The organism is Methylobacterium sp. TK31 (genome assembly GCF_055361545.1).
Genome location: NZ_CM143964.1, coordinates 2,549,650 through 2,606,837, shown reverse-complemented (window position 1 = coordinate 2,606,837; position 57,188 = coordinate 2,549,650). Strand labels below are relative to the sequence as shown.

Annotated in this window: 48 protein-coding genes (2 of these 48 only partly in view); 31 read left to right on the top strand and 17 right to left on the bottom strand. The window is 68.8% G+C overall.

All coding sequences use genetic code 11. The features are described 5' to 3' along the window. The 3 genes in view from ACXJY8_RS12040 to ACXJY8_RS12030 are tightly spaced (each overlapping or abutting the next) and all read left to right on the top strand, a layout consistent with a single transcriptional unit that may run on beyond the window. A protein-coding gene (locus ACXJY8_RS12040; RefSeq protein ID WP_463769157.1) for a transglutaminase family protein crosses the window boundary here: on the top strand, positions 1 to 2,829 show its 3' portion. 456 nt of this gene lie to the left of the window's left edge; the window shows 2,829 of its 3,285 coding nt (coding positions 457-3,285); its start codon lies beyond the left edge, outside the window; it ends in the stop codon at positions 2,827 to 2,829. Next, positions 2,826 to 5,345 carry a circularly permuted type 2 ATP-grasp protein gene (locus ACXJY8_RS12035; RefSeq protein WP_463769155.1) on the top strand — a complete coding sequence of 840 codons (2,520 nt, stop codon included), beginning with the start codon at positions 2,826 to 2,828 and terminating at the stop codon, positions 5,343 to 5,345. Before ACXJY8_RS12040 ends, ACXJY8_RS12035 begins: the two co-directional genes overlap by 4 nt. Next, entirely contained in the window at positions 5,342 to 6,259 is a 918-nt protein-coding gene (locus ACXJY8_RS12030) for a transglutaminase family protein (RefSeq protein WP_463769153.1), read from the top strand. The genes ACXJY8_RS12035 and ACXJY8_RS12030 overlap by 4 nt, the downstream gene beginning before the upstream one ends. A gap of 22 nt (positions 6,260 to 6,281) precedes the next feature. Here ACXJY8_RS12030 and mntR read toward each other — a convergent pair whose 3' ends face one another. Together mntR and ACXJY8_RS12020 are read right to left on the bottom strand one after the other, a co-directional pair. After that, positions 6,282 to 6,734, bottom strand: coding sequence for a manganese-binding transcriptional regulator MntR (gene mntR, locus ACXJY8_RS12025; RefSeq protein ID WP_055953004.1), 453 nt, complete (start codon positions 6,732 to 6,734; stop codon positions 6,282 to 6,284). A gap of 104 nt (positions 6,735 to 6,838) precedes the next feature. Beyond that, positions 6,839 to 7,726 carry a LysR substrate-binding domain-containing protein gene (locus ACXJY8_RS12020; protein ID WP_463769151.1) on the bottom strand — a complete coding sequence of 296 codons (888 nt, stop codon included), beginning with the start codon at positions 7,724 to 7,726 and terminating at the stop codon, positions 6,839 to 6,841. Positions 7,727 to 7,807: 81 nt separating this feature from the next. Between ACXJY8_RS12020 and ACXJY8_RS12015 the strand changes: the two genes are divergently transcribed. From ACXJY8_RS12015 to ACXJY8_RS11975, 9 genes are all read left to right on the top strand, one after another. Continuing rightward, positions 7,808 to 8,119 carry an FtsB family cell division protein gene (locus ACXJY8_RS12015; protein WP_463780568.1) on the top strand — a complete coding sequence of 104 codons (312 nt, stop codon included), beginning with the start codon at positions 7,808 to 7,810 and terminating at the stop codon, positions 8,117 to 8,119. 142 nt (positions 8,120 to 8,261) lie between these two features. Next, a complete protein-coding gene (gene pdhA, locus ACXJY8_RS12010; protein ID WP_463769149.1) occupies positions 8,262 to 9,356 on the top strand; it encodes a pyruvate dehydrogenase (acetyl-transferring) E1 component subunit alpha in 1,095 nt (364 codons plus the stop codon). 101 nt (positions 9,357 to 9,457) lie between these two features. Continuing rightward, on the top strand, positions 9,458 to 10,900 hold the full coding sequence (locus ACXJY8_RS12005; protein WP_463769147.1) for a pyruvate dehydrogenase complex E1 component subunit beta: 1,443 nt from the start codon (positions 9,458 to 9,460) through the stop codon (positions 10,898 to 10,900). A 59-nt stretch (positions 10,901 to 10,959) separates the two neighbouring features. After that, a complete protein-coding gene (locus ACXJY8_RS12000; RefSeq protein WP_463780566.1) occupies positions 10,960 to 11,241 on the top strand; it encodes a DUF5076 domain-containing protein in 282 nt (93 codons plus the stop codon). A 45-nt stretch (positions 11,242 to 11,286) separates the two neighbouring features. Next, a complete protein-coding gene (locus ACXJY8_RS11995) occupies positions 11,287 to 12,732 on the top strand; it encodes a pyruvate dehydrogenase complex dihydrolipoamide acetyltransferase (protein ID WP_463769145.1) in 1,446 nt (481 codons plus the stop codon). 86 nt (positions 12,733 to 12,818) lie between these two features. After that, a complete protein-coding gene (lpdA, locus tag ACXJY8_RS11990) occupies positions 12,819 to 14,258 on the top strand; it encodes a dihydrolipoyl dehydrogenase (protein WP_463769143.1) in 1,440 nt (479 codons plus the stop codon). Positions 14,259 to 14,726: 468 nt separating this feature from the next. Further along, positions 14,727 to 18,587, top strand: coding sequence for a glycosyltransferase (locus ACXJY8_RS11985; protein WP_463769141.1), 3,861 nt, complete (start codon positions 14,727 to 14,729; stop codon positions 18,585 to 18,587). A 216-nt stretch (positions 18,588 to 18,803) separates the two neighbouring features. After that, entirely contained in the window at positions 18,804 to 19,766 is a 963-nt protein-coding gene (lipA, locus tag ACXJY8_RS11980; RefSeq protein WP_463769139.1) for a lipoyl synthase, read from the top strand. Positions 19,767 to 19,773: 7 nt separating this feature from the next. Further along, positions 19,774 to 20,229 (top strand): type II toxin-antitoxin system RatA family toxin, encoded by a 456-nt coding sequence (locus tag ACXJY8_RS11975; protein WP_463769137.1) that lies wholly within the window; start codon positions 19,774 to 19,776, stop codon positions 20,227 to 20,229. Positions 20,230 to 20,232: 3 nt separating this feature from the next. Here ACXJY8_RS11975 and ACXJY8_RS11970 read toward each other — a convergent pair whose 3' ends face one another. From ACXJY8_RS11970 to ACXJY8_RS11955, 4 genes are all read right to left on the bottom strand, one after another. Further along, positions 20,233 to 20,547: a low molecular weight protein tyrosine phosphatase family protein gene (locus ACXJY8_RS11970; RefSeq protein ID WP_463769135.1), complete on the bottom strand. Its 315-nt coding sequence runs from the start codon at positions 20,545 to 20,547 to the stop codon at positions 20,233 to 20,235. Between the two features lie 14 nt (positions 20,548 to 20,561). Continuing rightward, entirely contained in the window at positions 20,562 to 22,349 is a 1,788-nt protein-coding gene (locus tag ACXJY8_RS11965; RefSeq protein ID WP_463769133.1) for an ABC transporter ATP-binding protein, read from the bottom strand. Positions 22,350 to 22,618: 269 nt separating this feature from the next. Next, the gene (locus ACXJY8_RS11960) at positions 22,619 to 23,122 is read right to left on the bottom strand and encodes a CinA family protein (RefSeq protein WP_463769131.1); all 504 of its coding nucleotides are present in this window, start codon (positions 23,120 to 23,122) and stop codon (positions 22,619 to 22,621) included. Beyond that, a complete protein-coding gene (locus ACXJY8_RS11955; protein ID WP_463769129.1) occupies positions 23,119 to 24,414 on the bottom strand; it encodes a bifunctional 2-C-methyl-D-erythritol 4-phosphate cytidylyltransferase/2-C-methyl-D-erythritol 2,4-cyclodiphosphate synthase in 1,296 nt (431 codons plus the stop codon). Before ACXJY8_RS11955 ends, ACXJY8_RS11960 begins: the two co-directional genes overlap by 4 nt. A 181-nt stretch (positions 24,415 to 24,595) precedes the next feature. Between ACXJY8_RS11955 and dusB the strand changes: the two genes are divergently transcribed. The 4 genes from dusB to ACXJY8_RS11935 are packed head-to-tail and all read left to right on the top strand — an operon-like array spanning position 24,596 to position 28,883. Further along, positions 24,596 to 25,648 (top strand): tRNA dihydrouridine synthase DusB, encoded by a 1,053-nt coding sequence (gene dusB, locus ACXJY8_RS11950; RefSeq protein ID WP_463769127.1) that lies wholly within the window; start codon positions 24,596 to 24,598, stop codon positions 25,646 to 25,648. After that, positions 25,645 to 26,799 carry a two-component system sensor histidine kinase NtrB gene (locus ACXJY8_RS11945; protein WP_463769125.1) on the top strand — a complete coding sequence of 385 codons (1,155 nt, stop codon included), beginning with the start codon at positions 25,645 to 25,647 and terminating at the stop codon, positions 26,797 to 26,799. Before dusB ends, ACXJY8_RS11945 begins: the two co-directional genes overlap by 4 nt. A gap of 9 nt (positions 26,800 to 26,808) precedes the next feature. Further along, complete coding sequence (ntrC, locus tag ACXJY8_RS11940; RefSeq protein WP_463769123.1) at positions 26,809 to 28,272, top strand: nitrogen regulation protein NR(I); 1,464 nt, start codon at positions 26,809 to 26,811, stop codon at positions 28,270 to 28,272. Continuing rightward, the gene (locus ACXJY8_RS11935) at positions 28,269 to 28,883 is read left to right on the top strand and encodes a DUF6886 family protein (protein ID WP_463769121.1); all 615 of its coding nucleotides are present in this window, start codon (positions 28,269 to 28,271) and stop codon (positions 28,881 to 28,883) included. The genes ntrC and ACXJY8_RS11935 overlap by 4 nt, the downstream gene beginning before the upstream one ends. 71 nt (positions 28,884 to 28,954) lie before the next feature. On the opposite strand, the gene oxlT is transcribed toward ACXJY8_RS11935, so the two are convergent. Beyond that, a complete protein-coding gene (oxlT, locus tag ACXJY8_RS11930) occupies positions 28,955 to 30,229 on the bottom strand; it encodes an oxalate/formate MFS antiporter (protein WP_463769119.1) in 1,275 nt (424 codons plus the stop codon). 99 nt (positions 30,230 to 30,328) lie between these two features. Continuing rightward, positions 30,329 to 31,927, bottom strand: a complete 1,599-nt coding sequence (locus ACXJY8_RS11925; protein ID WP_463769117.1) for a gamma-glutamyltransferase family protein — start codon at positions 31,925 to 31,927, stop codon at positions 30,329 to 30,331. 346 nt (positions 31,928 to 32,273) lie between these two features. Here ACXJY8_RS11925 and ACXJY8_RS11920 point away from each other — a divergent pair, with 346 nt between their 5' ends. The 4 genes from ACXJY8_RS11920 to hflX all read left to right on the top strand — a co-directional run bounded on the left by ACXJY8_RS11920 (position 32,274) and on the right by hflX (position 37,802). After that, entirely contained in the window at positions 32,274 to 34,487 is a 2,214-nt protein-coding gene (locus tag ACXJY8_RS11920; protein ID WP_463769115.1) for a sensor histidine kinase NtrY-like, read from the top strand. 2 nt (positions 34,488 to 34,489) lie between these two features. Beyond that, positions 34,490 to 35,860 carry a nitrogen assimilation response regulator NtrX gene (gene ntrX / locus ACXJY8_RS11915; protein ID WP_463769113.1) on the top strand — a complete coding sequence of 457 codons (1,371 nt, stop codon included), beginning with the start codon at positions 34,490 to 34,492 and terminating at the stop codon, positions 35,858 to 35,860. A 155-nt stretch (positions 35,861 to 36,015) separates the two neighbouring features. Beyond that, on the top strand, positions 36,016 to 36,270 hold the full coding sequence (gene hfq, locus ACXJY8_RS11910) for an RNA chaperone Hfq (protein WP_003600267.1): 255 nt from the start codon (positions 36,016 to 36,018) through the stop codon (positions 36,268 to 36,270). Positions 36,271 to 36,383: 113 nt separating this feature from the next. Continuing rightward, the gene (hflX, locus tag ACXJY8_RS11905; protein ID WP_463769111.1) at positions 36,384 to 37,802 is read left to right on the top strand and encodes a GTPase HflX; all 1,419 of its coding nucleotides are present in this window, start codon (positions 36,384 to 36,386) and stop codon (positions 37,800 to 37,802) included. A 93-nt stretch (positions 37,803 to 37,895) separates the two neighbouring features. Here the strand turns inward: hflX and ACXJY8_RS11900 are convergent, their stop codons facing one another. From ACXJY8_RS11900 to uvrA, 3 genes are all read right to left on the bottom strand, one after another. Further along, the gene (locus ACXJY8_RS11900; protein WP_463769109.1) at positions 37,896 to 38,474 is read right to left on the bottom strand and encodes a fasciclin domain-containing protein; all 579 of its coding nucleotides are present in this window, start codon (positions 38,472 to 38,474) and stop codon (positions 37,896 to 37,898) included. 256 nt (positions 38,475 to 38,730) lie between these two features. Beyond that, positions 38,731 to 39,705 carry a transporter family protein gene (locus ACXJY8_RS11895; protein WP_463769107.1) on the bottom strand — a complete coding sequence of 325 codons (975 nt, stop codon included), beginning with the start codon at positions 39,703 to 39,705 and terminating at the stop codon, positions 38,731 to 38,733. A 499-nt stretch (positions 39,706 to 40,204) separates the two neighbouring features. Beyond that, complete coding sequence (gene uvrA, locus ACXJY8_RS11890; protein WP_463769105.1) at positions 40,205 to 43,180, bottom strand: excinuclease ABC subunit UvrA; 2,976 nt, start codon at positions 43,178 to 43,180, stop codon at positions 40,205 to 40,207. Between the two features lie 467 nt (positions 43,181 to 43,647). Here uvrA and ACXJY8_RS11885 point away from each other — a divergent pair, with 467 nt between their 5' ends. Further along, positions 43,648 to 45,702, top strand: a complete 2,055-nt coding sequence (locus ACXJY8_RS11885) for a methyl-accepting chemotaxis protein (protein ID WP_463769103.1) — start codon at positions 43,648 to 43,650, stop codon at positions 45,700 to 45,702. A 6-nt stretch (positions 45,703 to 45,708) separates the two neighbouring features. Here the strand turns inward: ACXJY8_RS11885 and ACXJY8_RS11880 are convergent, their stop codons facing one another. Then, positions 45,709 to 46,350, bottom strand: coding sequence for a hypothetical protein (locus ACXJY8_RS11880; protein ID WP_463769101.1), 642 nt, complete (start codon positions 46,348 to 46,350; stop codon positions 45,709 to 45,711). 122 nt (positions 46,351 to 46,472) lie between these two features. Between ACXJY8_RS11880 and ACXJY8_RS11875 the strand changes: the two genes are divergently transcribed. Together ACXJY8_RS11875 and ACXJY8_RS11870 are read left to right on the top strand one after the other, a co-directional pair. Beyond that, positions 46,473 to 47,957, top strand: a complete 1,485-nt coding sequence (locus tag ACXJY8_RS11875) for a DEAD/DEAH box helicase family protein (RefSeq protein WP_463769099.1) — start codon at positions 46,473 to 46,475, stop codon at positions 47,955 to 47,957. 101 nt (positions 47,958 to 48,058) lie between these two features. Further along, complete coding sequence (locus ACXJY8_RS11870) at positions 48,059 to 48,451, top strand: phage holin family protein (RefSeq protein WP_463769097.1); 393 nt, start codon at positions 48,059 to 48,061, stop codon at positions 48,449 to 48,451. A gap of 3 nt (positions 48,452 to 48,454) precedes the next feature. Here ACXJY8_RS11870 and ACXJY8_RS11865 read toward each other — a convergent pair whose 3' ends face one another. The 3 genes from ACXJY8_RS11865 to epmA form a co-directional block, all read right to left on the bottom strand. Further along, the gene (locus ACXJY8_RS11865; protein WP_463769095.1) at positions 48,455 to 48,904 is read right to left on the bottom strand and encodes a Tellurite resistance protein TerB; all 450 of its coding nucleotides are present in this window, start codon (positions 48,902 to 48,904) and stop codon (positions 48,455 to 48,457) included. A 116-nt stretch (positions 48,905 to 49,020) separates the two neighbouring features. Then, the gene (locus ACXJY8_RS11860; RefSeq protein WP_463769093.1) at positions 49,021 to 50,073 is read right to left on the bottom strand and encodes a lysine-2,3-aminomutase-like protein; all 1,053 of its coding nucleotides are present in this window, start codon (positions 50,071 to 50,073) and stop codon (positions 49,021 to 49,023) included. Further along, the gene (epmA, locus tag ACXJY8_RS11855) at positions 50,070 to 51,122 is read right to left on the bottom strand and encodes an EF-P lysine aminoacylase EpmA (protein WP_463769091.1); all 1,053 of its coding nucleotides are present in this window, start codon (positions 51,120 to 51,122) and stop codon (positions 50,070 to 50,072) included. The genes ACXJY8_RS11860 and epmA overlap by 4 nt, the downstream gene beginning before the upstream one ends. A gap of 183 nt (positions 51,123 to 51,305) precedes the next feature. Between epmA and efp the strand changes: the two genes are divergently transcribed. Further along, the gene (gene efp / locus ACXJY8_RS11850) at positions 51,306 to 51,872 is read left to right on the top strand and encodes an elongation factor P (RefSeq protein WP_056474694.1); all 567 of its coding nucleotides are present in this window, start codon (positions 51,306 to 51,308) and stop codon (positions 51,870 to 51,872) included. Between the two features lie 25 nt (positions 51,873 to 51,897). Here efp and ACXJY8_RS11845 read toward each other — a convergent pair whose 3' ends face one another. Together ACXJY8_RS11845 and ACXJY8_RS11840 are read right to left on the bottom strand one after the other, a co-directional pair. Then, positions 51,898 to 52,884, bottom strand: a complete 987-nt coding sequence (locus tag ACXJY8_RS11845) for an acetyltransferase domain-containing protein (protein WP_463780564.1) — start codon at positions 52,882 to 52,884, stop codon at positions 51,898 to 51,900. After that, positions 52,884 to 53,039, bottom strand: a complete 156-nt coding sequence (locus ACXJY8_RS11840; protein ID WP_463769088.1) for a hypothetical protein — start codon at positions 53,037 to 53,039, stop codon at positions 52,884 to 52,886. The genes ACXJY8_RS11845 and ACXJY8_RS11840 overlap by 1 nt, the downstream gene beginning before the upstream one ends. 262 nt (positions 53,040 to 53,301) lie before the next feature. Here ACXJY8_RS11840 and ACXJY8_RS11835 point away from each other — a divergent pair, with 262 nt between their 5' ends. The 7 genes from ACXJY8_RS11835 to ACXJY8_RS11805 form a co-directional block, all read left to right on the top strand. Continuing rightward, a complete protein-coding gene (locus ACXJY8_RS11835; protein ID WP_463780562.1) occupies positions 53,302 to 53,808 on the top strand; it encodes a cold-shock protein in 507 nt (168 codons plus the stop codon). 74 nt (positions 53,809 to 53,882) lie between these two features. After that, positions 53,883 to 54,320, top strand: a complete 438-nt coding sequence (locus tag ACXJY8_RS11830) for a DUF192 domain-containing protein (protein WP_463780560.1) — start codon at positions 53,883 to 53,885, stop codon at positions 54,318 to 54,320. Between the two features lie 151 nt (positions 54,321 to 54,471). Beyond that, positions 54,472 to 54,957: a hypothetical protein gene (locus ACXJY8_RS11825; RefSeq protein WP_463769086.1), complete on the top strand. Its 486-nt coding sequence runs from the start codon at positions 54,472 to 54,474 to the stop codon at positions 54,955 to 54,957. Positions 54,958 to 55,036: 79 nt separating this feature from the next. Beyond that, positions 55,037 to 55,933 (top strand): dienelactone hydrolase family protein, encoded by an 897-nt coding sequence (locus ACXJY8_RS11820; RefSeq protein WP_463769084.1) that lies wholly within the window; start codon positions 55,037 to 55,039, stop codon positions 55,931 to 55,933. A 154-nt stretch (positions 55,934 to 56,087) separates the two neighbouring features. Further along, entirely contained in the window at positions 56,088 to 56,528 is a 441-nt protein-coding gene (locus tag ACXJY8_RS11815) for a response regulator (protein WP_463769082.1), read from the top strand. Between the two features lie 90 nt (positions 56,529 to 56,618). After that, positions 56,619 to 56,822 carry a hypothetical protein gene (locus tag ACXJY8_RS11810; RefSeq protein WP_463769080.1) on the top strand — a complete coding sequence of 68 codons (204 nt, stop codon included), beginning with the start codon at positions 56,619 to 56,621 and terminating at the stop codon, positions 56,820 to 56,822. Between the two features lie 139 nt (positions 56,823 to 56,961). After that, positions 56,962 to 57,188, top strand: partial view of an alpha/beta hydrolase gene (locus ACXJY8_RS11805; protein ID WP_463769078.1) — the 5' portion only. 970 nt of this gene lie beyond the right edge of the window; the window shows 227 of its 1,197 coding nt (coding positions 1-227); its start codon is at positions 56,962 to 56,964; its stop codon lies beyond the right edge, outside the window.

The window sequence follows — 57,188 nt, the reverse complement described above, 5'->3', positions numbered from 1 at the left end:
GCCAAGGAGATCACCTACGGCGTCCGCATGGAGCCCGGCGTCCAGACGGCGGCCGAGACCCTGACCCTGAAGAGCGGCTCCTGCCGCGACTCGGCCTGGCTCATGGTGCAGATCCTGCGCCGCCTCGGCATGGCCGCCCGCTTCGTCTCGGGCTACCTGATCCAGCTCGTCCCCGACACCACCGCCGTCGACGGACCGGCCGGGACCACCACCGACTTCACCGACCTGCACGCCTGGGCCGAGGTCTACCTGCCGGGTGCCGGCTGGATCGGCCTCGACGCCACCTCGGGCCTCCTCTGCGGCGAGGGCCACATCCCCCTGGCGGCGACCCCGCACTACGCCTCCGCGGCGCCGATCTCGGGCCTCGCCGAACCGGCCGGCGTCGAGTTCGGCTTCGAGATGACCGTGACCCGCGTGGCGGAGGCGCCGCGCATCACCAAGCCGTTCTCCGAGGAGGTCTGGGCCGCGATGGACGCCCTCGGCGACCGCATCGACGCCGACCTCGCCGAGCAGGACGTGCGCCTGACCATGGGCGGCGAGCCCACCTTCGTCTCCATCGACGATTTCGAATCCCCCGAGTGGAACGCCGCCGCCGTCGGCCCGACGAAGCGCGGCCTCGCCGACAAGCTGATCCGCCGCCTGCGGGACCGCTTCGCTCCCGGCGGCATGCTGCATTACGGCCAGGGCAAGTGGTATCCAGGCGAGAGCCTGCCGCGCTGGGCCTTCGCCCTGTACTGGCGCCGGGACGGCGTGCCGGTCTGGAAGAACGCCGACCTCATCGCCGCCGAGGACGGGCCGCGCGACGCGACCATCCACAAGGCCAAGGATCTGATCGACGCCGTCGCCCAGCGCATCGGGCTCGGGACCTACGTGTTCCCGGCCTTCGAGGACCCGGTCTACTGGACCGAGAAGCGCGACGAACTGCCGATCAACGTCACGACCTCCGAGCCGCGCTACCCCAACCCGGAGGCGAATGCGCGGATGGCGCGGGTGTTCGCCCGCGGGCTCGGCGAGGCCGCCGGCTACGCCCTGCCGCTGGCGAGCCTGCCGGTCGGCAAGGACGACGATTCCGAGCGGCTCTGGATCTCGGAGCCCTGGGAGTTCCGGCGCGGCCACGCCTTCCTGACGCCGGGGGACTCGCCGGTGGGCTACCGCCTGCCGCTGTCTTCGCTGCCCTTCGTGCCGCCGGAGCACTACCCCTACTACCAGCCGCAGGACACCCTGGAGGAACGCGACCCGCTGCCGGAAAGCCATCCCGGCACCAAGACGGTCAACGGCTCCGGCGTCACCGGCGTCGCGGTACGCACCGCCTTCGCGGTGGAGCCGCGCAACGGCATCCTCCACGTCTTCATGCCACCGCTGCAGCGGGTGGACGAATATCTCGAGCTCCTCGGCTACCTCGAGGAAGCGGCCGCCGCCCTGAAGCAGACCCTGCATATCGAGGGCTACGAGCCGCCCTTCGACCCGCGCCTCAACGTCATCAAGGTCACGCCCGATCCCGGCGTGATCGAGGTCAACGTGCATCCCGCCCCGACCTGGCACGACGCCGTCCGGATCACCAGCGACCTCTACGAGGATGCCCGCCAGATCCGCCTCGGCGCGCAGAAGTTCATGACCGACGGCCGCCACACCGGCACCGGCGGCGGCAACCACGTGGTGCTCGGCGGCGCGACCCCGAACGATTCGCCCTTCCTGCGCCGGCCGGACCTCCTGAAGAGCCTGGTACTGTACTGGCAGCGCCACCCCGCGATGTCCTACCTGTTCTCGGGCCTCTATATCGGCCCGACGAGCCAGGCCCCGCGCATGGACGAGGCGCGCCACGACGGGCTCTACGAGCTCGAGATCGCGATGGCGCAGGTGCCCAAGCCCGACGAGCCCAACATCCCGCGCTGGCTGGTCGACCGCATCTTCCGCAACATCCTCGTGGACGTGACCGGCAACACGCACCGCTCCGAGATCTGCATCGACAAGCTCTACTCGCCGGACGGCCCCACCGGCCGCCTCGGCCTGTTGGAGTTCCGCTCGTTCGAGATGCCGCCCGACCCGCGCATGAGCCTGGCGCAGCAGCTTCTCCTGCGCGCCATCGTCGCCTGGCTCTGGCGCGAGCCGCAGGAGGGCGGCTGTGTCCGCTGGGGCACGGGCCTGCACGATCGGTTCATGCTGCCCCACTTCCTGTGGGCCGATTTCCTCGGCGTGCTGGAAGACCTTCGGGCCGCGGGCTACGACTTCGACCCGGCGGCCTTCGTGGCGCAGCGCGAGTTCCGCTTCCCGGTCTTCGGGACGGTGGAGCAGGGCGGCGTGAAGCTGGAGCTGCGCCAGGCCCTCGAACCCTGGCACGTTCTGGGCGAGGAGGGCGCGATCGGGGGAACCGTGCGGTACGTGGACTCGTCGGTGGAGCGGCTGCAGGTGAAGGTCGAGGGCTACGTGCCCGGCCGGCACATCATCGCCTGCAACGGCCGGCGCCTGCCCATGACCGGCACCGGGACCTCCGGCGAGGCGGTGGCGGGCCTGCGCTTCAAGGCTTGGCAGCCGGCCTCCTCGATGCACCCGACGATCCCCGCGCACTCGCCGCTGACCATCGACATCCTGGATGCCTGGAGCGGCCGGTCCCTGGGCGGCTGCCGCTACCATGTCAGCCATCCGGGCGGGCGCAACTACGAGACCTTCCCGGTCAACACCTACGAGGCGGAGGGGCGTCGCCTCGCCCGCTTCCAGGCGCACGGCCACACGCCGGGCAAGATCGCGATGCCGCCCGAGGAGACCAACCGCGAGTTCCCGATGACGCTCGATCTGCGCACGCCCGCCCCCCCGGGCTTCTCGCCCCAATGAGCGCAGCGGCCGCAGCGGAGGTTCAGGGACGGGCCGAGCGCCTCGCGCGCTGGACCTCCGCCTATCGGCCGCAATGGGGCGTGCCCGACGAGCTGATGGATGCGGACGGCCGGACGCGGGGCGCCTGGCCGCGTTTCCTCGATCAGCTCGGCGGGATGGACGAAGTCGAGATCGGCGCCCGCTTCGTCTCGGCGGTGCGGCGCATCCGCGACACCGGGATCTCCTACCGGATCTACGGCGACAGGCGCGAGCATGCCTGGCCGCTCGGCTCGCTGCCCCTCGTCCTCGAGCAGTCCGACTGGGAGACGCTGAGCGCCGGCATCGTCGAGCGTGCCGAGCTCATGGAGACGATCCTCGGCGACCTCTACGGTCCCGGCCGCCTCGTGGCCGAGGGCCTGCTGCCGGCCGCCGTCGTGGCCGGCAGCCCGGAATTCATGCGCCCGCTCGTCGGCGTCACGCCGCCGGGCGGCCGCTTCCTGAAACTTTACGCCGCCGACGTGACCCGCGGCCCCGACGGGCGCTGGCGCCTGCTGGCCGACCGGACGCAATCGCCCTCCGGGCCCGGCTACGCCCTCGAGAACCGCCTCGTTTTGACCCGCGCCTTCCCGGACCTCCACGCCGACCTGCAGGTCGAGCGCCTCGCGTCCTTCTTCCACGCGTTTCGCGACGGCCTCGCGCTCGGGGCGCAGAGGAGCGACCCGCGCATCTGCCTGCTGACGTCGGGCGTGTTCAGCTCGACCTATGTCGAGCAGGCCGCACTCGCCCGCTATCTCGGCCTGCTGCTGGTGGAGGGCGACGACCTCGTGATGCAGGACGGCGCCCTGCACATCCGCACCGTGTCCGGCCTCAAGCGGGCGGACGTGCTCTGGCGCCGCATCGATTCCGACTACCTCGACCCCCTCGAGTTGAACCCGGCCTCCCGCCTCGGCGTGCCGGGGCTCGTGGAGGCCCTGCGCAACGGCAGCCTCGTCGTCGGCAACATGCCAGGCTCGGGCATCCTCGAATCCGGCGCGCTCGCCGCCTACCTGCCCGGCATCGCCCGGCACTTTCTGGGGCGCCCACTCCAGCTCGCCGGGCCCAGGACCTGGTGGTGCGGCGATCCGCAGGCCCTGGCCGAGATCCGCGACAGCCTCGACGGCCTGAGCCTGCGCCCGGTGGCGACGCCGCCGAAGGGCGCGGCGCGCGACGCGATCCTGGCCCCGCACGCCCTCGATGCCGAGCGGGACCGGCTGCGCGCGGCCCTGCGCGACCGGCCCTTCGACTACGTCGCCCAGGAGACGATGCCGCTCGCCACCATGCCGGCCTGGGACCGGACCGGCGGCAGCTTGCGCCTCGTGCCGCGGCCCTTCGTGCTGCGGGTGTTCGCGGCGGCCACGCCCGAGGGCTGGCGCGTGATGCCGGGCGGCTTCTGCCGGATCTCGGAGCGGCCCGACGTCGAACCCCTGGAGATGCGCGCGGGCATCAAGTCGGCCGATGTCTGGATCCTGTCGCGCGATCCGGTCGAGGCGGTCTCGCTGATCCAGACCGGGCCGGCACGGGTGCGCCGCATCGCCGGCCACCTGCCGTCGCGGGCGGCCGACAACCTGTTCTGGTTCGGGCGCTACGTCGAGCGGGCGGAGGCGGTGATCCGCCTCGTGGTCGCGCATCTCGGCAGCGTCGGTTCCGCCGTGGTCGCCGACATGGCGGGCGACGCCAAGGCGCCCACTGCTCTGCGCATCCGCGCGCTCCTGGACGAATGGGGAGCGATCGAGGCCCCCGACCTGCCCACCGCCACCCTCGCCCAGCAGGCCCTCGGCGGCCATGACGCCTACGGCTCGGCCCTGCGCCACAGCCTATCGGCGCGGATCAACGCCGCCACCCTGCGCGAACGCCTCTCGGGCGAGGCCTGGCGGGCGCTCGCCGACCTCAAGGAGGTGCTGGAGATCGATGCCGGGCAGGCGCTACCGGAGGCGCAGCTCCTCGGGCTCGCCGAGCGGGCGCTTAGCCACATCGCCGCCCTCTCGGGTCTAGCGCAGGAGAACATGAACCGGACCGCCGGCTGGCATTTCGTCGATCTCGGCCGGCGGATCGAGCGCGCGATCAACACCCTGACCTTCGCCACCCGCTTCGCCGGAGACGGCGCAACGGCCGAGGATCTCGGAGTGATGCTGTCGCTCTGCGATTCACACGTCTCGTTCGGCGCGCGCTATCTTCACGGCGTGGCCCTCGACCCCGTGCGCGACATGGTGCTCCTCGATCCGTTCAATCCGCGCTCGGTCGCCTTCCAGCTGGAGGCGATCACCGGGCATCTCGGCCAGCTCCCGGTGCTGCGGGCGGACGGGCTGCCCGAGCCGCACCAGCGCATCGCCGCCAGGCTCTCGGCCGAATTCGCCACCGGCGAGGCGGTCGCGTTCGACGGCGCCGCACTGACGCGGCTGGAAAACGAGGTCGAGGGCCTCGCCGACGCCATCGCCACCCGCTACTTCCCCAACGGGCCGCACGCCCTGCGCCCGGAAAAGCTCGTGGGCCTCGCGTGATCTATACGCTGCGCCACCTCACCACCTACCGCTACGCCCGCCCGGTGCGCTTCGCCCGCTGCACCCTGCGGCTGCGCCCGCGTGACGGGGAGGGGCAGACGGTGCTGGAGAGCAACCTCACGATCGCGCCCGACCCGAGCACCCGCATCGTCCGCCGCGACTATTTCGGCCTGGACGCCACGATGGTGACGATCGACACGCCGCATACCGAGCTGCGCGTCGAGGCGCTCTCGCGGGTGCGCGTCGAACGCGATCCGCTGCCGGCGCCAGAATCCGGCCGTGCGTGGGAGCAGGTGCGCGACGAGGCCGTGAACGGCCGCGGCCTCGGGCCGGACCGGCCGGTGCACTTCCAGTTCCCGAGTCTGCGGGTGCCGCTGGTGCCGGAGGTGACGGACTATGCCCGGGCGAGCTTCCCGCCGGGCCGCAGCGCCTATGGCGGCGCCTTCGACCTGATGCGGCGCATCCGGGCGGATTTCCGGTTCGATTCGAAGGCCACCACCGTGCACACGCCGCTCGCGGAGGCCTTCGCGCTCCGGGCCGGCGTCTGCCAGGACTTTACCCACATCATGATCGCGGCCCTGCGCGGGCTCGGCCTGCCGGCGGCCTATGTCAGCGGCTACCTGCGGACGATCCCGCCCGCCGGGCGCCCGCGCCTGCGCGGCGCGGACGCGAGCCATGCCTGGGTCTCGGTCTGGTGCGGCGAGAGCTGGATCGGCCTCGACCCGACCAACGGCATCGGCATGTGCGACGACCACATCGTCGTGGCCCGCGGCCGCGACTACACCGACGTGTCGCCCATCGACGGCATCGTCTCGGCCTCCGGTCCGCAGAAGCTCAAGGTCGAGGTCGACGTGGTGCCTGACGGCGAGCCCATGCCGGAACACGCGGCCGCGCCGCAATCCGCCCCAGCCTGACCGGGGCGGGCCGGCGCGTCCCTCAGGCGGATCTGGCCGTGAACAGCCGGAACGCCTCCAGGGTCTCGGCACTGACGTGGTGCTCGATGCCCTCGGCGTCGCGGCGGGCGATCTCGGGGCTGACCCCGAGGGCGCACAGGAACTGTTCGACGATGCGGTGGCGCTCCCGGCTCTGGACGGCCAGCGCCTGCCCGGCCTCCGTCAGGAACACGCCCCGATAGGGCCGCTGCTGCACCAGACCGTCCTCGGCCAGGCGCTTCAACATCTTGGCGACCGTGGGCTGGGCGACACCGAGGCGGGCGGCGATATCGACCTGGCGCGCCTCGCCGCCATCGCCGATCAAATCGGCGATGAGTTCGACGTAATCCTCGACGAGTTCGAGGCGGCGCGCCTCGCGGGCCTGCCGGAAGCTCTCCACGTGGACGTCGGGGTCGACCAGGGAGGTATCAGGCGCGGAGGACGTCGAATCCTGCATGTGGCCGCCGAACTCCCCCGAACGATGGCGCCTCGAAGAGGGCCAGAGCCGGTTTGTACCGAAGCTGCGCCCCGGATGGGAGCCCCCGGGGTCGGAAAGCCGACTCAACCGCGCAGGTGGGCCACAAAATCCCGCGTGAACCGCGGCAGGTCGGCGAGCGACCGCAGGCAGATCGTGAGGTCGCGCAGCGCCCAGGCATCCTCCAGGGGGACGATGGCCAGCGGCATGGTGCGGGCCGCCCGAGCCGCGGTGGTCTCGGGCACGATGCCGAGGCCGACGTCGCAGGCCACCAGCCTGCAGATCGCGTCGAAGCTGCGCAGCTGCACCCGGAGCCGCATCGGCGGGCGGCCCGTGCGCGCGGCCTTGTCGGCGAGGAACCGGGTGAGGGCGCTGGTCCGGTCGAGGCCGACCAGGGGGTGTTCGATCACCTCCGCGAAGGAAACGGAGGCGCGCACCGCGAGGGGATGCGCGGTCGCCGCCACCATGACGAAGCGGTCCTGGCGGAATGGATAGGTCTCGAGCGCGCCGGTATCGACGGTGCCGGCGACGATGCCGAGATCGGCCGAACCCTCGGCCACCAGCCCGACGATCTCGTCCGAAGTCCGCTCCTCGATATCGACGCTGACGCCGGTCTGGCGGGCGAGGAAGGCGCTGAGGACCTCGGGCAGGAACTCGGTGAGCGCGTTGGTGTTCGAGACGAGGCGGATCTGCCCCACCGTGCCGCCCGAGAAGGCGGCCAGGTCCTCCTGCATCCGGTCGATGCGGTCGAGGAGCCCGCGGGCATGGGCGAGGAGCGAGCGCCCGGCCGGCGTCGGCACCACGCCCTGGCGCCCCCGCGTCAGCAGCGCCGCCCCGAGGGTCTCCTCCATGGCCCGGATGCGCACGGAGGCGGCGGCCAGCGCGAGGTTGGCGCGCGCAGCGCCGTGGGTGATCGAGCCCGCCTCCACCACGTGCCGGAACAGCGAGAGATCAACGAGGTCGAAGCGCATCATCGGGTCCCCGGCTCCCGAAAGGGAATGGACGGCTCGCGTCGCATCAGCACTTCCTTAACCCTGCGGGTGCATCGTGCCGGCATGGTGGTCCGTCGTCGCGTCCGTGCTGTTCTGATGCCCCTCGGCCTCTACGCCGTGTCGGGCCTCGTCGTGGGCTTCTTCGTGCATCAGGCCGAGAGCGGCAACCGCGGCCTCGAAGCCAAGCGTGCCCTCAAGGTCCAGGCCCGGGCGCTGAACCAGGAGCTCACTGCGGCCAAGGCCGACCGGGCGATCTGGGAGCATCGGGTCGCCCTGCTGCGCAGCGACCAGATCGACCGCGACCTACTGGAAGAGCGTGCCCGCGTCATGCTCGGCCGCGTCCACGCCAACGACGTCGTGATCATCGATCCCTGAGACGTCCCGGAGGGCAAAACCCTTCGCCGGCGCAAGAGCTTCGCAACTGACAACTTCCCGGATCTGTCGGGCCGGCGGCCTCGCTTTCCCCGGAGGCGTGTCCTAGAACCCCTGGTGAACAGATGGTCCCGGGGAGTTGCCGATGGATGCCGCGAAGGATGCAGGCCAAGCCGCTTCCGACACAAGCCGGGCGGGGGCGAAGCGATCCGGCGGGGGTAAATCCGCGGGCGCTGCCGAGGCTCACGCACCCGCTCCGAACGCACCGCAGTTCACCCGCGAGGAAGACCTTCACGCCTACCACGAGATGCTGCTGATCCGGCGCTTCGAGGAGAAGGCCGGCCAGCTCTACGGCATGGGCCTGATCGGTGGATTCTGCCACCTCTATATCGGTCAGGAAGCGGTCGTCATCGGGATGCAGATGGCCTCGGTCGACGGCGACCAAGTGATCACCGGCTACCGTGACCACGGCCACATGCTCGCCTGCGGCATGGACCCGAAGGGCGTGATGGCCGAGCTCACCGGGCGGCGCGGCGGCTACAGCCGCGGCAAGGGCGGCTCGATGCACATGTTCTCCCGGGAGAAACAATTCTTCGGCGGCCACGGCATCGTTGGAGCGCAGGTCTCCCTCGGCACCGGCCTCGCCTTCGCCGACGCCTACAAGAAGAACGGCAATGTTAGCCTGACCTACATGGGCGACGGCGCGGCCAACCAGGGCCAGGTCTACGAGAGCTTCAACATGGCGCAGCTGTGGAAGCTGCCCGTGGTCTACGTGATCGAGAACAACCGCTACGCCATGGGCACGTCGGTGGCCCGCGCCTCGGCCCAGACCGACTTCTCCAAGCGCGGCATCTCGTTCGGTATCCCCGGCGAGCAGGTGGACGGCATGGACGTCCGCACCGTGCGCGAGGCCGCGACCCGGGCGATCCAGCATGCCCGCTCGGGAGAGGGCCCCTACATCCTCGAGATGCAGACCTACCGCTATCGCGGCCACTCGATGTCCGATCCGGCCAAGTACCGGACCAAGGACGAGGTCTCGAAGATGCGCGAGGAGCACGACCCGATCGAGATGGTGCGCAAGCGCCTGATCGAGATGCACGGCGTGCCCGAGGCCGAGCTGAAGGCGACGGACGCCAAGGTGCGCGAGACCGTGAACGAATCCGCCGAGTTCGCCACGCACGATCCCGAGCCGGATCCGGCCGAGCTGTGGACCGACATCCTGCTGGAAGCCCGGGCCTGAGCCCCGACCCGCGAAGGGGACAGGGGCCGCACGCCGCGCGAGCGGCCGCGCCCCTGCCTCGGAAGGGCTGACCCGCCTCATCCTCGATCGACGAGTATTCCATGGCGACCGACATCCTGATGCCCGCCCTCTCCCCGACGATGGAGGAGGGCAAGCTCTCGAAGTGGCTGAAGAAGGCGGGTGACCCGGTCAAATCCGGCGACGTGCTCGCCGAGATCGAGACCGACAAGGCGACCATGGAGGTCGAGGCCATCGACGAGGGCGTCCTCGCCAAGATCCTCGTCGAGGAGGGCACCGAGGGCGTGAAGGTCAATACGCCGATCGCCATCATCGCCGCCGAGGGCGAGGACGTCTCGGCGGCCACGTCCGGCGGCGGCGCCCCGAAGCCCGAGGCGTCCGCCCAGCCCGCCCCGGCACCCGACATGCAGGCCGAGGGCCAGGCCGAGAAGCCGGCGCCGAGCGCTAAGACCGGCGACGACGCGCCGAAGGCCCCGGCGGCCCCCGCCACCATCACCAACAAGGCGCCCGCGCCGGTGATGGAGGAGTTCCCGGAGGGCACCGAGATGGTCTCGACGACCGTCCGCGAGGCCCTGCGCGACGCCATGGCGGAGGAGATGCGCCGGAGCGAGGACGTCTTCGTGATGGGCGAGGAGGTCGCCGAGTATCAGGGCGCCTACAAGATCACGCAGGGGCTCCTGCAGGAATTCGGCGCCCGCCGGGTGGTCGACACCCCGATCACCGAGCACGGCTTCGCCGGCATCGGCGTCGGCGCCGCCTTCACGGGCCTGCGCCCCATCGTCGAGTTCATGACCTTCAACTTCGCCATGCAGGCGATCGACCACATCATCAATTCGGCAGCCAAGACCCTCTACATGTCCGGCGGCCAGCTCGGCTGCCCCATCGTGTTCCGCGGTCCCAACGGCGCGGCCGCGCGCGTCGGCGCCCAGCACAGCCACGACTATTCCGCCTGGTATTCCAACGTGCCGGGCCTCAAGGTCATCGCGCCCTACACCGCCTCCGACGCCAAGGGCTTGCTGAAGGCGGCGATCCGCGACCCCAACCCGATCATCTTCCTCGAGAACGAGATCCTGTACGGCCAGACCTTCCCGGTGCCGAAGCTCGACGACTTCGTGCTGCCGATCGGCAAGGCGCGAATCCACCGCCCCGGCAAGGACGTGACCATCGTGTCCTTCTCGATCGGCATGACCTACGCCCTGAAGGCGGCGCAGGCGCTCGCCGAGGAGGGCATCGAGGCCGAGGTGATCGACCTGCGGACGCTGCGCCCGATGGACACCGACACGGTGGTGGAATCGGTGAAGAAGACCGGCCGCTGCGTCACCGTGGAAGAGGGCTTCCCGCAATCGGGCATCGGCGCCGAGATCTCGGCCCGCCTGATGGTCGATGCCTTCGACTATCTCGACGCGCCGGTCCTGCGCGTCACCGGCAAGGACGTTCCGATGCCCTATGCCGCCAACCTCGAGAAGCTGGCCCTGCCCAATGTCGCCGAGGTGATCGAGGCCGTGAAGGCGGTCTGCTACCGCTGAGGGCTGCACGCGTTCACCTCCCACTCTCCCCGCGCGGGGGAGAGACCGGAGACGAGATGATGACCGAGAAATTCGAAGAACTCTCCGCCCCGCCGGATGCCATCGAGAACGGTGGCATCGAGGTTCTGCGCGCCAGCGTCGTCGATGGCGCCGTGAGCATCGCCCTGCGGCGCTCCTTCGACGACCCGGCCACCTGGGGCCGCCTGCTGGCCGACCTCGCCCGTCAGGCGGCGCGAGTCTACGCGCTGGAGACCGAGATGTCCGAGGACGAGGCCTTCGCGCGCATCAGCGCCGGCTTCGAAGCCGAGAGCCTCGACCCCGACGCACTGATTCTGAACTGACCGCCGCTCCCCCGACACCGCCCGCTGACGATCAGGATTTCCCCCATGCCGATCAACGTCCTGATGCCCGCCCTGTCGCCCACGATGGAGAAGGGCAACCTCGCCAAGTGGCTGAAGAAGGAGGGGGACGCGGTGAAGTCCGGCGACGTGCTCGCCGAGATCGAGACCGACAAGGCGACGATGGAGGTCGAGGCCATCGACGAGGGCGTGCTCGCCAAGATCCTGGTGGCCGAGGGCACCGCCGACGTGCCGGTGAACGACCTCATCGCCATCATCGCGGCGGACGGCGAGGACCCGGCCAGAGTCCAGGCCCCCGGTGGAGCCGCGGCGGCGCCGAAGGCCGATCCGTCGAAAGCGGAGACACCCAAGGCTGAGACGTCCGCCGAGAACGCCACCCCGGGCGGCGGGACGATGTCTTACGCACGCGTCAACGAGGCGCCGAATGGCGCCAAGCCCAAGGAGGCCAAGCCCGAGGGGGCCAAAAGTGCTGAGACCGCCTCAGCCCCCACGGCCGAGGGCGGCCGCGTCTTCGCCTCGCCGCTGGCCCGCCGGATCGCCAAGCAGGAGGGCGTCGACCTGGCGGCGGTGAAGGGCTCCGGCCCCCGCGGCCGGGTGATCGAGCGCGACGTCCGTGCGGCGCTCGCCGCCGGCACCGGCAAAGCCGCCCCGGCCGCCACGCCGAAAGCCGGCGAGGCACCGCAGGCGGCGCCGGCTGCGGCCGCACCCGCCAAGGCCGCGGCGCCGGCCGGCCTCACCACGGATCAGGTCCGGGGCTTCTACCAAAAGGGCACGTTCGAGGAGGTGCCCCTCGACGGCATGCGCAAGACCATCGCCAAGCGCCTCACCGAGGCGATGCAGGTGGCGCCGCACTTCTACCTGACGGTGGATTGCGAACTCGACGCGCTGATGGCGCTGCGTGAGCAGCTCAACAAGAGCGCCGGCACGACCAAGGACGGCAAGCCGCTGTTCAAACTTTCGGTGAACGACTTCGTCATCAAGGCGATGGGCCTCGCGCTGATGCGTGTGCCGACGGCCAACGCCGTCTGGGCCGAAGACCGCATCCTGCGCTTCGACAACGCCGAGGTCGGCGTGGCGGTGGCGATCGACGGCGGGCTGTTCACGCCGGTCATCCGCCGGGCCGACCAGAAGACGCTCTCCACCATCTCCAACGAGATGAAGGACTTCGCCGCCCGGGCGCGGGCCAAGAAGCTGAAGCCCGAGGAATATCAGGGCGGCGTCACCTCGGTCTCCAACCTCGGCATGTTCGGCATCAAGCACTTCACGGCCGTGATCAACCCGCCGCAATCCTCGATCCTCGCGGTGGGTGCAGGCGAAAAGCGCATCGTGGTGCGCGACGGCGCCCCGGCCGTGGCCCAGGTCATGACCGCGACCCTGTCCTGCGACCATCGCGTCCTCGACGGGGCGCTCGGCGCGGAGCTGATCTCGGCGTTCAAGGGCCTGATCGAGAACCCGATGGGAATGCTGGTGTGAGCGGACTCCCCTGATCCGTTCCCCGAGCCCGCCGAGCCCCCACCCCGGCCCCTTCCGACACGGGAGAGGGGCGCAGGAGCCCACACATGGCCGACACCTATGACATCCTCATCATCGGCGCCGGCCCCGGCGGCTACGTGGCGGCGATCCGGGCGGCGCAGCTCGGATTCCGGACGGCTGTGGTGGACCGTGAGCATCTCGGCGGAATCTGCCTGAACTGGGGCTGCATCCCCACCAAGGCGCTGCTGCGCTCGGCCGAGATCTACCACTACATGCAGCATGCGTCCGATTACGGACTGTCGGCCGAGAAGGTCGGCTTCGATACGGCCGCCATCGTCAAGCGCTCGCGCGGGGTCTCGACCCGGCTGAACGGCGGCGTCGGCATGCTGTTGAAGAAGAACAAGGTCGACGTGATCTGGGGCGAGGCCACCATCACGGCCGCCGCTAAGGGCAACCAGCCGGGGCAGGTCACCGTGAAGGAGACCACCCGCGCGCCCGCCCCGAAGGGCGCCCTGGCGGCGGGGTCGTATTCCGCCAAGCACATCATCGTCGCCACGGGCGCGCGGCCCCGCGCGATCCCGGGCATCGAGCCCGACAAAAAGCAGATCTGGACCTACTACGAGGCCATGGTGCCGGAGACGATGCCCAAGAGCCTCCTCGTCATGGGCTCGGGCGCCATCGGCATCGAGTTCGCCTCGTTCTACCGAACGATGGGCGCCGAGGTGACGGTGATCGAGCTGCTGCCGCAGATCCTGCCGGTGGAGGATGCCGAGATCGCCGGGCTCGCCCGCAAGCGCTTCGAGAAGCAGGGCATCAAGATCCTTACGGGCGCCAAGGTGACGAAGGTCGAGAAATCCGCCGACGCCGTCACGGCGACGATCGAGACCGGCGACGGCAAATTCCAGCAGCTGACGGCCGAGAAGCTGATCTCGGCGGTGGGCGTCGTCGGCAACATCGAGAGCATCGGTCTCGACAAGCTCGGCGTCGCCATCGAGCGCGGCATCGTCGTCACCGATGGCCTCGGCCGCACCAACGTGCCGGGCGTCTATGCCATCGGCGACGTCGCCGGCCCGCCCATGCTCGCCCACAAGGCAGAGCATGAGGGCGTGCTCTGCGTCGAGACCATCAAGGGCCTGCACACCCACGCCATGGACAAGGCCAAGATCCCCGGCTGCACCTATTGCCAGCCGCAGATTGCCTCCGTGGGCCTCACCGAGGCCAAGGCCAAGGAGCTGGGCTTTGCCGTGAAGGTCGGCCGCTTCCCCTTCGCGGGCAACGGCAAGGCCATCGCGCTCGGCGAGCCGGACGGCCTGGTGAAGACCGTCTTCGACGCCAAGACCGGCCAGTTGCTCGGTGCCCACATGGTCGGCGCCGAAGTCACCGAACTGATCCAGGGCTATGTCGTCGCCATGAACCTGGAGACCACCGAGGAGGACCTCATGCACACGGTCTTCCCGCACCCGACGCTCAGCGAGATGATGCACGAGAGCGTGCTGGATGCGTACGGGAAGGTGATCCACACCTGAGAGACCGGTTCCGGAGCCCCTCGCGAGATCAGGCGCCGTTCGCGCAGCGGCGGGCACAGACCATGGGACGGGACACTCGTCTTCCTCGACGGGAGCCAACGAAGCGGTGCCCGATCGGGCAGTGACCCTGCCTCTCCCATCGCCGGCCGCCGTCAAGCGGTCATGCCGCGGTCCCGCGCGTAGGCCTGTGGGAAAGCACCCCGTCGGCGTCGCGCAAGCCACCGGGGGACATCGGTGCTACACTCGTCCGGCATGGCCGGCCTACAGGGTCGCGTCGTCCGGGTCGGTCGTGGCCCGCGACCAGGCGTCCTCGAAGGGTGAAAGCTGCAGAGACCTGGGACGCATATTCCGATGTATACATGCCTGAATTGGTTTTTGTCTTATATAGTCCGGCGCGATTTTTGCTTAGTCATCTTTATCTCAGATATTTGAGTGATTGTAAGATTTTACAGCTTATCGGCGCGATAAATGACAAATGCTTTCAGTAAACAAATTCGACTGATCCATCTTTCAGTAGAAAATTATCGGTACAAGACCAAACTTAGGAAGATCGATTTCGATCCAAAGTTCTATCGCGCCTATTATCCTGACACAGCGATCTTCAACTCCGAACAGGGCCTCATCCGGCACTACGCGAGACATGGACGGCAGGAAGGCCGGTTTCCAAATGCCGCAACCCTGATCGAAGCGCTCGAGGCCGAACATGGTCCGTTGCCGGAGGACTTCGTGCCGGCACAATACAAGGTTCGGCATGGCGACTTGGCCGACATGCACGAGTCCTGGGCTCTGGCAGAGCATTATCTGCGTTTTGGAAGAAAGGAACAGCGCGAATATAAAGTCGACCTCTCAAACCTGGAACAAGAATACAAATCATTCCTGCATTCGCGTGATTTTGAGTTTTTCTACGGAAACACCAGCCAAGCTCCACCCACATTCGCCGATCTGCTCCGCGTATTAGGGGCGGGGGCGCCGAATTGGATCGCGAAGTTCAATCTCTACGAGTTCAGTGTCCTGAACGAGGCTTGGCTTCCGCATAAGCCGTTCTCCCGCATGGACGGCCTGTATCTCTTCCTGACCCGAGGATTCGAATTCCTCGCCCCGATCGCCCTGGGCGAGGAGTTCGAACCGGCTTTCTATCGGCAGCAGCTGGTCGCGCCTCCCCACGCCGGGACCGATGCCGAACTCTATCGGGATTGGCTGAGCCATGGCATCGAGCTCGGATTGAAGAGCAATGAGCGCAAGGCCCTCTTCGACCTGCTCGGCGACGCTCAGTTTCCGGCCTGCTTCGACGAAGCGGCTTATCGCCAGGCCGCGGCCCGGACCGCGCGCCCACCCCTTCCCGGCCGCTTCAATGCTTTGAGGCACTATATCGACGTCGGTTTCCCGACTCAGAACATCCAGGTTCTCGACGGAGAGCGGGCGCACCTTCTGTTCGAAAGGATTGCCGAGTTTCACCTGGGCCGGGGAAACGCCGCAACAGCACTCAAGGCGTTCGATCGCGCGATCGCCCTAAACCCCGGCACCAGCCGTCTGCACCACCGCAGAGGCGACTGCCTGGCGATGCTGGGGCGGGGTCAGGAGGCGACCGCCGATTTTGTCATCGCCTGCCGCCTGCCGGGATCGGTGCTTTGGAGTCATATCCATGCAGCGCACGGTCTGTCGCAGGAGGCCGGACGATTCGAGGATGCCATTGAGTGCTTGGAGGCGTCGGCCGCCGAGTGGCACCAATCTCCGGCTTGGCGCGCGATGGCGCACGGCCTCATCGACGATCTGTTCCGAAGGACCAGCGAGGAAGCGTTCTCCCTCCGTCGTGCCGGGAAGCGGCGCGCGGCGGACCGGGTCATGAAAGGGGTCCTCGATCGTATCGCCGATTTGATACGGCTCTGCGATCCGCTCCCGACGACGCTCCTGCGACGGTCCGTCGGGCACGTGGTGCTGATCGCCAATCAGGATCTTCCGCAATGCACCTACTACCGCGTTCAGCAAAAGGAGATGCAGCTCCTCGCAGGGGGCTGGACGGTCGAGATCATCGATCAATGGAAGATCTCCACGGCATTGCCCGCCATCGACAAAGCCAGCGCGGTCATCTTCTACCGCGTCGCCGCGTCGCCGTCGGTGGTGCACGCCATCCTGTACGCCCGCGCCCTCGGGGCGGTCACCGTCTACGATATCGATGATCTCATCTTCGATGCCGAGTTCTATCCCGAACCGCTTGCATCCTACGAAGGTCAGATCAAGCAGGAGGAGTATCTCGGCCTACAGTCCGGGGTTCCGCTCTTTCGGTATGCCATCGAGCAATGCGACGTGGGAATGGCGTCGACGAGCGCACTCGCCGATCGACTCCGCCCGCTTGTCCGGTCGCGGCAGTGCCATGTCGTCCGAAACGGGTTCGACACGCGGAACGAACAGTTCCTCGCGTATCCCCGACACCCGTTCTCCAATTCCGCGGTCACCGTCTTCTACGGGTCAGGGACCAAGGCCCACAGCCAGGATTTCACCGAGATCGTCGCTCCGGCTCTGCTCGACCTCTTCGCGCACGATGCCACCATCCGGCTCGCCCTGGCCGGCTACGTGCCGCTCGATCCGCGGTTCGACCGGTACAGGGACCGAATCTTCCGCGTCGGCTTCAATGCCGATGTCACCTCCTACTGGGAATGCCTGTCCGGGGCGGACATCAATATCGCGGTGCTGTCGCGCAACGCCGCGACGGACGCCAAGAGCGAGATCAAGTGGCTCGAGGCGGCGATGTTCGCGATCCCGTCCGTTGTCAGCCCGACCGCCACGTACCGGGACGTCCTGGTCGATGGAGTTGACGGCGTCTTCGCAGAGAGCACCGAAGATTGGGCCAGAGCGTTGAAAGCGCTCGCCTCCGATGCCGCCCTCAGGCACCGGATCGGTGACCGGGCACAGAGCAAGGCCCGCAGCACCTACGGGCTGGCCTCCGCAGTGGACATCCTAAAGCGGATGATCCCGCCTGCGCCCACCCATCCGCCCCTTCGGATCTCCGCGGGGCCGTCGGTGCGCCTCACGACGCCGGCCCCGCGCCCCCCATTGCCTCGGGAAATCAGCGTCGCGCGATCGCGCCCAGCCCGGAAACGGCGGATTCTGATCGTGAACGTATACTTCCCGCCCCATACGATCGGCGGCGCGACGCGGGTCGTGCGGGACAATGTCGATTTCTACCTCGACCACGCATCCGACGAATTCGACCTCGCGGTTCTGGCGTCGGACGACAAATCCGAGGCGACTTACCAGACCCGGGTCGACGCCTACCGAGGCATCCCGGTCTTCAGGATCGGAACGCCAGCCGAGGCGAACATGGACTGGCGGCCGTTCAACGATGCCATCGCGCCGGCGGTCGAGACATTGATGAAACAGTTCGATCCCGACCTCGTGCATTTCCACTGCATCCAGCGCCTGACGGCTACGGCCGTCGAGGTCGTCGCCGATCTAGGGGTTCCGTACATCGTCACTTGTCACGACGGCTGGTGGATCTCGGATTTCCAGTTCCTCCTCGACGAGGATGGCAGAGTGCATCATCCGTCTCCGGACCCGCTCGTGGATCGTCACGACCGCAGCTTCGGAGCGATGGAGTCCGTCGCGCGGCGGCGCAGGCTCGGCAGGCTGCTCGATGGTGCCGAGCGCGTGTTGTGCGTGTCGGACAGCTTCACCCGGATTTACCGAGAGGCCGGCGTGCGGACCGCGCAATCCGTTCCCAACGGCATGCCGAGCCTCAAGAACGTCATCGCGCGCCGCCCGAGCCCGAGCGGACGGGTGCGCCTCGGGCATATCGGCGGTCGCGCGACGCACAAGGGCGCTACCCTGATCGAGACGACCCTGCGCACGAACGCCTTCGCCCACCTTGAACTGACGCTCGTGGACCACAGCCGGACGGCCGGCGACACGTATACCGAGATCTGGGGCGCGACGCCGGTCACCATCATCGGCTTCATGCCACAGGACCAGATCGCGGACCTCTATGCGGGACTCGATGTCCTGCTCGCTCCGTCGATCTGGCCAGAAAGCTTCGGGCTCGTGACGCGCGAGGCCATAGCCTGCGGCCTGTGGGTGGTCGCCAGCGACCGGGGCGCGATCGGCGAGGATGTCGTCGAAGGCGTCAACGGATTCGTCGTCGATGTCGGTTCGCGGGACGGTCTGACCCGGGTTTTCTCCGACATGAACGAGCACCCGGACCGATATCTTGCCGTGCCGCCCGCCGGCGCGTCCGGGAAGCGAAGCGTGTCCGATCAGTGCCGGGACCTGATGGCCATCTATCACGCGTTGCTGCCGGTCGATGCTCCATCCGAGCCCGGGAGGGTATCGGACTGACCTAGGAGCCTCCGGCATTCCAGAAGCGAAGGGCGGGCATCCGCCGAGCGCCGCCGTACAGACTACCGAGGAGCCGTCTCGACGATCCGGGTTCCGGCACCTGACGAACAGAAGCCCCTGTCGCGCCATCCCGTCGCGGCGGGTTTGCGGACGGGGACGTCACGGCTTAAGTCGGAGGGTACGCCGGCCTGTCGCGGGCGAATCCCGTGGATTGTCATGGCCGTCGTCCTCGACCTCCTCTGCAACGATCAGCGCCCGCGCCATCCCGAGAAGGCGCACCGGCCCGACAAGCCGATCCAGCGCAAGCCCGACTGGATTCGCGTGAAGGCGCCTGGCTCGAAGGGTTGGGAGGATACGCGCAAGATCGTCCATGAGCACGGCCTCGTCACGGTCTGCGAGGAGGCCGGTTGCCCCAATATCGGTGAGTGCTGGGAGAAGAAGCACGCCACCTTCATGATCATGGGCGACACCTGCACGCGGGCCTGCGCCTTCTGCAACGTGCGCACCGGCCTGCCCGAAGGCCTCGACGCGGGCGAGCCCGACAAGGTCGCGGATTCGGTGGCCAAGCTCGGCCTGCACCATGTAGTGATCACCTCGGTGGACCGGGACGACCTCGCCGACGGGGGTGCCGAGCACTTCGCCCGCACTATCCGGGCGATCCGGGCGCGCAGCCCCGCCACCACGATCGAGGTGCTGACCCCGGATTTTCTGCGCAAAACCGGCGCCCTGGAGGTCGTGGTAGCGGCCCGGCCCGACGTGTTCAACCACAACATGGAGACCGTGCCGGGGAACTACCTGACGGTCCGCCCCGGCGCACGCTACTTCCACTCGGTGCGGCTGCTGCAGCGGGTGAAGGAGCTCGACCCGACCATCTTCACCAAATCCGGCATCATGGTGGGCCTCGGCGAGGAGCGGAACGAGGTGGTCCAGCTCATGGACGACCTGCGCTCGGCCGACGTCGACTTCCTGACCATCGGGCAGTATCTCCAGCCGACCAAGAAGCACCACGAGGTGGTGCGCTTCGTGCCCCCGGACGAGTTCAAGGGCCTCGAGACCACCGCCTACACCAAGGGCTTCCTCCTCGTTTCGGCGACGCCCCTGACCCGTTCCTCCCATCACGCCGGAGAGGATTTTGCAAAGCTGAAGGCGGCCCGTCTCGCCCGCATCGCCAACGCCTAGAGTCTCGATGCCCTCATTCCGGATCAACCGCACGGTGCGGCACTCGCCGCGCCAGATGTACGACCTCGTGGCCGACGTGGAGCGCTACCCGGACTTCCTGCCGCTCTGCGAATCCCTGCGCGTGCTGCGGCGCCAGCCGGGGGCGGACGGCACGGAGGTGCTCGTGGCCGAGATGGGCGTCGGCTATAAGGCAATCCGCGAGCGCTTCACCACGCGCGTCACCCTCGATCCGCAGAACCTGCGCATCGTCGCCGAATACATCGACGGCCCGTTCCGCCACCTCGAGAACCGCTGGATGTTCAAGGACGGCGAGGGTGGCGGTTGTACCGTCGACTTCTTCATCACCTACGAGTTCAAGAGCCGAACGCTCGGCATGCTGATGGGGACGATGTTCGACCGGGCCTTCCGCAAGTTCACCGATGCCTTCGAAGCGCGGGCGAAGCGGGTCTACGGCGCGGCCTGAGCCTCAGCGCAGATGCGGCGTCACCCGAGCCCGCAGAAGCCGCACGAGGTCCGGGTCCATGAAGCCGTAGACGTCGGGGATGTCGAGGCAGACGAGCCGTGCGTGCTTCAGGCTCGCGCGGAAGCGGCGCTGCAGTAGCGCCCGGTGTCGGTTCTCCATCACCACGACCAGATCGGCCCAGGCGAGCCACTCCGCCGAGACCGGTTCGTCAGCCGCGGCATCCGTCCCCGCTGAGGCGACCTCCAGATCGGGCCAGTCCGAGAACACCTGCTCGGCGGTCGGGCTGCGCAGCCGGTTTCGGCTGCACACGAAGAGCACACACCGTACGCGCCTCACGCCTCCACCACCCCGCCGGCCTGCCGCTCGAACAGGGCGCGGTAGCGGCCGTCCGGACGAACCAGCAGGTTGTCGTGGGTGCCGTCCTCGACGATGCGCCCGGTCTCGAAGACGAGAATGCGATCCAGGGCGCGCACGGTGGAGAGCCGGTGCGCGATCACGATGGCCGTACGCCCGCGCATCAGCCGCTCCATCGCCTCCTGGATCAACGCCTCCGATTCCGAGTCGAGGCTCGATGTGGCCTCGTCGAGGATCAGGATCGGCGCATCGGCCAGGAAGGCGCGGGCGAGCGCGACCCGCTGGCGCTCGCCTCCGGAGAGCTTGACGCCGCGTTCGCCGACGAGGGTGGCGTAGCCCTTCGGCAGGCGGGCGATGAAGTCGTGCGCATTGGCGAGGCGCGCCGCCTGCGCGATCGCCTCCGGGGAGGCGCCGGGGCGCGCATAGGCGATGTTCTCGGCGAGCGAGCGGTGGAACAGCACCGGCTCCTGCGGCACGATGGCGATGTGCGCGCGCAACGACGCCTGCGTCACCCCGGAGACGTCGCGCCCGTCGATGCAGACGCGGCCGCCGGTGACGTCGTAGAGGCGCTGCACCAGCTTGACGAAGGTGGTCTTGCCCGAGCCCGACCGGCCGACGAGGCCGACCCGCTGCCCGGCCGGGATGTGAACCGACAGGTCGTGGTAGAGCGGCGTCTCGTGCCCGGCATAGTGGAAGGTCACCCGCTCGAAGCGAAGGTCTCCGTTCCGAACCGCGAGCGCCGTGGCGCCGGCCCGGTCGGCGACGCCGTAGGGCTCGGCCTCGAGGGCGACCAGTTCCTCCATCTCGTTGACGCCGCGCTGCACACGGTTGATGTGACCGCCGATGTCCCGCAGGTAGCCGTGCACGACGAAGTAGGTGGTGAGCACGTAGGCGACATCGCCGGGACTCGCCGCCCCGGTCCACCAAAGCCAGAGTGCTGTCCCGACGATGGCCGTGCGCAGAACGAGGAGCAGCGCGAACTGCGCGGTGATGCTCCAGGTGATCCGCATCCAGGTCCGGTGGGTGCGCCGGTTCCACTTGCCCAGCAGCCGGCCGAGGCGCGCATCCTCGCGGGCCTCCGCCCCGAAGGCCTTCACCACCGCGTTGGCGCCAACGGCGTCGCTCAACGCGCCGCCGAGGCGGGAATCCCAGACGTTGGAGAGTTGGGCCGCGGGCGCGATGACCCGGGTGGCGAGCATCACGACGATGCCGAAATAGATCAGCGAGCCCGGGCCGATCACCAGCCCCATGACGGGCCATTGCAGGCCAAGCAGGACCATGGTGCCGAGCAGCACCACGAAGGCCGGGAGCAGTTCCAGCAGGAGCGTGTCGTTCAACCCTTCGAGGGCCCACATGCCGCGCGAGACCTTGCGCACGGTGGAGCCCGAGAAGCTGTTGGCGTGCCAGTCGGTGGAGAGGCGCTGGACCCGGTGGAAGCCCGCCTGCGCCACGGCCTGCATGGTCGAGAGGCTCAACGGCACCACCAGGGCCCAGGCCAAGTGGCGCAGCCCAAGGGTGAGGAGCCCGAGGCCGGCCATCGCCGCGAAGGCCGCGAGCGCATCCGAGCGGGCCGCCATACGGTCGGCATGCGAGAGGGCATCGACAAGCCGACCGGCGAACAGGGGCAGGAAGACGTCGGCCAGGGTCGCGCCGACGATCGCCGCGACGACGCCGGCGAGCAGGGGCAGGCGGCTGCGCCACTGGTGGATGAGAAAGGCGAGGACGGACCGGTAGGCCTCCGCGCCCTTGAGGCGATCGAGGAGCATGGGATGCGATCACGGCGCGGGGCAGGCGCCGACTCCGTGGATGGCGCGGGTCCGCAGACGGCCGGCCGAGGAATGGATGACGGATCGAGGGGGGACGGCCGCGGCGCTCTCAGGCGGGCGGCAGCGTCAGGCCGGCAGGCGCACGGCGCGCGGACGAGCCGGAGAGGCGAACGATACCGGTGTCATGCAGCCTCCCCAACGGTTCGAGGGCGAACCCGGCACGCAGCGACTCGGCCTGGGTTGCAACCTGTCAGGCCAGCATGTCGGTTTCAAGACGTCGGTGCGAGGATCGATTCGAGCAAGCCCAGCGCATCGCCCACGGCGTGGCGCCGGATCTCGGTGCGGCCGAGGTCGCCGTAGCGCCGTTCGAGGTGGCGGACGCTCACGCCGTTCACGGCGAGCCCGAAATGCACGAGGCCGACCGGCTTGTCGGCGCTGCCGCCGCCGGGGCCGGCAATACCGGTGATCGCCACCGCGACACGGGCATGAGAATGCGCCAGGGCGCCCTCGGCCATGGCCTGGGCCACGGCCATGCTCACCGCGCCATGGGTGGCGACGAGCTCGGCGGGGACGCCGATGCTCTCGGACTTCGCCGCGTTCGAGTAGGTGACGAAGCCGCGTTCGACCACCACCGAGGAGCCGGGAATCGCGGTGAGTAGCCCAGCGACGAGGCCGCCGGTGCAGGATTCGGCCGTGGCGACCGTCAGCCCCGCCGCCGCATAGGCGGCGACGAGCGCCTCCGCCCGGGCGAGCAGGGCGCCATCGTCGATCACGAGCGGCGCTCGGCCGTCTCGTCGGCGGCGTTCAGCTCGGCCGTGACCTCGGGCAGCCGTACCGTGGCGGCGGCCTGAGCGGCGAGGCCCTCGGCACGGCCGACGAAGCCGAGCTTCTCGGTGGTGGTCGCCTTGATCGAGACCGAACTCAGCGGCACGCCCGCGATCTCGGCGATGCGGGCGCGGATCGCCTCACGATGGGCGCCGATGCGCGGTGCCTCGGCCAGCACCGTGATGTCGAGATGGTCGATCTTGCCGCCGCGCGCACGCACCAGTTCCACCGCGTGCGCCAGGAAGCGGTCGGAGGCGGCGCCGCGCCACTGCTCGTCGCTCGGCGGAAAATGCGTGCCGATGTCGCCGTCCGCGATGGCGCCGAGGAGGGCGTCCGTGAGGGCGTGGAGGGCGACGTCGCCATCCGAATGGGCCAGCACGCCGCGGTCGGCCGGGATCTTCACGCCGCCGAGCCAGACATGGTCGCCTTCCGTGAAGGCGTGGACGTCGAAGCCGGTGCCGAGGCGGGTGACGTAGGTGGTCATGGGATGGGCCTCGCTCAGGGCGGTGGGGTTTTGGCCGGAGAAGCCGCGATCGGCCTCGATCAGGTCGGCCGGCTGGGTGATCTTGCGGTTGCGCGGGTCGCCCTCGAACACGACGACGGCCAAGCCGGCCCATTCGGCGAGCGCCCCGTCATCGGTGAAGGCATGGAGGTCGGCCTCCGCCGCCCGGCGATGAGCGTCGCGCAAGGGGCCGTAGGCGAAGGACTGGGGCGTCTGCACGGCGCGCAGCCCCTCGCGCGGCGGGGTCTCGCGCACCCGGCCGGTACCGTCGCCGAGGTCTTCCACCACCTTGATGGTGTCGGTGACGGCGATGCCCGGCACGGCGGCGCGGTGGTCGCGTCCGGCCACCAGGGCGCGCTCGATCAGGTCCACGTCCACGTGCGGACGGGCCGCGTCGTGGACGAGGACGAGGTCCGGCGCATCGGTGCCGTCCAGGGCTTCGAGCCCGGCGCGGACGGATTGCTGACGGGTGGCCCCGCCGGGAACCGGCTCGGCGAGCTTGCCCCGGGTGGCGGCGTCGAGGTCGTCGAGGCAGGCGCGGTAGAAGTCGACGGCGTCCGGCGCGATCACGGGCTGGATGCGGACGATGCCCGGATGGGCGGCCAGCGCCGCCAGCGTCCGGGTCAGCACGGCCTGCCCGCCGACACGCCGGTACTGCTTCGGAGTGTCCCCGCCGATGCGGATGCCGCGGCCGGCCGCGACAACCACCGCTGCCGCATTCCACGCGGTGCCGGACATGCGTATGCTCCCGCGCTTCGGGTGTGTGGATCCCCGCACCGGCACGTCACCGCGCGTCCGCGATGCGAAGGCTTGGGCAACCCGCCGTTGGGGCGGTCTGTCGTTTAAGCGCGGGAGAAGCTGAAATCAAATCCACGGAATCGCTTGCGTGGCGAGCCGTTTTGTCTATTTGTTGAGCACAATGTGCGCTGATGATTATTTGAGCTTTCTCGCTGGATCGAAGGCCTCGCGAGACATGCCGGCGAGCGGCGGCGAGCGGCCGGTGCCGGTCCTGCTCGCACCGCTTTCCGGAGTCACCGACCTTCACGTCCGGCGTATCGCGCGCCGCCTCGGGGCCAGCGCGGTGGTGTCCGAGATGGTGGCGGCCGCCGAACTGGCGCGCGGCGACCAGGAGGCGCAGCTGCGCGCCGAGGGCAGCGGCGTCGATCCCCACATCGTCCAGCTCGCCGGCTGCGCGCCGGAGCCGATGGCCGAGGCGGCGCGCATCGCCGAGGCGAACGGCGCCGACGTCGTCGACATCAACATGGGCTGCCCGGCCAAGGTCGTCACCGGCGTCGCCTCGGGCTCGGCCCTGATGCGCGATCTCGCGGGCGCGACCCGGATCCTCGCGGCGGTACGCGGCGCGGTCCGCATCCCCGTCACGGTGAAGATGCGCCTCGGCTGGGACCACGCCAATCTCAATGCGCCGGAACTGGCGCGCCGGGCCGAGGGGCTCGGGCTGAACGCCGTGACGGTGCATGGCCGGACCCGTCAGCAATTCTACAAGGACCGGGCGGACTGGGCCGCGATCCGCGTCGTGGTCGAGGCGGTGGCGATCCCTGTCATCGCCAACGGCGACATCACCACCCTGGCCGAGGCGCGCGCCTGCCTTGCGCGGTCGGGGGCCGCCGGCCTGATGGTCGGGCGCGCCGCGGTGGGGCGGCCCTGGCTCGTCGGCGCCCTCGCGGCCGGCCTCGCCGGACGGCCCGTGCCCGCCCTGTCGGGCACCGAGATGGCGGCCCTGGCGGTTGAGCATTATCAGGGCCTGCTCGCCCTCTACGGCTTGCGCATGGGCGTGCGCCATGCCCGCAAACATCTGGCGGCCTATGCCGAGGCCGGGGGCGGCCTCGATCCCGAGGCGCGAATGCAGCTCCTGACGACCACCGACCCGGAGATCGCCTCCGCGCTCCTGGCCCGCGCCTTCGCGGGCGGCCGCGACGGGACGATGCCGCACACCATGGGGGAGGCCGCATGAGCTCGGGCAAGCCGACACCGGGCCGGAACGGCAATGCGCGGGCCGACGCCGCACCCACCAACGAGGCGGTGATCAATGCCCTGCCGCTGCCGGTGCTGACGGTGGGGGCCAACGACCACATTCTCCACGTGAACCATGCGGGCGAGACGTTCTTCGACCACTCCGCCCGGCTGATGCAGCGGCGGCGCCTCTCGGACATCATTCCCTTCGCCTCGCCGATCATCGCGCTGGTGGCGGAGGTGCGCCGGCGCCGGGCCAGCGTCAGCGAGTACGGGGTCGAGCTGGTGCAGCCGCGCTCCGGACTGGAGCGTAGCGTCGACGTCTTCGCGACGCCGCTGGGCGACGACGAGGATGCGGTGGTGCTGATGCTCCAGGAACGCACCATCGCCGACAAGATGAACCGCCAGCTCACCCACCGCGGCGCCGCCCGCTCCATGATCGCCCTCGGCGCGATGCTGGCCCACGAGATCAAGAACCCGCTCGCCGGCATCCGGGGGGCGGCCCAGCTCCTCGAACAGTCGGGCAACGAGGACGACCGCCTCCTGACCCGGCTGATCTGCGACGAGTCCGACCGGATCGTGCGCATCGTCGAACGCATGGAGCTGTTCGGCGACGAGCGTCCCGTCGAGCGCGGCTCGGTCAACGTGCACGGCGTGCTCGACCAGGTGAAGCGCTCGGCGCAGTCGGGCTTTGCCCGCCACATCCGCTTCGTCGAGACCTACGATCCCTCGCTGCCGCCGGTACTGGGCAACCGCGACCAGCTCGTTCAGGTGATCCTCAACCTCGTGAAGAACGCCTCGGAGGCGATCGGGGCCGACGCGGTGGACGGCGAGATCACCCTGTCGACGGCCTTTCGCACCGGCCTGCGCCTGCAGGTGCCGGGCTCGCGCGAGCGCGTCAGCCTGCCCATCGAGGTCGCGGTGCGCGACAACGGGCCCGGCGTCTCGGCGGACCTGCTGCCGGACCTGTTCGACCCCTTCGTCACCACGAAGGCGCAGGGTTCCGGCCTCGGACTTGCATTGGTCGCCAAGATCATCGGCGATCACGGTGGGATCGTCGAGTGCGATCCAGTCCCACGTCGGACCACCTTTCGTCTTCTTCTCCCTATGTCGAGCGCCCGCGACGGGCGCGAATCGTCCGCGGAGCTGTAGAGTCGCGTCATGCCCAACGGACACATCATCGTCGCGGACGACGACGCCGCCATCCGCACCGTCCTCAACCAGGCGCTGTCGCGGGCCGGGTACGAGGTCCGCTCAACCGGCAACTGCGCCACCCTCTGGCGCTGGGTCGCCGAGGGCGCGGGCGATCTCGTCATCACCGATGTGGTGATGCCCGACGAGAACGTCTTCGATCTGCTGCCGCGCATCAAGCGCGTGCGGCCGGAGCTGCCGATCATCGTCATGAGCGCGCAGAACACCTTCATGACGGCGATCCGCGCCTCTGAGCGGGGCGCCTACGAATACCTGCCCAAACCCTTCGACCTGAAGGAACTCATCGCCATCGTGGGGCGCGCCCTGTCCCGACCGCGCGGCACCGCGCCCGCCGGCACCGATCCGGGCAACGAGGACATTCCGCTGGTCGGGCGCTCGCCGGCAATGCAGGAGATCTACCGGGCGCTCGCCCGGCTGATGCCCACCGATCTCACCGTGATGATCACGGGCGAGTCCGGCACCGGCAAGGAGCTGGTCGCCCGCGCGCTGCACGATTATGGCCGCCGCCGCACCGGCCCGTTCGTGCCCGTGAACATGGCCGCCATCCCGCGCGACCTCATCGAATCCGAGCTGTTCGGCCATGAGAAGGGGGCCTTCACCGGCGCCCTGTCGCGCTCCGCCGGCCGCTTCGAGCAGGCCGAGGGCGGGACGCTCTTCCTCGACGAGATCGGCGACATGCCGATGGAGGCGCAGACCCGCCTCCTGCGCGTGCTGCAGCAGGGCGAGTACACCACCGTCGGCGGCCGGGTGCCGATCAAGACCAATGTCCGCATCATCGCGGCCACGAACAAGGACCTGCGGGTCTCGATCCAGCAGGGCATCTTCCGCGAGGACCTGTTCTTCCGGCTCAACGTGGTGCCGCTCCGGCTTCCCGCGCTTCGGGAACGCTCCGAGGACGTGCCCGACCTGATCCGCCACTTCTTCATCCTGGTCGAGCGCGAGGGCCTGAGCCGCAAGCAACTCGACGGCGAGGCGATGGAGCGGCTGAAGCGCTACCGCTGGCCGGGCAACGTCCGGGAGCTCGAGAACCTCGTGCGGCGCCTCGCGGCGCTCTATCCGCAGGAGACCATCACCGGCCCCGTCATCGAGGCCGAGCTCGACACCCTGCCCCTGGCCCAGAGCCAGCAGAACGGTGCGACGGGCGCCCGCAAGCCGAGCGGCGAAGCCGAGACCCTGTCGGGGGCGGTCGAGCGCCACCTGGCCGAATATTTCGGCGGCTATCGCGACACGCTGCCCCCGCCCGGCCTCTATCACCGCATCCTGCGCGAGATCGAGGGACCGCTGATCGGTGCGGCCCTGGCCGCCACCCGGGGCAACCAGATCCGCGCGGCCGAGCTCCTGGGCGTGAACCGCAATACCCTGCGCAAGAAGGTCCGCGACCTCGACCTGCAGGTGTTCCGTAACGCGCGGTGAGTCCGCGCGACCGGGCCGGGCCGGAGGCGGCGCGCCCGCAGCTGTTCCACTTCAGCGAGGACCCGGAGATCCGGGTCTTCGTCCCCCGCGCCGTGCGGGTCGGCATCGAGCGCGGTCCGGAGCGGGCCTGGCTGAACGGCCCGCTGGTCTGGGCGATTGATGCGGCTCACAGCCTACTCTACCTGTTCCCGCGCGACTGCCCCCGGATCGTGATCTGGCCGACCGCCACAACGACCCCGGAGGACCGGCGGGCGTGGTTCGGCGACGTCGCCGGCCGGGCCGTCGCCTATGTCGAGGAAGCCTGGGCCGAGCGGATCGCGTCCGGCACGATCCAGCGCTACCGGATGCCCTTCGAATCGTTCGAGCCGGCTGGCGATCCCGGCACCTGGGTCTCGCGCCGTACGGTCGTCCCGGATGGTCGGGAGACCCTCGGCGACCTGCCCGCCGCGCTGGCGGCGGAGGGCGTGGCGCTTCGCATCCTGCCGCGTCTCACGCCGCTGGCGCCGATCTGGCGATCGAGCCTGCACGCGAGTGGACTGCGCCTCCGGAATGCGCAGGACTGGGTGACGCCGGAGGGCGGACCGCCGCGGCCCATCGCCCGACAGCCCTGAACGGGCCTCGACAGCAGAATGCGGACGGGTTGCCCCGTCCGCGTTCCGATCGTCCAGTTTGAATCCGCGCCTCAGGCGAGGGCGGGCTTGCCCACGAGGACCGGGGCGGCGCTCCCGTCGAGCCACCGGCGGCGCATCGGCTTCAGCACGAAATAGGCGAGGATCGCGGTCAGCACGTCGAGTGTGATGATGATCGCGAAGACCGGCAGCCACGAGCCCTGCACGGCGTAGATCCAGGCCGCGATCGGGCCGCCGAACAGCGAGCCGATGCCCTGGGCCATGTAGAGGAAGCCGTAATTCGTCGTGGCGTGCTTGGTGCCGAAGGTATCGGTGAGGATCGAGGGAAACAGCGAGAAGATCTCGCCCCAGGCGAAGAACACGACGCCGGAGAGGAGCGCGAAGGCGTAGGCGTTCTCGCGGAAGACGAGCAGCAGGGCGATGGCCGCCGCCTCGGCCGCGAAGGCGATGCCCATAGTGTTCTCGCGTCCGATCTTGTCGGAGACCCAGCCGAAGAACGGCCGGGTCAGGCCGTTTGTGATGCGGTCGAAGGTGAGGGCGAAGGGCAGGGCGACGAATCCGAAGATGATCGCGTCGGCTACGCCGAAATCACGGGCGAACGAGGCGAAGTTGGCCACGACCATCAGGCCGCCCGTCGACATCATCGTCATCATGGCGAACATCAGCCAGAACAGCGGCGTCCGCAGCATCACCTTCGGGGCCGTATCGTGCACGCAGGTCGAGAGGTTGACGGCGGGGGCCGGCAGAACCTCTCCGGCCCGGGGCGCGCGCAGGCCGAGGGCCGCCAGGGCGCCGATGGCCCCGAGCACGATGCCGAACACCGTCAGCGTGTGGCGGTAACCGGAGGCCGCGAGCATGTCGCTGATGGGGAAGGTGCTCAGCATGGCGCCCATGCCGTAGCCGGCGGCGACCACGCCGACGGCAAAGCCGCGACGGTCCGGAAACCACTTCACCATCAGGCCGACGATCCCGACATAGACGATGCCGGTGCCGAGGCCGCAGAACAGGCCGTAGGTGGCGTAGACGCCCAGCAACGTGTCGACCCTGGCAGCCAGCACCCAGCCGAGGCCGGAGAGGGCGGCACCCAGCGCGATCATCAGCTTGGGGCTGAACCGGTCGATCAGATAGCCCTGCACCGGCGAGAAGAAGGTCTGCAGCACGATCAGGATCGTGAAGGTCCACTGAATCTGCGGCAAGGTCGCGCCGGTCGTGGCGATGAGCGGTTTGGTGAAGAGGGTCCAGACGTATTGCGGACTGGAGATCGCCATCATGGCGATCAGTCCGAGCCCGAGCTGCAGCCAGCGCTGGCGTGAGAGAGTCGTATCCATTATTCGCTCCTTGCGATGGACGACCCTTCGCAAGGATGATGCCAAGTCTTTGTTCTGTTTGGCTTTCCGGTGCAACCCGACCGTGAAGATCAGCGGAAGTTACAGCCCCTCCGATCCGCCGTCGGATCTTGGATCGTGCACCGCCGCGATCGAACCATTGCTTGGATGGCGCACGAGCATGCCGGCATGGCCGAGGGAGTCGATATAGGCCCCCCCGAGTTCCTCGATCGCGTGGCCGAGCTTGCACAGCTCGGCAATGCAGGCCGGATCGAACCGGTCCTCGACCTTCACGGTGAGCGACTCCGCCCCCCAGGTGCGGCCGTAGAGGAGGCGCGGCGCGTCGACCGCCGCGGCCGGGTCCATCCCGTAATCGGCGTAGCGGGCGAAGATCTGCGCCTGGAACTGCGGCTGCCCGTCGCCGCCCATGCTTCCGTAGGCCATCACGCGGCCGTCGTCGAAGCTAGCCAGCGCCGGGATCAGGGTGTGGAACGGCCGGCGTCCCGGCTCCAGCGGGTTCACCGCCTTGGGGTCGAGGGAGAACGAGGTGCCGCGGTTCTGCCAGTGGATGCCGGTCTTCGGCAGCACGATGCCGGAGCCGTACTCCCAGTAGATCGACTGGATGTAGGACACCGCGAGGCCGTCGCGGTCGATGGCGCCCATCCACACCGTATCGCCCTCGCCGGGATTGCGCAGGGGAACGCTCGCGGCCCGGCGCATGTCGATCTGCGCCGCCTCGCGATCCAGGCGCTCCGGCGTCAGGAAGCTCGCGGGGTCGACCGCCAGGCGGTCGTAATCGGTGACGATCCGGTCGCGGATCGCGAAGGCGCGCTTCGTCGCCTCGATCAGCCCATGGTAATGCGCGGTGGTCTCGGGCCGGTCGATCCGCAGGCGGTCGAAGATGCCGAGGATCAGCAGCGCGGCGATGCCCTGCGTGGGCGGCGGAAAGTTGTAGAGCGTGGCGTCCCGCCGACGGATCGACAGCGGCGCACGCTCCCGGGGTGCATAGGCTTCGAGGTCGGCCCGGGTCACCGGCGTCCCGAGCCGGTCGAGGTCGGCGGCGATCTCGCGCCCGAGGTCGCCCTTGTAGAAGTCGTCGAGCCCCGCATGGGCCAGCTGCTCCAGGGTGGCGGCCAGCGCCGGCAGCTTGCGGATGGCACCGGCCGTGAAGGGCTGGCCGCCGTCGAGGAAAGTCTCGGCGAAGTAGGGCTGGTCGTGGAGCGTGTCGAGTTCCTTCGGGACGTAGCGCGCTTCCGAAGGAGAGACGGCGACACCGTCGCGCGCATGTCGGATCGCGTCGGCGAGCAGGGTGGATAGCGGTAGGCGGCCGCCCAGGGCCTTCGAGAGATCGAGGGCGAGGCGCCAGCCGCCGATCGCACCCGCCACGGTGAGCGCTGCGTCGGGTCCGCGCGACGGCAGGATCTCGTAGCCCTGCTCGCGATAGCGCTGGATCGTGGCGTTCCGCCCGGCCGGACCGCAGGCTTCGATGCCGCGCACGCGGCCGCCGCGCTCGCGCACCAGCCAGAAGCCATCGCCGCCGATGCCGTTCATGTGCGGGTAGACCACCGCGATGGCGGCCGCCATCGCGGTCATCGCCTCGATCGCGTTGCCGCCCTGCGCCAGGACGTGCTGTCCGGCCTGGGCCGCAAGGCGATGGGGCGCTGCGACGGCGGCCGAGGCGAAGACGGGCGTATTGGACATTCTGATCTCTGGGTGCGGTTACGAAAGAGGATAATGTATTTTCTCGCTCCGTCGATCGGACGGAGTGCGGAAAGCGCGACAGGGGCGGGCCGGGTCGTAAGCGTCCACGTCCGGGTCGTGGATCTGCGCAGTTCCTACGCAGGGCCGTGCCCCATTCGTATTAATTTCGCCACACTGTTGTGGCGACGCATCAGCCATGCCGTGGCTTCGTCCGTCCCCCGTTCCGAACCCCTCCCGGGAGGGTTCAGGCTCCGCCGGTCCGGCGGAGGCCGAGGGAGCCGATCGACTGCCCGCTCAGGTGCGTCCGCCGCCGCGGGGACCCGGCATCGTCGGGGCACTGGTGGTCATGACAGCCCTGGTTTCGGCGATCACCACCTTCCTGATCCTGGCCGGAGTGATCCGGGTCACGCCGACCCCGGCGGTGGGGCTGACGCTGCTCGGCATCAACGTCTTCCTAGTCCTGGGCCTCGTAGTGATCATCGCCTGGGAAGCACGGGTCTTCCTCCATGCGCGCCGGACGAACGCCGCGGTGGCGCGCCTGCACACGCGCATCGTCGGCCTTTTCAGCCTCATCGCCATCCTGCCCACCGTCCTCCTCGCGGTGGTGGCGGCAGTGACCATCGATCGCGGCCTGTCCCTGGGCTTCACCGACCGGGTCCGTGACGTGGTGCTGAAATCCGTCGAGGTGGCCGATGCCTACCAGGAGAACCAGTGCCAGAGCCTGGCTCGCGAGATCCGCATCCTTGCCGACGACCTCACCCGGGCACGGCCGAACTTCGACGTGAACCGGGGCTGGTTCGAGAGCTTCCTGACCACCCGCGCCACCGCCCTCAGCCTGCCGGTGGCCGAGATCATGCGCGGCCCGACCGAGGTGGTGGCGCGCGCCAAGATCGATGCCCTGAAGGAACGACGCCTGCCCTCGGCGGCCGCCTTCGAGGACGCGGCGAAATCGGTCGATCCGATCTGCCTCGTGCCGAGCGAGGGCCGCGTCTTCGCCGCCCTGCTGCGCATGCCGGCCTATGACGGAGCGGTGCTGCTGGTCCAGCGCGAGGTCAGCCAGCTCGCCATCGAATTCCCGGGCGTGTCGCGGGCCGCAGCGGCCGAGTACCTGACCTACGATTCGCTGAAGCGCTCGATTCAGATCAGCTTCGCCTCGGTCTTCGCGCTGATTGCCCTGATCGCGCTGCTCTCGGCGGTGTGGTTCGGGCTCAACTTCGCCAACCGGTTCGTCGCCCCGATCCGGCGCCTGATCAACGCCGCCGACCAGGTCGCCTCCGGAAACTTCTACGCGCAGGTCCCGGCCCGGAAGAGCGACGGCGACCTCGCGCACCTGTCCGAGAGCTTCAACAAGATGACGCAGGAGCTGCGACGCCAGCATGATGGGCTGACGGCGGCGAGCGATCTCATCGATCGGCGCCGGCGCTTCACCGAGGCGGTGCTGGCCGGCGTCTCGCCCGGCGTGCTCGGGGTCGACGCTGCGGGCCACGTCACCATCGCGAACCCTTCGGTGGAGCGCACCCTGGGCCTCTCGGCGGACGAGATCGTCGGCAAGCCCCTGACCCAGGCGGTGCCGGAACTGCAGGCGCTGTTCCCCGAGGGCGGCGAGGCCCGCCTGCGAGCGATGCAGCAGCAGATCCAGCTAACGCGCAACGGCCGCGAGCGCACCGTGACCGTGCGGGTGACCAGCGAGCAGGCCCAGGGCGGCGCCCGTGGCTTCGTCGTGACCCTCGACGACATCACCGACCTCGTCTCGGCTCAGCGGACTTCGGCCTGGGCGGACGTGGCCCGCCGCATCGCGCACGAAATCAAGAATCCGCTGACCCCGATCCAGCTCTCGGCCGAGCGCATCCGGCGCAAGTACGGCAAGGTCATCACCACCGACAAGGAGGTGTTCGACCAGTGCACCGCCACGATCGTGCGCCAGGTGGACGAGATCAAGCGCATGGTCGACGAGTTCTCGTCCTTCGCGCGGATGCCGAAGCCCGCGATCGCGCAGAACGATCTCAGCGAGATCACACGCCAGAACCTGTTCATGATGCGGGTCGCGCATCCGGACATGGAGTTCTCGTTCGGCGAGGACGGCGACCAGCCGATCCTGGCGGCCTTCGACATCCGGCTCCTGTCCCAGGCGATCACCAATATCCTGAAGAACGCCGTCGAGGCGGTCCAGGCCGTGCCCGAGGCCGAGGTCGGCCAGGGCCGGGTCGATGTGCGCCTCGTCCGCGAGGACGGTTTCGTGGCCATCGAAGTCACCGACAACGGCAAGGGATTTCCGGCCGAGGGGCGCCAGCGGCTGCTGGAGCCCTATATGACCACCCGCGAGGGTGGCACCGGCCTGGGGCTGGCCATCGTCAGCAAAGTCCTCGAAGAGCATGGCGGCGGGATCGACTTGAACGACAATCCGGAAGGTCGGGGCGGGCGCGTGCGCCTGCGCGTCCCGCGCGACACCAGCGTCGCACCCGCCCGAGACTCAGCCAACCACACGCCGCCGGAGGTCGCCCCCTCCGCGCAGGAAGAGAAGGGCGCCGCGCGGACGGCCCCCCCAACCGCGGAGATCTAGTCATGAGCGCCGATATCCTGATCGTCGACGACGAAGCCGACATCCGCGACCTCGTGGCCGGCATCCTCGACGACGAGGGCCACCGCACCCGCACCGCCGGCGGCTCCGACGAGGCCCTCGCCGCCATCGAGTCGCGCCGACCCCACCTCGTCTTCCTCGACATTTGGCTGCAGGGCTCGCGGCTTGATGGCCTGCAGGTGCTCGACCAGATCAAGGTCGGCCATCCCGACCTGCCGGTGGTGATGATCTCGGGCCACGGCAACATCGAGACCGCGGTCGCTGCGATCAAGGCGGGCGCCTACGACTTCATCGAGAAGCCGTTCAAGGCCGATCGCCTGATCCTCGTGGCTGAGCGGGCCCTCGAAGCCTCCCGCCTGAAGCGCGAGGTCCGCGACCTCAAGGCCCGGTCGGGCCAGGCGAGCCGGCTCGTCGGGGCCTCGGTGGTGGTCAATCAGCTGCGCCAGACCGTCGAGCGCGTGGCGCCCACCAATGCCCGCGTGATGATCCTCGGAGCACCGGGCTCGGGCAAGGAGCTCTCGGCGCGCACCCTCCATGCCATGTCCGCCCGGGCGAACGGACCCTTCGTGGTCATCAACGCGGCGACGATCACCCCCGACACGATGGAGGCCGAGCTGTTCGGCGTCGAGGCCGGGGAGGGCCGGGCCCGCCGCGTCGGCGCCCTCGAAGAGGCCCATGGCGGCTCGCTCTACATCGACGAAGTCGCGGACATGCCGCGCGAGACCCAGAACCGCATTCTCCGGGTCTTGGTCGACCAGAACTTTCAGCGCGTCGGCGGCACCACCCGGGTGCACGTCGATGTGCGCATCATCTCCTCCTCGTCGCGCGACCTCGCCGAGGAGATCACCGCCGGCCGTTTCCGCGAGGACCTGTTCCACCGCCTCTCGGTGGTACCGATCCGCGTGCCGTCCCTGTCGGAGCGGCGCGAGGATGTGCCCGAACTGATCTCGTTCTTCATGGAGCAGATCTCGGGCGCCACCGGCCTGCCGCGCCGGCGCATCGCCGAGGACGCCATGGCGGTCCTGCAATCGCATGACTGGCCGGGCAACGTTCGCCAGCTGCGCAACAACGTCGAGCGCCTGATGATCCTGACCCATACGGACCCGGATCAGGAGGTGACCTCCGAGATGCTGCCCACCGAGATCGGTGCCCTGGTCCCCACGACGCCGAACGGCTCGGGCGGCGAGAAGCTGATGAGCCTTGCGCTGCGGGAAGCCCGCGAGATCTTCGAGCGCGAGTACCTCGTGGCGCAGATTGCGCGCTTCTCGGGCAACATCTCCCGCACCGCGGAATTCATTGGCATGGAGCGTTCCGCGCTCCACCGGAAACTCAAGTCGCTCGGCATCGGCCCCTGAGAACGCGGCGGCGATGCACTTGCATCGCGTGCCCGATACACGTGTAATGTTCCGGAACCGGCGCCATGTTATCGTGTGCACCGGCTCACGCGAGACCAACGGACGAGAACCCGTCACCACGGCGGGCGGCGACTGCGAATCAAGGATAAGAAAAAATGGCGGGCGAGCGCGCTCAGAACCTCCAGGACACGTTCCTGAACCATGTTCGCAAGAACAAGATTCCGCTCACGATCTTCCTCGTCAACGGAGTCAAGCTACAGGGTGTCGTAACGTGGTTCGACAACTTCTGCGTGCTTCTGCGTCGGGACGGTCACTCACAGCTCGTCTACAAGCACGCGATCTCGACGATCATGCCGGGCCACCCGGTCCAGCTCTTCGAACCCGACGAGACGGCGCCCGAGAAGGCGTGAGCCCGAACCAAACCGCATCGGTTCGACCGGAAAGGTTTGCCGCACCCTTGTCTGGGGCCGGCGAGCGCCCATTGTCCTGAAGACACGCAGGACAGGGTTGAACGAACACCTTCATGACTGAACCGATGACGCCCGGGGAAGCCCGGCTCCAAGCGATGGCCGCTCCCGAAGGCGACATCGCGGCGGCAACCCACACCCTCGTCGTCGGACCCTATCTCGGGCGGGCCGCGGCCGCAGCGGCGCGAGGCAACGCCAGTGGCAGCCCGGAAGCTCTGCGTTCCACCGAGGCCCGCCTCGACGAAGCCGCCGGCCTCGCGGCCGCGATCGAGCTCGACGTGGTCGAGGCCATCGTCGCGCCGGTGCAGCGTATCCGTCCCTCCACCTATCTCGGCAAGGGCCGCGTCGAGGAATTGGCCGGCGTGATCCGGGCCCGCGAGATCGGCCTCGTGGTGATGGACTGCGCCCTCTCGCCGGTTCAGCAGCGCAACCTCGAGAAGGCCTTCGGCTGCAAGGTCATCGACCGCACCGGCCTGATCCTGGAAATCTTTGGGCGCCGCGCCTCCACCCGGGAAGGCACGCTGCAGGTCGAGCACGCGCATCTGGCCTACCAGAAGAGCCGCCTCGTCCGGTCCTGGACCCACCTGGAACGCCAGCGCGGCGGCTTCGGCTTCCTCGGCGGCCCTGGCGAGACCCAGATCGAAGCCGACCGGCGTATGATCCAGGAGCGGATGACCAAGATCGAGCGGGAACTCGACAGCGTCACCCGCACCCGCGGGCTGCACCGGCAGAGCCGGGCACGGGTGCCGTACCCGATCGTCGCCCTGGTCGGATATACCAACGCCGGCAAGTCGACGCTCTTCAACACCCTAACCAAGGCCCAGGTGATGGCGCAGGACATGCTGTTCGCCACCCTGGACCCGACGGCCCGGGCGACGAAGCTGCCCCACGGCGAGACCGTGATTCTCTCCGATACGGTCGGGTTCATCTCGGAGCTGCCGACCTCCCTCATCGCCGCCTTCCGGGCGACCCTGGAGGACGTGATCCATGCCGACATCCTGCTCCACGTCCGCGACGTGTCGCACGTCGACAGTGCCGCGCAGGCAGAGGATGTGGGCTCGGTGCTGCGCGAACTCGGGATCGAGACCTCGGCCTCCCGGATCATCGAGGTCTGGAACAAGGCCGACCTCCTCGACGCCGACGAGCGTACCCGGCTCCTGAACCTCAGCGGACACGGGCGCAGCGACCGCGACAGCGACGCGCCGGTGTTGGTCTCGGCCCTGACCGGGGAGGGGCTGGGCGTCCTGACGGCGCGCATCGAGGCGCGGATCGCGCGCCAGCGCTCGACCTTCGCGGTGATCCTTCCCCCGGAGGACGGGGCGGCGCTGCACTGGCTCTACGAGAATGCCGAGGTGCTGGACCGGCGCGAGGAGGAGGGGGGCACGATGCACCTCGCCATCCGCATCGCCCCGGAGAAGGAGCCGCGCTTCCTCAACCGCTTCGAGGGCGCGCGACGCCTGAACCGGGCGGGCTGAGAGAGCACCCGCCCGCGAGAGACGAACGGGAAACGCCCGCGATCCTCTCGGATCGCGGGCGTTCGCGTCTGAGCCTTGGCGGGCTCGCAGGCTTCAGGGTTGGAGCACGCCGTTGATGACGTGGATGACGCCGTTCGACTGCATCACGTTGGCGACCGTCACGGTGGCGGTGCTGCCCTTGGCGTCGGTCACGTAGACCTTCTTGCCCTTGGTCTGGACGACGAGCGGCTCGCCTTCGACCGTCTTCAGCTGCGCTTCGCCGCCGCCATCCTTGGCGAGCTTCATCAGATCCTTGGCCGTGTAGGTGCCGGGGACCACGTGGTAGGTCAGGATCTTGGTGAGCGTCGCCTTGTTCTCGGGCTTCACCAGGGTCTCGACGGTGCCGGCCGGGAGCTTGGCGAAGGCGGCATTGGTGGGCGCGAAGACCGTGAACGGACCGGGGCTCGACAGGGTGTCGACCAGGCCGGCGGCCTTCACGGCGGCGACGAGGGTGGTGTGATCCTTCGAATTCACCGCGTTCTCGACGATCGTCTTCGAGGCGTACATCGGCGCACCGCCGACCATCGGGTTCTTGGCGAAGGCCGTGACCGGGAAGGCGGCACCGACGGAGAAGGCGAGTACAACGGCGGCGATCTTGGAAGCCACCGGGCGACGGGCGTGACGAGTGATCATGAAGCGTATCCTCTAAAACGATTGCCCCTTTCGTGGGGGTCATCGTTCGGTACGGAGGACGGCCGGGAAAAGTTTCAGAGACGGGCGGATTGCATGGCCGGCCGGTTGGGGTCGCGCTCGGAAACGAGGCTCCGGCTCGAATCCGCGCTCGGAATGTCGCCACCGCCGAAAAAGCGAAAGCCCGCCCGACAGGTGTCGGACGGGCTTTGCTTGATCCTATCGGCGGCGGAGCCAGGCCCCATCGCCGAAGATCGGATCAGTACTTGCGGATGATCGGCGCGGGAGCGGCGGCGACCGGGGTCGGCGAGTACAGCGGCACAATCAGGCGGCCCGAGATCTCGGTGCTGTCGAAGCTGGCAGCGCTTCTGGCGACGGTGCGAGCGACATAGACCTGCCCGGTGGCGAAGCCGAAGTCGTAGCCGACGAGACCGCCCATCAGGAACCGACCGCGGTCGCCCTGAGCGGCATTGATGAGGTTGCCACCTTTGGCGCTGATGTCGAAGTTGTAGGTGCCGTACGCGATGGCACCGATCTCGAACTTACCGAACTTCTTGGTCGCGGTCAGATCGAGGTTCAGCGAGTCAGACAGAGAGTAGGACTGCGTGAAGCCGCCGAGGCCGATGTTGCGAACACCACCGAAGTTGGAGGGCGAGTCGTAGATGTTGGCGGTCAGGTTGGCGGTGAGGTTCCAGCCGTCGCCGGTGTAGCTGCCGGCAACGCCGAAGCGGTAGGTGTTCGAGGAGAGCTGGGGCAGCACGGCCGAGGCAGCGATCGTGCCGTTGTTCGTCACGAGGACGCCGCGGTCCCCGTTCAGCTCGTTGAGGTAGACACCTCCGAGCAAGCTGACGCCGAAGTTGTTGCCCAGATCGAAGGCCCAGATGCCGCCGACGAAGGTGCCGACGTTGATGGACAGGTCACGCAGGTTTGAGCCGCTCTTGCCGAAGGCGAACACGGTCGGGGGAGCCACGAGCAGCTCGATGCGGCCGCCGAGCGGAACCAGCGGGGTCGACCAGACCAGCACCGGGATGTTCACACCGACGTCGAGAGCAGACGGGTTGTCGCGCATCTGATAGACGAAGGTGTTCAGCGCATAGATGCCCTCGGGCAGCGGCGCGCCGGTGGCCAAGCCGACCTGCTCACCCGGAACCGTGGTGGACTGCGCGTAGGACGCGGTGGCGGTCATGCTGGCCGTGAGCGCGAGCGCTCCGGCGACGAGCCAGTTCTTCGACATTTTTACTCTTCCTTCCCAAGGATTTCAGGCGTCCGCCACGCAGCCGTCCGAACCATTCTGCCGATGCGCAGCTTGTTTGCGGCTTGTTTGCAGTTGGTCCGGCGGCCCCCCTTGCGGCCCGTTCTCAAGTCTCAACGTCGAGAACTATTCTACAGGACGCCGCGGAAGGACAGCGGAATGCTTGGAAACGGGGCAGTTCGAACCCGACCGTTGCGCAAAAGCCGCATTTTCGGTGCAGTGCGGCGGAAGAATTTGTTAACCTTTTGAGCAGGTTGGTCGGGCTCTCCCCCGGCGCTCCGGCACCCAGAACGGCAAAATACCGCTGAACTCTCAAGCCGTTATGGTTACGGTTCGCCCTCAGGACGATCCGGCAAACCGACGCTGGCCATTGCGCAGGCCGGGCCACCGGAAATGCCGCTTCCGGCGGGTTGATGCGCCGCCGAACGCCCGCCGACCGCTCCGCACCGACGAATCGGCACCGGTCTCGGCGAGTGGACGCCTATTCGGCGGCGGCCCGGCCCTTCACCGCTGCCGCGGCGGGCCGCCGAGCCAGTACGTCGCGCAGGAATCGCCCGGTGTGACTCGCCCGCGACTTGGCGATCTGTTCGGGGGTTCCTTCGGCGACGACCACGCCGCCGCCGTCGCCGCCTTCAGGGCCCATGTCGATGACCCAGTCGGCTGTCTTGATGACTTCGAGGTTGTGCTCGATCACGACCACGGTGTTGCCCTGGTCCACGAGTTCGTGGAGCACCTCCATCAGCTTGGCGACGTCGTGGAAGTGCAGGCCCGTCGTCGGCTCGTCGAGGATGTAGAGGGTGCGGCCGGTGGCACGCTTCGACAGTTCCTTCGAGAGCTTCACCCGCTGGGCCTCGCCGCCGGACAGGGTGGTCGCCTGCTGCCCGACCTTGACGTAGCCGAGGCCCACCCGGGCCAGGGTCTCCATCTTCTCGCGGATCGTCGGCACCGCCTTGAACAGGTCGGCGGCCTCCTCGACGGTCATGTCCAGGACGTCGGCGATGGAATGGTCGCGATACTTCACCTCGAGAGTCTCGCGGTCGTAGCGGCGGCCCTTGCAGACGTCGCAGGTGACGTAGACGTCCGGCAGGAAGTGCATCTCGATCTTGATGACGCCGTCGCCCGAGCAGGCCTCGCAGCGCCCGCCCTTCACGTTGAACGAGAACCGCCCGGCCTGGTAGCCGCGCGCCTTGGCCTCCGGCAGCCCGGCGAACCAGTCGCGGATCGGCGTGAAGGCGCCCGTATAGGTGGCCGGATTGGAGCGCGGCGTGCGGCCGATCGGCGACTGGTCGATGTCGATGACCTTGTCGAGATGCTCCAGCCCATCGAGGCGTTCGAAGGGGGCAGGATGCTCCAGGGCACCGTTCAGGGATTTGGCCACCGCCTTGTAGAGCGTATCGATGATCAGGGTCGACTTGCCGCCGCCGGAGACGCCTGAGATGCAGGTGAAGGTGCCGAGCGGGATCTCGACGGAGACGTTCTTGAGGTTGTTGCCGCGGGCACCGATCAGGCTAAGCTTGCCCTTGCGTCCCTTGCGGCGAGCTGTCGGGACGCGGACGCTCATCTCGCCGGTGAGGTACTTGGCGGTGAGCGAGGCCGGGTTCTTCAGGACCTCCTCCGGCGTCCCCTGCGCGATGATCTGCCCGCCATGGATGCCGGCGCCGGGGCCGACATCGACGACGTAATCGGCCTGCAGGATCGCGTCCTCGTCGTGCTCGACGACGATCACCGAGTTGCCGAGGTCGCGCAGACGCTTCAGCGTGCCGAGCAGACGCTCGTTGTCGCGCTGGTGCAGACCGATGGACGGCTCGTCGAGGACGTAGAGCACGCCGGTGAGCCCGGAGCCGATCTGCGAGGCGAGGCGGATGCGCTGGCTCTCGCCGCCCGAGAGCGAGCCGGAGCCCCGCGCGAGCGTCAGGTACTCGAGCCCGACATCGATCAGGAAGGTGAGCCGGTCGCGGATTTCCTTGAGGATCCGGTAGGCGATCTCGTTCTGCTTCTCCGTAAGCCTGCCCGGCAGATCCGAGAACCAGGCATGGGCGTCCCGCACCGAGAGGGCGGTGATCTCGCCTACATCCTGCATCGCGACCTTCACCGAAAGGGCCTCGAGCTTCAGACGCTTGCCGCCGCAGGTGGCGCAGGGCGTCTCGCTCATGAAGCGCGCGATCTCCTCGCGCGAGGTGTCGCTCTCGGTCTCCTTGTAGCGCCGCTCCAGGTTCGGGACGACGCCCTCGAAGGGCTTGTTGACCTCGTAGGCCCGCATCCCGTCGTCATAGGCGAAGCGCACCGACTCGGAGCCGGTGCCGTAGAGGACCACGTCGCGGGCCTTGGCCGGCAGATCCTTCCAGGCGACGGTGGTCTTGAAGCCGTAATGCCGGGCCAGCGCGTCGAGGGTCTGGCCGTAATAGGGCGAGGTCGACTTGGCCCAGGGGCCGACCGCGCCGCGCTTCAGGCTGAGCTTGGCGTCCGAGATCACGAGTTCGGGGTCGATCCGCATCTCGTGCCCGATGCCGCCGCAGGTCGGGCAGGCACCGAAGGGGTTGTTGAACGAGAACAGCCGGGGCTCGATCTCCGCGATGGTGAAGCCGGAGACGGGGCAGGCGAAGCGGGACGAGAAGGTGATGGCCTCACGCGGCGCCTCGCCCTCCGGTGTATCGGCGAACTCGATCAGCGCGATCCCGTCGGCGAGTTCGAGGGCGGTCTCGAAGGAATCGGCCAGCCGGGCGGCGATGTCGGCCCGGACCACGATCCGGTCCACCACCACGTCGATGTCGTGCTTCAGCTTCTTGTCGAGCTTGGGCACGTCGTCGATGGCATAGTATTCGCCGTCGATGCGCAGGCGCTGGAAGCCCTTCTTCTGGAACTCGGCGATCTCCTTGCGGTACTCGCCCTTGCGGCCGCGAATGACCGGGGCCAGGAGGTAGAGGCGGCTCTTCTCCGGAAGGGCGAGGACCCGGTCCACCATCTGGCTCACGGTCTGGCTCTCGATCGGCAGGCCGGTGGCGGGCGAGTAGGGGATGCCGACCCGCGCCCAGAGCAGGCGCATGTAGTCATAGATCTCCGTGACGGTGCCGACCGTCGAGCGTGGGTTCTTCGAGGTGGTCTTCTGCTCGATGGAGATCGCCGGCGAGAGCCCGTCGATCTGATCGACATCGGGTTTCGACATCATCTCGAGGAACTGGCGCGCATAGGCGGAGAGCGACTCGACATAGCGGCGCTGGCCCTCCGCGTAGATCGTGTCGAAGGCGAGCGACGACTTGCCGGACCCGGACAACCCCGTGAAGACCACGAGGCGATCGCGCGGGATCGTGAGGTCGATGTTCTTGAGATTGTGCTCCCGGGCGCCGCGCACCGAGATTACCCGCTGGTCGCGTGCGCCCTCGAACAGGGCCTCGATCTTCGCTTCGACCCGCTCGGCCTCGGCTTGCGATTTCTTGGCGGCGGCTTTGGCTTTGGCCATGAGGTCTCTTCGGGAACGTCTGCGGCGCGGAACTCGGTTGGACTCGACCAGAGCCCTCGCGGCATGTCGGGCGCACCACCGCGTCGGGCAAGGCGTGCGCCATGCATACCGGCCCCTCAGCTAGAACAAAAAGCGTACGCGGACAATATCGTGGGACTTTCGAGCAAAGGAACCCACCCGCGTACTCGCGATGAGAGCCGATCACCTGCGGCCGTGGCGGCTCCCACGACCGCGGCGACCAAAGCCGGCCATCAGGTCCGCCTGCGCCGAAGCCCGGGCGAATAGCCAGGCCTCTTCCCCGGAACGCGAACCGGCGCAAACGACACCCCGTTTCAGCCAAGTCTTCGCTGTGATACTGCCTAAAAATGTGACGATTGATGAAATTTTAGAGCAAAAGACCATCGTGCAACACAACTTTTACCGGTGTTCTGGACAGTGTCTCAGCATTTCCCAGCAGGTTTCACTCCATGTTCGTCGGTTTATTCGCTTCACTTCGCGTCCGCATTCTTCTGGTTGCCCTCGCGCCGTGCCTCGCCTTCGCGATGGTCGTCGGACTTGCCGTCACGGAGCGATTGAATGCTCGCACCCGGATGGTGCACGTGCAGGATCTGGTGGGCATGGCGGGCCGCATCAGCGCCGTCGTCCACGAGGCACAGCGCGAGCGCGGGGCCTCCAGCCTCTATCTCGGCGCCAAGGGAACCCAGTTCCGCTCCGAACTCGACGCCCAGCGCCTGCGCACCGATGCCGCGCGCAAAGCCCTGGACGAGAGCAGGGCCGGCCTGGATTTCGTCGCCTACGGCGCCGGCGTCGCCCGCCGCAACGATGTCCTGACGGAGCAGCTCGCCGGAATCGGCCCACACCGCGTCGCGGTGGACGGCCTCGGCCGGACGCCGGCCCAGAACATGGCGCTCTATTCGGGCATCATCGCCAACGCCCTCGACCTCGTGCGCGAGGTCTCCCAGGTGGCCGCCAGCGCCGACCTCGCCGGCCGCATCGCCTCCTATTCGTCCTTCCTCGCCCTGAAGGAGCTGGCGGGCCAGGAACGGGCCGCCGCCTCGGCGATCTTCGGCGCCGGCCGGATCGATCTCGCCGGCCACGAACGCCTCGCGGGTCTCAGTGCCGGCCAGGCCACCTACGAATCCCTGTTCCGCCTCGGCGCCGAGCCTGCGCAGGCCGCCCTGCTCGACGCCGGCAAGGCCGCACCCGCGGCCCGGGAGGTCGATCGCCTGCGCCGCCTCGTTCTCGACACGCCCCCCGGCGCCGCGCTCGCCTTCACCGACGCCCCGGCCTGGTTCGGCCTCGCGACGCAGCGCATCGATCAGCTGAAATCCATCGAGGACCGGCTCACCACCGATCTCGGCGCGGCCGCCGGTTCCGCCCGGGCCGAGGCCGAGCAGAGCGTGATGGTCTGGATGGCCGTCGGTTTGGCGACCCTGGTCCTGTCCTGCGGGTTGGCCTTCGCCTTCGGCACGGCCATCGCCCGTCCGCTCACCCGCATCGCCGCAGCGCTCACCGCCATCGGCCGCGGCGAGGATGCCGGCACGATCCCGCAGAATGGCGCCCGCGAGGTTCGCGCCATCGCGGCGGCGGCCGTCGATTTCGAGACCAGCGTGACCGAGCGCCGGCACATCGCCGCCGAGGCCGATTACCTCAACGCGCATGCCGCGGCCGCCCGGCGCGCCGAGATGGTCGCTCTGGCCGATCGCTTCGAGGCCCGGGCCAGCGGCATCGTCGAGGCGGTCTCGGCCGCGTCCAGCCAGCTGGAGACCGCGGCCTACGCCCTGACCCAGGCCGCGAGCGACACCGCGTCCCTGAGCGGGTCGGTGGCGGCAGCCTCCGCCGAGACCGCGGCCACAGCCGATACGGTGGCGGCGGCCACCGAGGAACTCAGCGCCTCGGTGCGCGAGATCGGCAACCGGGTCGAAGCCTCGACGGCGGTGGCGAGCGAGGCCGAACGCGATGCGGGCCGGATGGCCGAGGATGTGAACCGTCTGGCGCAGGCGGCGAGCAGCATCGGCGAGATCGTCGGGTTGATCACCAGCATCGCGGCACAGACCAACCTGCTCGCCCTCAACGCCACGATCGAGGCGGCGCGGGCCGGCGAGGCGGGGCGCGGATTCGCGGTCGTCGCGGCGGAGGTGAAGAGCCTCGCGACCCAGACCGCCAAGGCCACCGAGGAGATCGGCGCGAAGGTCGCGGAGATCTCGCAGTCCACGGACGCCTCCGTGACGGCGATCGGCGGGATCATGGAGGTCATCCGCCGGCTCAGCCGGATCTCGGGCGACATCTCGGCCGCCGTGGATCAGCAGGAGGCGGCCACCCAGGAGATTGCCCGCAATACCGTCCTCACCTCGGAGGGAACGAGGGCGGTGTCCGGGCACATCGTCGGGGTCCGCGAGGCGGCCGACTCCGCCCGCAACGGTTCGTCCCAGGTCCTCAGCGCGGCGAGCGACCTTGCCCGCCAGGCCGCGGCCCTGCGCCAGGAAGTCGACGGCTTCCTGGTCACGGTCCGGGCAGCCTGATCCCGGTTAGGGGTTGGTCTTCCAGGGGTTGATGACGCGCATCGCCGTCAGCTCCGGCTTCACGGTCTGGTCGACGCTGGTCGGCATCACCTTGCGGGCCTGCGCCATCATCTTGCGGGCCTGGTCGGCCGGCATGGCGCCGACCGGCAGCATCATCGCGGCGAGCTGGTTGCGCGTCCGCCGGTCGACGAAGTCGGAACGGCCGATGCTTTCGAAGTCACGGGCGGTGTGCCGGTCGTCGGGCCGGCCAACGAAGACCTTTGCGCCCTCCTTCAACACCACGATGTCGCCTGGACGAAGCGTCTCGTCCTTCATGAAGGCCGCCGCCGGACCGGCCTTCATGTCGAGGGGCGTCTGCCGATCCGTGACCTTGATCTGCAGGGGCTCGGATTTCGGAAGCGCGGCGTAGCGGATCTTGGGACGCTGGCGCGCGGCCTTCCGGATCGAGCGACGGGCCTGCTGGTAGTTGAAGCCGGGGTCCTGCATGGGCGCGGGTGCCACTTGCTGCACCGGCCGTGCGGGCGCAAAGAGCAGGTCGAACAGGCTGCCCTCGGCGCTCTGAGCGCTCGCCGGCAGCGTGAGCATCATCAGTCCGAAAGCGGGGGCAACCACAGCGCGCGAGGCTGCGGAGAGCGGGATCGTCGGCATCGATGTCTCCGAGTGAGGCGCCCGACTGCGCGCCGAGATGACCCCTTAACAAAAGCACAACCTCAACAGTTCCAAGGTTTTCAAAAGATGGTGAGGGCTGTTCTAAGACTTCGTGAGCATGCATGCAGAGCCACGAAGAGAAAAAAATCCCTCGCCCGGCGCGTCGTCGGCTCCGCTGCCTGATGGTCGGCGCCGAGACCCTCGTTCCGCGTCCGCATCAACGTTCGGCCCGCGACGCGATCCTGGCCGCGCGTCGCGCCGGCCGGACGGGATTCCTGCTCGGCGACACGACCGGCCTGGGCAAGACCCTGTCGGTCTGGGCCGCCGTCGCGGCCATGCCCGAGCGCGAGGTGCTCATCGTCTGCCCCAAGGGCGCGATGCCGCAATGGCGGCGCACGATCGCCCTGTCGGGTCTCGGCGAGAAGGCCGTGACGCTGATCAACTACGAGCGCACCAAGGCGCTGATGGCACCGCCTCCCGCGAGCAACCGGCGCTCGACGCGAGCGAAGAACAACGTGCTCGCCCGGCACGGCACGCCGAAGCGGACCTGGCCGCTGGTGGTCTTCGACGAGAGCCACCGGCTCCGGAATCCATACGCGCAGCAGAGCCTCGTCTGCCGTCAGATCGCGGAAGCGGCCGCCTTCACGATCTATCTCAGCGCCACCGCCGGTCAGGCCCCGCACGAACTGTCCTATCTCAGCCGCCTGCTGGGCGAGGCGGCGGGCCAGCCGACCGCGACCCTGGCGGAGTTCCGCGGCCTGATGCAGGGCCTCGGGATCGGACGAGCCAAGGGCCGCTGGACCAACTGGTCCTGGCAGGCGAACCCGCGCGACTGCACCGTGATGGCCGACCTGCTGTTCAAGGGACCAGGCGCGATCGGCCTGCGCCGGCGCCCCGGCGATATCGCCGGCTGGCCCGAGGTGCAGCGCGCCTTGAGCGCGGTCGCGCTCAGCCCGCCGGAGCGCCGGCTCTACGACGCGACTTGGCGCGAGTTCCGGCGGGAATGGGGCCTCCTCGGCGGCAGCACCCGCAAGCCGGTGGGCTGGGCGGCGGATTTGCGCTTCCGCCAGAAGGCCAGCCTGCTCCGAGTCTCCGGCACCACGGCCTTCGCCGACCTCCTGATGGAGGACGGCCACGCGGTCGCGATCTCGGTCGCCTTCCTGGAGACGGCGGCCGCTCTCGTCGAAGCCCTGCGGGCGGCGGGATGGCGCGCCGACGCGATCACCGGCACGCAATCGGGCGAGGCCAACGAGGCGGTGCGCCTCGCCTTTCAGACCGGCGCCCTCGACGCGGTGGTTTTCACGGTGACGGAATCGATCTCCCTGCACGCCCAGGAAATGCCGGAGGGCGACAAGCCCCGCGCACTCATCGTCCACGACCTGCGCCACAGCGCGATCCAGCTCGCGCAGATCGAGGGCCGCTGCCACCGGGACGGCCAGCAGGCGACGATCTACTACGCCCTCGCGGAGGGTACGGTGGAGGAGAGCATCGCGGCCACCGTCGTCGGCCGCATGGCCTCGATGGACGCGATGGCGGGCGAGGACACCACGCTCATCGACGCGATCGCCCGGGCCATCGCCGAGGTTCAGGCCGGCGAGGCGGCCTAGGCGAATCGCGCCCGCCTGGAACGGGATCGTACCGCCACGGTTGTGGCCTCGGGGTTCCGTGTTCGCGGAGCCCACCCCGATGACGAAGAGGACCCGACCCGATGGCACGACCGACGCCGAGCCTTGCCCGCCTGATCAGCGAGGGCCTGCGCCATGGCGGCGACCTCGTCGGACAGGAACTCGAGCTGATGCGCCGGGAGACCGACGGGAACATCCGGGCGATCCTCGGCCTCGTCGCCCGGTTCGGGACCGCGCTCACCCTGGTGGTCGCCGCCCTGGTCATGCTGTTCGTCGCGCTGGTGAAGGGGATCGCTGCCCTGATCGGATCGGAGATCCTGGCGGCGCTGATCGTCGGGGCGCCCTTCGCCGCGATCGCCCTCGTCCTGATGGTGCTGGGCCTACGCCGGATGGACCGCTCCAACCTGCTGCCGCGCCGCTTCGAGCGCCAGGTGGAGAAGGACGCCGCCCTGGTGACCGGCCGCGTCGCCGACTGAGCCTCAGGCCTTGTGCGCCGTGCCGAGGAGCGCGTCCTTGTCGACGCCGAGCGCCGCGGCGATCTCGGCCAGGGCGGCGTGCTCCGGTTCGCTGATCCCGGCCTGATCGGCGACATCCGCGGCGATGAGGAACACGCTGGTGCGCTGGCCGATCTCGCGCTCGGCGATGGCGGCGACGAAGTTCAGGTTCTCGGCGCGGCCGGCGCGGGTGCGGGCGCGGGCGATCCCCTCGAACAGCTCGGCCTCCAGCTTCAGGGTGTCGTAGCCGCGCTCGAGAATCGGGTTGGCGCGCATGCCGGCCAGCGCCGCCTCGATCTCCTCCTCGTCGATCTCGTAATCCGCCAGGATGACGTTGGCCGAGGCCGAGACCGCCGCCTCCATCAGCGGCCTGTCGCCGAGATAGGCGCCCATGGTCTGGGAGAAGCGCCCGACGAACTCCTGAAACACACCCATCCCGATCCCCGAAGATCTCGCCAAAGGGGGGCTCGGGTCCCGCTGGACCGCCCCGCCATACGGTTTTGGTATCAAAAGCTTGACGCCGGAGGCGTGTCAACGCACGGGGCGGCGCCTCAAGAGCGGCGCAACCCGGGCAGATAATCGTGGACGGCGCCCTGCGGATCGGTCACGCGCCACCCGGTCCCCGATTTCTCCAGGTAGTCGGGCCCGGCCGGGACCTTGCCGTGTCCGCCGGGGATATCGAGCACGTAGAGCGGCTGGGCCAGACCCGAGAGGCGTCCGCGCAGGGACCGGACGAGGTCGCGGCCGGCGGCGAGCTCGGTACGCAGGTGGCCGGTCCCGGGGGCGAGGTCGCCGTGATGCAGGTAATACGGCTTGATCCGGTTCTCGACGAAGCGCCGCATCAGCAGTGACAAGGTCTCCGGATCGTCGTTGATCCCGGCGAGCAGCACGGTCTGGCTCACCATCGGGATGCCGGCATCGACGAGACGTGCCACCGCCGCGCAGGCCGCCGGCGTGAATTCCCGCGGATGGTTGGCGTGCAGCGCCACGAATACCGCGCCGGCGAACTGCTTGAGGGCGGCGATGAGATCCGCGTCGACCGTGTCCGGGGCCACCACCGGAACCCGGGTGTGGAAGCGCAGAACCCGCACGTGCGGGATCGCCGCGAGCGCCGCAGCGATCTGGCCGAGCCGGCGCGGAGCCAGCGCGAAGGGGTCGCCGCCCGTGACCACCACCTCCCAGATCTCCGGCCGCTCGGCGATATAGGCGAAGGCCCGGGCGAGTTCGGCTTCGCTCAGGGTCCCGAGTCCTTCCGGCCCGACCATCTCGCGACGGAAGCAGAACCGGCAATAGACCGGGCAGACATGCAGCGGCTTCAAAAGCACCCGGTCCGGGTAGCGGTGGACAAGACCGGGCAGGGGACTGTGGGCCGCATCGCCGATCGGGTCGGCCTCCTCCTCCGCCCGGGTCACCAATTCCTCGGCCCGGGGCAGGAACTGCCGGGCGATCGGGTCCGCGGGATCGTGCGGGTCGATCAGGTCGGCCATGTCGGGCGTGACCGAGACGGCGTAGCGCGCCGCCACCGCCTCCAGCGCGGCGAGATCGCCGGGGGTCGCGAGCCCGGCGCGGACGAGGTCGGCCGGCCGGCGCAGGGACGCGCTCATCGCACGGCCCCCGCCACCGGCGTCCAGAGCACGTCCTCGATGTGGCGCGCATCGGTCGCCAGCATCACGAGGCGGTCGAGGCCGAGGGCGATGCCGCTCGCTTCCGGCATCACCGCCAGGGCGTCGAGAAAATCCTCGTCGATCGGATAGCTCTCGCCGTAGACGCGCGCCTTCTCGGCCATCTCCAGGTTAAAGCGCCGCCGCTGCTCCTTCACATCGGTCAGTTCGCCGAAGGCGTTCGCGAGCTCGACGCCGCAGGCATAGAGCTCGAAGCGCTCGGCCACGCGCGGATCGCTCGGGCTCGGTCGGGCCAGGGCCGCTTCGCTGACGGGATACTCGTACAGGATGGTGGGGCGCCCGAGCCCGAGATGCGGCTCGATCCGCGCCACCAGCACCCGGCTGAACAGGTCGGCCCAGGTGTCGTCGGCCGCGACCCTGAGCCCCGCCCCGGCCACGGCCGCCGCGAGCCCGTCGCGATCGGTCGCGCCGTCGCGGTCGACGGTGGCGAGGAGGTCGATCCCGGCCCGCTCGGCGAAGGCCTCGGCCAAAGTCACGCGCTCGAACGCCGCGAACGGATCGGCCGTGCGGCCCCGATAACGCAGCGCCGAAACGCCGGCCGTCTCGGCGGCGAGCGCCAGGAGATCGGCGCCGTCGCGCATCAGCGCGGTGTAGTCGGCCCCGGCCCGGTACCATTCCAGCATCGTGAATTCCGGGTGATGCAGCGGCCCGCGCTCGCGGTTGCGGTAGACGCGGGCGAAGCTGACGAGGCGCGGCTCGCCGGCGGCCAGGAGCTTCTTGCAGGCGAATTCCGGCGAAGTGTGCAGGTAGAGCGGGAGCCGCGATCCGTCCGGACCCAGAGCCTCGGTAGCGAAGGCGGAGAGATGCGCCTCGTTGCCCGGCGACACCTGCAGGGCGGCGGCCTCGACCTCGACGAAGCCGGCCGCCGCGAAATGCGCGCGGAATGCCGCGACGATGCGGTTGCGCGCCATCAAGGCCGGCCGGCGGTCGGCGTGACGATGGGGCGCCCACCAGGGGGAGGGGGTGTTCATGCGGCGAGCTTTGCGACCTGCTTCAGACCGGAAATCGAAGACTCGGGAGTGCCGTCTCGCGGTGCGACTGGCAACGGTGGCGCGGATAGGTTAGTGGCGGGACCAAGATGTCGCTCCCGCGGAGAGATCCGCGTCGGGGCGCCAAGTCCGTTTTTCCCAACGAACACAGCAGGACCAGACCCCGTGAAGGTGATCGCCTCTACGCTCCGCAAGGGCAACGTCGTCGACAAGGATGGCAAGCTCTACGTCATCCTGACGGTCGAGAACATCCACCCCGGCAAGGGCACTCCGGTGACTCAGCTCGACATGCGCCGCATCACCGATGGCGTGAAGGTGTCCGAGCGCTACCGCACCACAGAATCGGTCGAGCGCGCCTTCGTCGAGGACCGGGAGCACACCTTCCTCTACGAGGACGGCGAGGGCTTCCACTTCATGAACCCCGAGAATTACGATCAGGTCGCGATCCCGAAGGACGTCGTCGGCAGTGCCGCGCCGTACCTGCAGGAAGGCATGGCGGTGATGGTCTCGACCCATAACGGCGTGGCGCTGACCCTCGAGCTGCCGCAGCGCGTCGTGCTCGAAGTCACCGAGACCGAGCCGGCGATGAAGGGCCAGACGGCCTCCTCGTCCTACAAGCCCGCGATCCTCTCCAACGGCGTGCGCACCGCGGTGCCGCCGCACATCGCCGTCGGCACCCGCGTGGTGATCATGACCGAGGACGGCTCCTACGTGGAGCGCGCCAAGGACTGAGGGACGCTCGGGAACGGAGGCCGGCTCACGGTGCCGGCGCCGTTCCCTCCGCCGCCTCGTAGCAGCCCTGCGACAGCGCCTGGGCCCGCAGGCGCTCCTCGGCGGTGAAGCTGCGCGGCTTGTCCGCCCAGAGATTCTCCCGGCGGAAGGCATCCGAGACGCAGGCCGCCGCCCGGCTGCAGGCCTCGGCCTCTCCGCCGGTGGCGACACAGTTGCGCAGGTAGACGGCCCGGAACTCGGCCACCCCCGCCTGCGGGTGCGGCCCCGTGAGGCTGACGACCCCCGTGAGCAACGCCATCAGCACCGGCTGGTGGACGAGGTAGATCGCCAGGCTGTGACGCCCGGCCCAGGCGAGCCCCCGCGTCGTCGCCCCGGCGGGCGACCAGCCCGCGAGGCGCGAGCGGCGAAAGGCGGCCAGGCCGTAGAGGGCCGCCGCGACGCCGATGAGGACCAGCCCGAACCAGGGAAACAGCGGGACGTAGTCGTTGGTCTGCGGCGTACCGCGCCCGAGGCCGACGAAGGACAGGGCGGGAGCGTCGAGGATACCGCCCGAGATCAGGTGCGGGCCGGCCAGCACCAGCGCCGCACCGAGGATGGCGACCCAGCCCGGCAGGATCCGCACGAACGGCAGGGCCAGCACGCTCGAGACCGCGATGCAGTGCAGGATTCCGAAGAAGATGTAACTCGACGGATCGGTGATCAGGGTGGCGACGGTGACGAGACCCGCCGCGCCGGCGATCCGGGCCAGCCGCAGGAGGAACGGGCGCGCCGCGAAACGCTCGCTATTCATCAGGACGAGGCCGATGCCGACGAGGATCAGGAAGCTCCCCGCGATGCCGTGTGCAGCGAGCCGGCCCGGCGGGGTCAGCGCATAATTCTCGGGCGTGAGCCGCAGGGCACCGAGATCCCAGGTCGCATGATAAAGCGCCATGGCCACGAGGGCGACGCCGCGCGCGGCATCGAGGATCGCATACCGGGACCGGGGTGCGACGGATGTGGAAGGCGGGCGCATCATCGCGCAGCCCCTAGCATCGTTCGTCCGTCGTCGCGACGCCGCACAATTCTCGGCTTGGCGCAGGCGCTTTCCGCTGCGATGCCTAACAATTTTTGACCGACACCTGCAGCGGCATAAAAATTCATCAAGCTCAGCGCGAGGTTGCGCTGCACTCCCATGCTCCGGGCTGTTGCCCGCGAACCGCCCTGCCGAACAATGCGGCATCGAAGTCCGGCGCCGATCGCCAAACGGGCTTCCGCCGAGTCATGACTTTGTTAATCTCTCGTGCGGGTCGCGTGACGTGATTCGGTGTGGGTTGCTTACATGTCTGACGATTTCGGTTCAGGCCCGCTCGGGCGTCGTTCGTCGGGAGAGCAGGACGACAACCGCGCCGTCGAAGGCCAGGGCGCCGAGGCGCAACGGCCGCTCGACCTCATGGAGGTTTCGGGCCGGATCAAGTGGTTCGACGTGGCCAAGGGCTTTGGCTTCATCGTGCCCGACGACGGCTCGGCCGACGTCCTCCTGCACATCACCTGCCTGCGCCGGGACGGTCATCAGAGCGCCAGCGAGGGCGCGCGCGTCGTGGTGGAGGCGACGGAGCGGCCCCGCGGCTGGCAGGCTTTCCGGGTCATCTCCCTCGACCAGTCGACCGCGCTCCACCCCTCCGAACTGCCGCTGCCGCGCACCCACGTCACCGTGACGCCGACCAGCGGCCTCGAGACCGCGGTGGTGAAATGGTTCAACCGCCTGCGCGGCTTCGGCTTCCTGAGCCGCGGCGACGGGACGCCGGACATCTTCGTTCACATGGAGACGCTTCGTCGCTACGGGATCGCCGAACTCAAGCCGGGCGAGACCGTTCTGGTCCGCTACGGCGATGGCTCCAAGGGCAAGATGGCCGCCGAAGTCCGGCTGCTCGACGGTGCGCTGCCCGCCTCACATTGACGGATGGTCCGGTGGTTACGCGACGTTTGATCAACTGGCGCGCAGGGTTTCGCGCGCTCCTCGCCCTTGCCCTGATGGGCCTGATCCTCTCTCAGCAGGCGGCCGCGCAGGACGCGGCCTCCGGGCCCACCGAGCCCCTGAGCATCGTCGGACGCGAGGGGCGCCATGTCTTCGCCGTCGAGGTGATGCGCACCGATGCGGAGCGCTCGCGCGGCCTGATGTATCGCCGCAGCATGGCGCCCGACCACGGCATGCTGTTCGACTTCCAGGCCTCGGCGCCCGTGGCCATGTGGATGAAGAACACCTACCTGCCCCTCGACATGCTGTTCATCCGCGCCGACGGCACCATCGCCAAGATCGCCGCTGATACCGAACCGCTCTCGACCAAGGTCATTCCCTCGAACGAGCCGGTTCTTTCCGTGCTCGAACTCAATGCCGGGACGGCGGCGCGGCTTCGCATCCATGCCGGGGATCGGGTCGAACACGCATTGTTCGAACGGAAGGCCCGATAGGCGGCGCTTCATCGGCAACTTTTCGGCTTTCTCGAACACACCGAGAACAAAGGCTTGACGCTGGTCAGGTTTGCCACCACTGTTCCCTCAATGTTCTGATCCATTTCGGGACGGCCAAACGGCCGATCGAAGCTGGCGACGAGGGGACATCATGTTCGACCTGCCTCTGGACGACGCGTGCCCGACCACTCAGGTCCTGTTCGAGAACGCGGATTGGCGCGTGGCTCTCGACGGCCTGGAGCATCGCGAGACCGGCTACTTCATCGCCCGGGACGCGATCGCCATGCGGCGAGGCGATCTCTGGGAATGGCCGATGCACGTGGCGGAGAAGAGCTGGTGCACGCCGCGCAGCTTTCGCGAGGCGTTCCTCGCGGCCGTGGCCGCCTTCGGCGTCGCACCGGACGCCGGCCTTTCCCAATCCTTCGCGGTAGCCTTCGGGCTCGTGTCGGGAGCAGGCACGCGCCGGAGCGATGCGGGCTTCGTCGCCCTCGGCGATCTCGTCCGGTCGAAGCCGGTGAATTCCGGGGTGGCCCGGAAGCGCAATCCGGCGGGCGAGTTCCGGCTCGCGGCGCGGCGCATCGGCTCGGCGGCCGATCCGCGGGCGAGCGAGGCCGTGCGCCAGCGCGTCGCCCTCTGAGGCTGTTCGGCGCGGGCCGATGCCCTAGCTTCTCGGGCGCGATCCTCGGATCGTCCCTTCGGATCGCCCCGGGAACGCCATGTCGAACACGTCGGACCACCGCCCTGACGACGCACCGCTCGACGGTCTCGACGGGCTCCTGACGCCTCCCTTCTCCCGGCGCGGCTTCGTGATGACGAGCCTGATGACCGGCCTGACCCTCGCGACGAGCGCCGTCGAGGCGCAGGTGATCCGGACCGATGCCGAGGGCATCGAGGCCGGCGAGGTGAAGATCCCGGCCGCGGACGGGCCGATGCCGGGATACCGAGCCATGCCGAAGGGGGAGGGGCCGTTCCCCGTCATCCTCGTCATTGAGGAGATCTTCGGCGTCCACGACTACATCAAGGACATCTGCCGCCGCCTCGCCAAGGCCGGCTACTGCGCCGTCGCCCCGGAGCTTTACGCCCGACAGGGCGATCTCTCGACCATGACCGATGCCAAGGTCATCATCCGCGACATCATCTCGAAGACGCCGGACGCCCAGTGGATCGCCGATCTCGATGCCGCGGCGAGCTGGGCCGTCTCGGCCGCGTACGGCGATCCGGCGCGGATCGGCACGATGGGCTGGTGCCGCGGCGGGCGCGGCGTCTGGCTCTATGCCGCCCACCGCAAGGACCTGAAGGCGGGCGTCGCCTGGTACGGACCGGTCGGCGGCGAGCACACGGAGATCCAGCCGCGCACGGGCCTGGACGTGGCGGCCGAGATCAACGCGCCGCTCCTGTGCCTCTACGGCGGGGCCGATACGGGCATTCCGGTCCGGCACGTGGAAGCGGCGCGCGACAAGGCGAAGGCCGCCGGCAAGTCGGTGGAACTCGTCGTCTATCCCGACGCACCGCATGGATTTCACGCGGATTATCGGCCGAGCTACCGTGAAGCCGATGCCAAGGATGGTTGGTCCCGCGCCCTAGCCTTTCTGAAGTCCCACGGTGTTGGCTAAAAAGCTCGCGAAAGCGTGACACCGAAAGCACAACGGCGCCGTGCGGCGTCGGTTCGGGGCTATTGGTCGGTTCGGCCACATTGACAGCTTCGAGCCTCCGTGGCGCAAGATTGCACTTGGCCCGCCGTTCTGGCCCGAAGAGCGTACCGGACCCATGAGTGCTGTGATCCCGTCTGACTCACGACCCGTGATCCTCGTCGTCGAGGACGAGCCAGACGAGCGCTTCCTCGCGGCCGAGCTTCTGGAAGAAACCGGCTTTCGGGTGATCGAGGCCGAGACGGCCGAGCGCGCCCTCGCGATCCTGAACGACCGGGGCGACGAAGTCAGCGTCGTCTTCTCCGACGTGCGCACGCCCGGTCCGATCGGCGGGTTCGAACTGGCCCGCATCATCGGGGTGACCTGGCCGCGCGTCCGGGTCCTGCTGACCTCGGGCGATGCCGGCGACCAGCCGAGCGACCTGCGCGTCTCGGCAACCTTCATTCCGAAGCCCTGGCGCGCCGCCGATATCCTGGCTTGGGTCGAGGAGGCGGCCGGCCGCGCGGATGGGGGAGCCTCCGGACCGGACGTCATCGGCTCGCCGGTTCAGGGCAATTAAATTATCATAGATCAAGGGAAACTTCGGGTCGCGAGCCCGTTGACCGTTGTCCCATGATCGAGAGGCCGAGCAATGGCCCGAAAGCCGACGATGAACTTTGCCCAAACGGTCCGCGCTGAGCGCCCGGATGAAGCCTGGTCATCCCTCACCGGCCTTTCGGACGAGAGGATGCTGCAGACTCTCGGGAGCAGCCTACGCGACACCTACGTTTCGGTGACCGATGCGGATCAGCCCAGTGATCTGATGCGCCTCGCGGCGATGATCGACGCCCGTCGCAACCAATCCAACCACTGAGAGCCGCATTCCGGCGCCCAAGTGCGGCGGGAATACCGCACTCAGGCGCTCCGGATTACCGTATGGTCCGGATCGTCTCTGATCCGTGCTTCGTGAGGACTGGCCTCCGAAGCTCACGGGCTGCGCCATCGGACTGTCCATGCGTTTCCATTCGAGTCTCGGCGCCGCTGCATGGGGCCTCGTCGCGTTGCTGGCATCGGTCCCACCGGCCGCCGCGGCCGCCCCACCGAACCAGCCCGCCGAGGGCCCCGGCGGTATCGGCGACCGCGCGGCGACCATCGTGAAACGCGGCCTCGGCAAGGTCGGGGCCGGCAGCTTCGTGTTCTACAAGGCGGGCGCGGCGCCGGCCGAGGGTCGCCCGGTGGT

Bases quoted from the DNA above. Each gene is read 5' to 3' on its own strand.
- ACXJY8_RS12035 (WP_463769155.1), top strand. From the start codon at position 2,826: ATGAGCGCAGCGGCCGCAGCGGAGGTTCAGGGACGGGCCGAGCGCCTC.
- mntR (WP_055953004.1), bottom strand. From the start codon at position 6,734: ATGCAGGATTCGACGTCCTCCGCGCCTGATACCTCCCTGGTCGACCCC.
- ACXJY8_RS12020 (WP_463769151.1), bottom strand. From the start codon at position 7,726: ATGATGCGCTTCGACCTCGTTGATCTCTCGCTGTTCCGGCACGTGGTG.
- ACXJY8_RS12015 (WP_463780568.1), top strand. From the start codon at position 7,808: ATGGTGGTCCGTCGTCGCGTCCGTGCTGTTCTGATGCCCCTCGGCCTC.
- pdhA (WP_463769149.1), top strand. From the start codon at position 8,262: ATGGATGCCGCGAAGGATGCAGGCCAAGCCGCTTCCGACACAAGCCGG.
- ACXJY8_RS12005 (WP_463769147.1), top strand. From the start codon at position 9,458: ATGGCGACCGACATCCTGATGCCCGCCCTCTCCCCGACGATGGAGGAG.
- ACXJY8_RS12000 (WP_463780566.1), top strand. From the start codon at position 10,960: ATGACCGAGAAATTCGAAGAACTCTCCGCCCCGCCGGATGCCATCGAG.
- ACXJY8_RS11995 (WP_463769145.1), top strand. From the start codon at position 11,287: ATGCCGATCAACGTCCTGATGCCCGCCCTGTCGCCCACGATGGAGAAG.
- lpdA (WP_463769143.1), top strand. From the start codon at position 12,819: ATGGCCGACACCTATGACATCCTCATCATCGGCGCCGGCCCCGGCGGC.
- ACXJY8_RS11985 (WP_463769141.1), top strand. From the start codon at position 14,727: ATGACAAATGCTTTCAGTAAACAAATTCGACTGATCCATCTTTCAGTA.
- lipA (WP_463769139.1), top strand. From the start codon at position 18,804: ATGGCCGTCGTCCTCGACCTCCTCTGCAACGATCAGCGCCCGCGCCAT.
- ACXJY8_RS11975 (WP_463769137.1), top strand. From the start codon at position 19,774: ATGCCCTCATTCCGGATCAACCGCACGGTGCGGCACTCGCCGCGCCAG.
- ACXJY8_RS11965 (WP_463769133.1), bottom strand. From the start codon at position 22,349: ATGCTCCTCGATCGCCTCAAGGGCGCGGAGGCCTACCGGTCCGTCCTC.
- ACXJY8_RS11955 (WP_463769129.1), bottom strand. From the start codon at position 24,414: ATGTCCGGCACCGCGTGGAATGCGGCAGCGGTGGTTGTCGCGGCCGGC.
- dusB (WP_463769127.1), top strand. From the start codon at position 24,596: ATGTGCGCTGATGATTATTTGAGCTTTCTCGCTGGATCGAAGGCCTCG.
- ACXJY8_RS11945 (WP_463769125.1), top strand. From the start codon at position 25,645: ATGAGCTCGGGCAAGCCGACACCGGGCCGGAACGGCAATGCGCGGGCC.
- ntrC (WP_463769123.1), top strand. From the start codon at position 26,809: ATGCCCAACGGACACATCATCGTCGCGGACGACGACGCCGCCATCCGC.
- oxlT (WP_463769119.1), bottom strand. From the start codon at position 30,229: ATGGATACGACTCTCTCACGCCAGCGCTGGCTGCAGCTCGGGCTCGGA.
- ACXJY8_RS11925 (WP_463769117.1), bottom strand. From the start codon at position 31,927: ATGTCCAATACGCCCGTCTTCGCCTCGGCCGCCGTCGCAGCGCCCCAT.
- ACXJY8_RS11920 (WP_463769115.1), top strand. From the start codon at position 32,274: ATGACAGCCCTGGTTTCGGCGATCACCACCTTCCTGATCCTGGCCGGA.
- ntrX (WP_463769113.1), top strand. From the start codon at position 34,490: ATGAGCGCCGATATCCTGATCGTCGACGACGAAGCCGACATCCGCGAC.
- hfq (WP_003600267.1), top strand. From the start codon at position 36,016: ATGGCGGGCGAGCGCGCTCAGAACCTCCAGGACACGTTCCTGAACCAT.
- hflX (WP_463769111.1), top strand. From the start codon at position 36,384: ATGACTGAACCGATGACGCCCGGGGAAGCCCGGCTCCAAGCGATGGCC.
- ACXJY8_RS11900 (WP_463769109.1), bottom strand. From the start codon at position 38,474: ATGATCACTCGTCACGCCCGTCGCCCGGTGGCTTCCAAGATCGCCGCC.
- ACXJY8_RS11895 (WP_463769107.1), bottom strand. From the start codon at position 39,705: ATGTCGAAGAACTGGCTCGTCGCCGGAGCGCTCGCGCTCACGGCCAGC.
- uvrA (WP_463769105.1), bottom strand. From the start codon at position 43,180: ATGGCCAAAGCCAAAGCCGCCGCCAAGAAATCGCAAGCCGAGGCCGAG.
- ACXJY8_RS11885 (WP_463769103.1), top strand. From the start codon at position 43,648: ATGTTCGTCGGTTTATTCGCTTCACTTCGCGTCCGCATTCTTCTGGTT.
- ACXJY8_RS11880 (WP_463769101.1), bottom strand. From the start codon at position 46,350: ATGCCGACGATCCCGCTCTCCGCAGCCTCGCGCGCTGTGGTTGCCCCC.
- ACXJY8_RS11875 (WP_463769099.1), top strand. From the start codon at position 46,473: ATGCAGAGCCACGAAGAGAAAAAAATCCCTCGCCCGGCGCGTCGTCGG.
- ACXJY8_RS11870 (WP_463769097.1), top strand. From the start codon at position 48,059: ATGGCACGACCGACGCCGAGCCTTGCCCGCCTGATCAGCGAGGGCCTG.
- ACXJY8_RS11865 (WP_463769095.1), bottom strand. From the start codon at position 48,904: ATGGGTGTGTTTCAGGAGTTCGTCGGGCGCTTCTCCCAGACCATGGGC.
- ACXJY8_RS11860 (WP_463769093.1), bottom strand. From the start codon at position 50,073: ATGAGCGCGTCCCTGCGCCGGCCGGCCGACCTCGTCCGCGCCGGGCTC.
- epmA (WP_463769091.1), bottom strand. From the start codon at position 51,122: ATGAACACCCCCTCCCCCTGGTGGGCGCCCCATCGTCACGCCGACCGC.
- ACXJY8_RS11845 (WP_463780564.1), bottom strand. From the start codon at position 52,884: ATGCGCCCGCCTTCCACATCCGTCGCACCCCGGTCCCGGTATGCGATC.
- ACXJY8_RS11835 (WP_463780562.1), top strand. From the start codon at position 53,302: ATGGAGGTTTCGGGCCGGATCAAGTGGTTCGACGTGGCCAAGGGCTTT.
- ACXJY8_RS11830 (WP_463780560.1), top strand. From the start codon at position 53,883: ATGGGCCTGATCCTCTCTCAGCAGGCGGCCGCGCAGGACGCGGCCTCC.
- ACXJY8_RS11825 (WP_463769086.1), top strand. From the start codon at position 54,472: ATGTTCGACCTGCCTCTGGACGACGCGTGCCCGACCACTCAGGTCCTG.
- ACXJY8_RS11820 (WP_463769084.1), top strand. From the start codon at position 55,037: ATGTCGAACACGTCGGACCACCGCCCTGACGACGCACCGCTCGACGGT.
- ACXJY8_RS11815 (WP_463769082.1), top strand. From the start codon at position 56,088: ATGAGTGCTGTGATCCCGTCTGACTCACGACCCGTGATCCTCGTCGTC.
- ACXJY8_RS11810 (WP_463769080.1), top strand. From the start codon at position 56,619: ATGAACTTTGCCCAAACGGTCCGCGCTGAGCGCCCGGATGAAGCCTGG.